48 protein-coding genes (1 of these 48 running past the window's edge) are annotated in these 53,066 nt (G+C 41.6%); 12 read left to right on the forward strand and 36 right to left on the reverse strand.

Annotated elements, in window-relative coordinates; genetic code table 11:
* From AB5026_RS00560 to AB5026_RS00595, 8 genes are all read right to left on the reverse strand, one after another.
* Positions 1–1,161 carry the 5' portion of a serine/threonine protein kinase gene (locus AB5026_RS00560; protein ID WP_368212597.1) on the reverse strand. Its footprint begins 105 nt before the window's first position, so the window shows 1,161 of its 1,266 coding nt (coding positions 1–1,161); the start codon lies at positions 1,159–1,161; the stop codon falls past the left edge of the window.
* A gap of 251 nt (positions 1,162–1,412) precedes the next feature.
* Positions 1,413–3,179, reverse strand: coding sequence for an arginine--tRNA ligase (gene argS / locus AB5026_RS00565; RefSeq protein ID WP_059085563.1), 1,767 nt, complete (start codon positions 3,177–3,179; stop codon positions 1,413–1,415).
* 39 nt (positions 3,180–3,218) lie between these two features.
* A complete protein-coding gene (locus tag AB5026_RS00570) occupies positions 3,219–4,088 on the reverse strand; it encodes a DegV family protein (protein WP_015524658.1) in 870 nt (289 codons plus the stop codon).
* Positions 4,089–4,386: 298 nt separating this feature from the next.
* Positions 4,387–6,003, reverse strand: coding sequence for a phosphoenolpyruvate--protein phosphotransferase (gene ptsP, locus AB5026_RS00575; RefSeq protein WP_114002607.1), 1,617 nt, complete (start codon positions 6,001–6,003; stop codon positions 4,387–4,389).
* A gap of 269 nt (positions 6,004–6,272) precedes the next feature.
* Positions 6,273–7,535 (reverse strand): ABC transporter permease, encoded by a 1,263-nt coding sequence (locus AB5026_RS00580; protein ID WP_021650388.1) that lies wholly within the window; start codon positions 7,533–7,535, stop codon positions 6,273–6,275.
* A gap of 21 nt (positions 7,536–7,556) precedes the next feature.
* Positions 7,557–9,638 (reverse strand): hypothetical protein, encoded by a 2,082-nt coding sequence (locus AB5026_RS00585; RefSeq protein WP_368212598.1) that lies wholly within the window; start codon positions 9,636–9,638, stop codon positions 7,557–7,559.
* Positions 9,639–9,642: 4 nt separating this feature from the next.
* Entirely contained in the window at positions 9,643–10,314 is a 672-nt protein-coding gene (locus AB5026_RS00590; protein ID WP_015524653.1) for an ABC transporter ATP-binding protein, read from the reverse strand.
* Positions 10,311–11,753 carry a biotin/lipoyl-binding protein gene (locus AB5026_RS00595; RefSeq protein WP_368212599.1) on the reverse strand — a complete coding sequence of 481 codons (1,443 nt, stop codon included), beginning with the start codon at positions 11,751–11,753 and terminating at the stop codon, positions 10,311–10,313. The genes AB5026_RS00590 and AB5026_RS00595 overlap by 4 nt, the downstream gene beginning before the upstream one ends.
* A gap of 218 nt (positions 11,754–11,971) precedes the next feature.
* On the opposite strand from AB5026_RS00595, the gene AB5026_RS00600 reads away from it, so the two are divergent.
* Positions 11,972–13,105: a hypothetical protein gene (locus AB5026_RS00600; protein WP_349045522.1), complete on the forward strand. Its 1,134-nt coding sequence runs from the start codon at positions 11,972–11,974 to the stop codon at positions 13,103–13,105.
* An 84-nt stretch (positions 13,106–13,189) separates the two neighbouring features.
* Here AB5026_RS00600 and AB5026_RS00605 read toward each other — a convergent pair whose 3' ends face one another.
* The 16 genes from AB5026_RS00605 to AB5026_RS00680 form a co-directional block, all read right to left on the reverse strand.
* Entirely contained in the window at positions 13,190–13,945 is a 756-nt protein-coding gene (locus AB5026_RS00605; protein ID WP_021650384.1) for a TSUP family transporter, read from the reverse strand.
* 6 nt (positions 13,946–13,951) lie between these two features.
* Positions 13,952–15,751: an aspartate--tRNA ligase gene (gene aspS / locus AB5026_RS00610; protein ID WP_015524642.1), complete on the reverse strand. Its 1,800-nt coding sequence runs from the start codon at positions 15,749–15,751 to the stop codon at positions 13,952–13,954.
* A 77-nt stretch (positions 15,752–15,828) separates the two neighbouring features.
* Positions 15,829–17,082, reverse strand: a complete 1,254-nt coding sequence (hisS, locus tag AB5026_RS00615) for a histidine--tRNA ligase (protein ID WP_173722384.1) — start codon at positions 17,080–17,082, stop codon at positions 15,829–15,831.
* A complete protein-coding gene (locus tag AB5026_RS00620) occupies positions 17,015–17,650 on the reverse strand; it encodes an HD-GYP domain-containing protein (protein WP_227588522.1) in 636 nt (211 codons plus the stop codon). Before AB5026_RS00620 ends, hisS begins: the two co-directional genes overlap by 68 nt.
* 21 nt (positions 17,651–17,671) lie before the next feature.
* A complete protein-coding gene (gene hemZ / locus AB5026_RS00625; RefSeq protein WP_368212600.1) occupies positions 17,672–19,201 on the reverse strand; it encodes a coproporphyrinogen dehydrogenase HemZ in 1,530 nt (509 codons plus the stop codon).
* The gene (locus AB5026_RS00630) at positions 19,173–19,802 is read right to left on the reverse strand and encodes an MBL fold metallo-hydrolase (RefSeq protein WP_021650380.1); all 630 of its coding nucleotides are present in this window, start codon (positions 19,800–19,802) and stop codon (positions 19,173–19,175) included. The genes hemZ and AB5026_RS00630 overlap by 29 nt, the downstream gene beginning before the upstream one ends.
* 22 nt (positions 19,803–19,824) lie before the next feature.
* On the reverse strand, positions 19,825–22,149 hold the full coding sequence (locus AB5026_RS00635; protein ID WP_015524639.1) for a bifunctional (p)ppGpp synthetase/guanosine-3',5'-bis(diphosphate) 3'-pyrophosphohydrolase: 2,325 nt from the start codon (positions 22,147–22,149) through the stop codon (positions 19,825–19,827).
* Positions 22,150–22,227: 78 nt separating this feature from the next.
* Positions 22,228–22,752: an adenine phosphoribosyltransferase gene (locus AB5026_RS00640; protein ID WP_161208536.1), complete on the reverse strand. Its 525-nt coding sequence runs from the start codon at positions 22,750–22,752 to the stop codon at positions 22,228–22,230.
* 202 nt (positions 22,753–22,954) lie between these two features.
* Positions 22,955–24,673, reverse strand: a complete 1,719-nt coding sequence (gene recJ / locus AB5026_RS00645) for a single-stranded-DNA-specific exonuclease RecJ (protein WP_129975270.1) — start codon at positions 24,671–24,673, stop codon at positions 22,955–22,957.
* A gap of 166 nt (positions 24,674–24,839) precedes the next feature.
* Entirely contained in the window at positions 24,840–27,263 is a 2,424-nt protein-coding gene (secD, locus tag AB5026_RS00650) for a protein translocase subunit SecD (protein ID WP_129975272.1), read from the reverse strand.
* Positions 27,264–27,278: 15 nt separating this feature from the next.
* On the reverse strand, positions 27,279–28,643 hold the full coding sequence (gene scfB, locus AB5026_RS00655; RefSeq protein WP_129975275.1) for a thioether cross-link-forming SCIFF peptide maturase: 1,365 nt from the start codon (positions 28,641–28,643) through the stop codon (positions 27,279–27,281).
* Between the two features lie 143 nt (positions 28,644–28,786).
* Entirely contained in the window at positions 28,787–28,927 is a 141-nt protein-coding gene (gene scfA / locus AB5026_RS00660) for a six-cysteine ranthipeptide SCIFF (protein WP_015524633.1), read from the reverse strand.
* Between the two features lie 82 nt (positions 28,928–29,009).
* Complete coding sequence (locus AB5026_RS00665; protein ID WP_021650373.1) at positions 29,010–29,360, reverse strand: TIGR04086 family membrane protein; 351 nt, start codon at positions 29,358–29,360, stop codon at positions 29,010–29,012.
* 50 nt (positions 29,361–29,410) lie between these two features.
* Positions 29,411–31,135 (reverse strand): hypothetical protein, encoded by a 1,725-nt coding sequence (locus tag AB5026_RS00670; protein ID WP_368212601.1) that lies wholly within the window; start codon positions 31,133–31,135, stop codon positions 29,411–29,413.
* Positions 31,136–31,343: 208 nt separating this feature from the next.
* Positions 31,344–31,937: a YdcF family protein gene (locus AB5026_RS00675; protein ID WP_021650371.1), complete on the reverse strand. Its 594-nt coding sequence runs from the start codon at positions 31,935–31,937 to the stop codon at positions 31,344–31,346.
* Positions 31,938–32,081: 144 nt separating this feature from the next.
* On the reverse strand, positions 32,082–32,846 hold the full coding sequence (locus AB5026_RS00680; RefSeq protein ID WP_044960663.1) for an N-acetylmuramoyl-L-alanine amidase: 765 nt from the start codon (positions 32,844–32,846) through the stop codon (positions 32,082–32,084).
* A gap of 226 nt (positions 32,847–33,072) precedes the next feature.
* Here AB5026_RS00680 and AB5026_RS00685 point away from each other — a divergent pair, with 226 nt between their 5' ends.
* From AB5026_RS00685 to AB5026_RS00695, 3 genes are all read left to right on the forward strand, one after another.
* Entirely contained in the window at positions 33,073–34,050 is a 978-nt protein-coding gene (locus AB5026_RS00685) for an ABC transporter substrate-binding protein (protein WP_022427132.1), read from the forward strand.
* Between the two features lie 89 nt (positions 34,051–34,139).
* Positions 34,140–35,054: an ABC transporter permease gene (locus AB5026_RS00690; RefSeq protein WP_022427133.1), complete on the forward strand. Its 915-nt coding sequence runs from the start codon at positions 34,140–34,142 to the stop codon at positions 35,052–35,054.
* Between the two features lie 2 nt (positions 35,055–35,056).
* Positions 35,057–35,851: an ABC transporter ATP-binding protein gene (locus tag AB5026_RS00695; protein WP_021977269.1), complete on the forward strand. Its 795-nt coding sequence runs from the start codon at positions 35,057–35,059 to the stop codon at positions 35,849–35,851.
* A gap of 163 nt (positions 35,852–36,014) precedes the next feature.
* On the opposite strand, the gene AB5026_RS00700 is transcribed toward AB5026_RS00695, so the two are convergent.
* From AB5026_RS00700 to AB5026_RS00725, 6 genes are all read right to left on the reverse strand, one after another.
* Positions 36,015–36,947 carry a DUF5688 family protein gene (locus tag AB5026_RS00700; protein WP_015524624.1) on the reverse strand — a complete coding sequence of 311 codons (933 nt, stop codon included), beginning with the start codon at positions 36,945–36,947 and terminating at the stop codon, positions 36,015–36,017.
* 306 nt (positions 36,948–37,253) lie between these two features.
* Entirely contained in the window at positions 37,254–37,724 is a 471-nt protein-coding gene (locus AB5026_RS00705; RefSeq protein ID WP_044960656.1) for a low molecular weight protein-tyrosine-phosphatase, read from the reverse strand.
* Between the two features lie 215 nt (positions 37,725–37,939).
* Complete coding sequence (locus tag AB5026_RS00710) at positions 37,940–39,154, reverse strand: site-specific integrase (protein WP_044960653.1); 1,215 nt, start codon at positions 39,152–39,154, stop codon at positions 37,940–37,942.
* Positions 39,155–39,258: 104 nt separating this feature from the next.
* Positions 39,259–39,480, reverse strand: coding sequence for an excisionase (locus AB5026_RS00715; protein ID WP_021650362.1), 222 nt, complete (start codon positions 39,478–39,480; stop codon positions 39,259–39,261).
* A gap of 424 nt (positions 39,481–39,904) precedes the next feature.
* The gene (locus AB5026_RS00720; RefSeq protein ID WP_015541278.1) at positions 39,905–40,177 is read right to left on the reverse strand and encodes a helix-turn-helix domain-containing protein; all 273 of its coding nucleotides are present in this window, start codon (positions 40,175–40,177) and stop codon (positions 39,905–39,907) included.
* Positions 40,164–40,601: an RNA polymerase sigma factor gene (locus tag AB5026_RS00725; RefSeq protein WP_005426505.1), complete on the reverse strand. Its 438-nt coding sequence runs from the start codon at positions 40,599–40,601 to the stop codon at positions 40,164–40,166. Before AB5026_RS00725 ends, AB5026_RS00720 begins: the two co-directional genes overlap by 14 nt.
* Before the next feature lie 504 nt (positions 40,602–41,105).
* Between AB5026_RS00725 and AB5026_RS00730 the strand changes: the two genes are divergently transcribed.
* Positions 41,106–41,465 carry a helix-turn-helix transcriptional regulator gene (locus AB5026_RS00730; RefSeq protein WP_347039652.1) on the forward strand — a complete coding sequence of 120 codons (360 nt, stop codon included), beginning with the start codon at positions 41,106–41,108 and terminating at the stop codon, positions 41,463–41,465.
* Between the two features lie 63 nt (positions 41,466–41,528).
* On the opposite strand, the gene AB5026_RS00735 is transcribed toward AB5026_RS00730, so the two are convergent.
* A complete protein-coding gene (locus AB5026_RS00735) occupies positions 41,529–41,864 on the reverse strand; it encodes a hypothetical protein (protein WP_005426510.1) in 336 nt (111 codons plus the stop codon).
* Positions 41,865–42,035: 171 nt separating this feature from the next.
* Here AB5026_RS00735 and AB5026_RS00740 point away from each other — a divergent pair, with 171 nt between their 5' ends.
* The 3 genes from AB5026_RS00740 (at position 42,036) to AB5026_RS00750 (ending at position 42,892) form a co-directional block, all read left to right on the forward strand.
* Entirely contained in the window at positions 42,036–42,299 is a 264-nt protein-coding gene (locus tag AB5026_RS00740; protein WP_015541275.1) for a helix-turn-helix domain-containing protein, read from the forward strand.
* Between the two features lie 94 nt (positions 42,300–42,393).
* Positions 42,394–42,567, forward strand: a complete 174-nt coding sequence (locus tag AB5026_RS00745; protein ID WP_005426514.1) for a hypothetical protein — start codon at positions 42,394–42,396, stop codon at positions 42,565–42,567.
* Positions 42,554–42,892 carry a type II toxin-antitoxin system RelE/ParE family toxin gene (locus AB5026_RS00750; RefSeq protein ID WP_019162149.1) on the forward strand — a complete coding sequence of 113 codons (339 nt, stop codon included), beginning with the start codon at positions 42,554–42,556 and terminating at the stop codon, positions 42,890–42,892. Before AB5026_RS00745 ends, AB5026_RS00750 begins: the two co-directional genes overlap by 14 nt.
* A gap of 47 nt (positions 42,893–42,939) precedes the next feature.
* Here AB5026_RS00750 and AB5026_RS00755 read toward each other — a convergent pair whose 3' ends face one another.
* Positions 42,940–43,299 carry an MmcQ/YjbR family DNA-binding protein gene (locus AB5026_RS00755; RefSeq protein WP_019162150.1) on the reverse strand — a complete coding sequence of 120 codons (360 nt, stop codon included), beginning with the start codon at positions 43,297–43,299 and terminating at the stop codon, positions 42,940–42,942.
* 400 nt (positions 43,300–43,699) lie between these two features.
* Here AB5026_RS00755 and mobC point away from each other — a divergent pair, with 400 nt between their 5' ends.
* Both mobC and AB5026_RS00765 read left to right on the forward strand, forming a co-directional pair.
* Entirely contained in the window at positions 43,700–44,041 is a 342-nt protein-coding gene (gene mobC / locus AB5026_RS00760) for a plasmid mobilization relaxosome protein MobC (protein WP_005426517.1), read from the forward strand.
* Complete coding sequence (locus tag AB5026_RS00765; protein ID WP_347039649.1) at positions 43,990–45,369, forward strand: relaxase/mobilization nuclease domain-containing protein; 1,380 nt, start codon at positions 43,990–43,992, stop codon at positions 45,367–45,369. The genes mobC and AB5026_RS00765 overlap by 52 nt, the downstream gene beginning before the upstream one ends.
* 23 nt (positions 45,370–45,392) lie before the next feature.
* Here the strand turns inward: AB5026_RS00765 and AB5026_RS00770 are convergent, their stop codons facing one another.
* Positions 45,393–45,806: a response regulator transcription factor gene (locus tag AB5026_RS00770; RefSeq protein ID WP_019162151.1), complete on the reverse strand. Its 414-nt coding sequence runs from the start codon at positions 45,804–45,806 to the stop codon at positions 45,393–45,395.
* 118 nt (positions 45,807–45,924) lie between these two features.
* On the opposite strand from AB5026_RS00770, the gene AB5026_RS00775 reads away from it, so the two are divergent.
* Both AB5026_RS00775 and AB5026_RS00780 read left to right on the forward strand, forming a co-directional pair.
* The gene (locus AB5026_RS00775) at positions 45,925–46,299 is read left to right on the forward strand and encodes a BlaI/MecI/CopY family transcriptional regulator (protein WP_026077000.1); all 375 of its coding nucleotides are present in this window, start codon (positions 45,925–45,927) and stop codon (positions 46,297–46,299) included.
* 10 nt (positions 46,300–46,309) lie between these two features.
* Positions 46,310–48,106 (forward strand): BlaR1 family beta-lactam sensor/signal transducer, encoded by a 1,797-nt coding sequence (locus AB5026_RS00780; RefSeq protein WP_118252646.1) that lies wholly within the window; start codon positions 46,310–46,312, stop codon positions 48,104–48,106.
* A 27-nt stretch (positions 48,107–48,133) separates the two neighbouring features.
* On the opposite strand, the gene AB5026_RS00785 is transcribed toward AB5026_RS00780, so the two are convergent.
* From AB5026_RS00785 to AB5026_RS00795, 3 genes are read right to left on the reverse strand one after another with little or no spacing between them, the layout of a single operon-like run.
* A complete protein-coding gene (locus AB5026_RS00785) occupies positions 48,134–49,372 on the reverse strand; it encodes a DUF6070 family protein (RefSeq protein ID WP_138277356.1) in 1,239 nt (412 codons plus the stop codon).
* Positions 49,359–50,516 (reverse strand): DUF6070 family protein, encoded by a 1,158-nt coding sequence (locus AB5026_RS00790; protein ID WP_148446542.1) that lies wholly within the window; start codon positions 50,514–50,516, stop codon positions 49,359–49,361. The genes AB5026_RS00785 and AB5026_RS00790 overlap by 14 nt, the downstream gene beginning before the upstream one ends.
* Positions 50,517–50,556: 40 nt before the next feature.
* Complete coding sequence (locus AB5026_RS00795; protein ID WP_347039646.1) at positions 50,557–52,659, reverse strand: penicillin-binding transpeptidase domain-containing protein; 2,103 nt, start codon at positions 52,657–52,659, stop codon at positions 50,557–50,559.
* Between the last annotated feature and the right edge of the window lie 407 nt (positions 52,660–53,066).

Here is a 53,066-nt window from a genome sequence, read left to right on the forward strand (position 1 = left end):
CAGCTTTCTGCTGGCCTCTTTCTGACCGGTCCGAATAAGAAACATCCCATATTCCCCGTAGGCCACAGGATATTCTGCATCATACAGAAGAAGATTTTCATAATATAAAGCCGCTTTTTCCGGTTCACACAAAAGCTCCGCATTCCATGCCAGCAATAGCTCAATACGACGCTGCTGTTCTTTTTCCCCATAATTTCTACTTAACCTCTGGAGTCTCTTTTCCGCTGCCATACAGCACTTTTCCCGATCTTTTGAGTCTTCCGGATACTGTCTGGCTTCGTAATACAAATCTGTTACTTCTGAGATCGCCACAGAAAATTCTTCCGTTTTCAGCAATCCTGCTATCAAGATCAGTGTTCCTATCAGAATCCCTGCAGCTGCCGCTTCCAGAAATCGTTTTCTCCAAGTGATCATCCGATATCTGTTTTCCAGCTTTTGGATTTTCTTCTGAACCACTGACATATCCGAATATCTGTATTTTTCCTGTTTTCTGGTACATCGGAACAGAAGCCAGAAAAAATCCGGATATAAAATCCACTGCCATTTCTTTTTTCCGCAAAGCTTTTCCAGGGTCTTCCCAAGAGCATAAATATCACTTCCCGGTCTTAAGTAGCCCTGATACTGCTCCGGCGCCGCATAGCCTTTCGTTCCTTCACAGATCTGTTTTCTTTTTCCATGATCGAACATGGCACTTCCAAGATCTATCAGATACAGATGCCCGGTTTCAGAAAACATAAGATTATCCGGTTTCAGGTCCCCGTAACAGACCGGTGGCTTCCGACTGTGAAGATATTCCAATACTCTGGCAATCTCCTTTCCCAGAGCAAGGATTTCCCGTAAAGAAAACCGTTTTCCTGAACGGAGAAGTTCTCCCAGCGACTGACCCTTGATATATTCCATGATCAGATAACAGTACTCCCCTGTTTCCACATAATCGATAATCTTCGGTATTGCAGGATATTCCAGATGCTGCATGAGTCTGGCTTCTTTTTTCTTTGCGATCGGTATCTCTTTCACTGCACGGCAGATACCAAGCTCCATATCTTTTGCCAGATAAAGGCTTCCACCTCCGCCATGTCCAATTTGTTCTACAATGCAATAACGTTCTTTCAGAACATTTCCGATCAGACAGATCACCTTCCTCTCATTTCTGTCAGACAATATTTATAATTACGTTTCTTATTGATTTGGGATAATCCGGTGAATTCCGGTTTGAAAAAAAACAGATAACTTATAGTCAGGCAGAAATTCGTGATCTGCCCTCGTTTAGGATAAGTCCTATTATAGCACGTCCTGTTCTTTTTGCAAAGAACTTTCTATATAAAAAAGTCCGCCGAATATAGCAGACAAAAATGTCTCTTTATCCGGCGGTCTGTCATTATTCATAGTGTTTGTATCTGCAAAACTATACCTTACATACGATCCGGTGCAGAGAATCCAAGAAGATCGATGCTTGTCTCAAGCACTCTTCTTGTAAGCTGGAGCAGCTGAAGGAAGGATTCCTTCTGTGCCTGATCCTCTTCGCTTAAGATCTTGGTCTCATGGTAAAAGCTGTTAAATGCATTGGATACCTCATAGATATATGCACAGATCTTATGTGGTGCTTTTTCTTCAAAAGCGTTCTCAACCATTGCCGCAAAGCCGGAAAGCTGAAGCATCAGGTTCTTCTCACTGGCATTGACTGCCGGAAGGATTTTACCTGTACTTAAATCTCCTCCCTCCTGTACATAACGGTTCAGGATCGACTTAATACGAACGATAGTATAAAGGATATACGGACCTGTATTTCCCTCAAAGGATGTAAAGCGGTCAACATCAAAGATGTAATCCTTGGTCGCCTGGTTAGAAAGATCTCCGTATTTGATCGCAGAAAGTCCTACGATCTTGGCAGTATCCTTTGCATCTTTATCTTTTACACTGCGATTCTCCACGATCTTACGATACATTTCCTCATCAATATCTGCGATCAGGTTCTCCAGACGCATAACACCGCCTTCTCTTGTCTTAAACGGTTTACCGTCTTTTCCATTCATGGTACCGAAACCAAGGAAGGAAAGCTTGGTCTCCGGATTTACAAGACCGGTTTTTCTTGCGCAGCGGAATACCTGGATAAAATGCAGCTCCTGACGCTTGTCAACAACATAAAGGATCTCATCCGGCTGAAAGAGTTTCATACGCTCTACGATAGTAGCAAGGTCTGTGGTCGTATAGAGAGAAGCTCCGTCTGATTTCAGAAGCATACATGGAGGGATCTCCTTGGTATCACTCTCTTCTTTTACATCTACAACAAGAGCACCCTGGTCCTCATAGGCAAATCCTCGCTTCTTCATGTCTTCTACCATATCCGGGATGTACGGCTGTGCATCGGATTCTTTTTTCCAGAGGTCAAAATCTACGTTCAGGTTCGCGTAGTTTCTCTTCAGATCAGTTACAGATACATTCATGATGTGGTTCCAGAGAGCCATGTATCCGGGTTTACCCTGCTGAAGAAGGTGGGTTGCCTCCAGTGCCTCATTACGGTAAGCCTCATCCTCTTTGGACTTCCCACTGGCACATGGATAGATCTCTTCCAGCTCGCTGATGGTAAACGGTGCTTCTGCCGGATATTCACCGGTAAAGCTGTCATCAAAATATACCAGCTCCGGTTTCCGGTGTTTCAGCTCGGTGATGATCAGTCCCATCTGAAGGCCCCAGTCTCCAAGATGTACATCACCGATCACCTTATGTCCTACAAAACGTCCGATACGCTTGATGCTCTCACCGATGATCGCAGAACGGAGATGTCCTACGTGAAGCGGCTTGGCAACGTTTGGTCCGCCATAGTCGATAATGATCGTCTTCGGATTCTTGGCAGTCTCAACAGAAAGCTTCTCGTCCTCTGCCATCTTATTCATGTATTCTGCAACAAATTCCGGTTTCACATCCAGGTTGATAAATCCAGGCTTTACAACTTCTGCTCTGGAAAAGATCCGGCTGTCTGACAGCTGTGCTACCACATCATCAGCGATCATAAACGGTGCCTTGTGATATGCTTTGGCTCCTGCCATAGCACCGTTACACTGATACTCACATAAGTCCGGTCTGTTGGAAACAGTAACTTTTCCGTAAGACGGATCATAACCTGCTTTTTCAAATGCTGCGGAAAGTTCTTCCGCCATCTGTTCCATAATCTTCTTCATGTTTCAAACTCCTCATATCTTTGTTTCTGTATTTTATGCTTATAATGTCACTTTTCTTGAACATGCGACTGCAAGGGCACCATAACCGATATGGCAGGCAACACTTAAGGAAAGGGGATCCATATGTATCTCCATTCCCGGAAATACCTCCTGGATCTCTTTTTTAAATTCTTCTGCTTCTTCCAGATTTCCTGTATAAGCAGCCTGAAGACACATCTCACCGTCAGATGCGTATTCCTTAAAACGTGTTTCCCAATCATTCTTCATTGCCTTCAGCATGGCACGTTTGGCCTGCTTCTTGCCACGGACCTTGGCGTAGGCATCCAGCTTCTCTCCCTGGATCTGAAGTACAGGCTTCAGGTTCAGAACCGTTCCGATAGCTGCTGCTGCCGGTGTGATCCTGCCACCTTTTTTCAGATATTTCAGGGTGTCAAGTGTGATATAAATACTGGAATCGAGTTTCTGATCTGTAAGGATCTTCTTGATCTCTGCAGCACTTTTTCCTGCCTCGGCAAGCATCTTAGCATCCATTACAGACTGTCTCTGTGTTACGGAAATCCGCTGATTGTCCACTACCTGAACACGACCATTATAATCAATAGCAAGTCCCATTGCAGTAGAACAGGATGCACTCAGTCCGCTTGACATCGGAATATGAACGATTTCCTCATAATCTCTCAGAAGCTTGTCCCACAGATCACAGAGATCAGCCGGACTTGGCTGAGATGTGGAGATCGGTTCATCCTTCTTAAGCTTCTCATAAAACTCTTCCTGTGTGAGAGTTACACCTTCAAGATACATTTTTTCATTAATATAAAACGGCATCGGTATCACATAAACGCCAAGCTCTTCGGCCTGTGCCTGTGTGATACCGCTGTTGCTGTCTGTTACAATGGCAATTTTGCCCATTCTTTTCTCTCCTCCTGGTCTGTTATCTCACAGTTCAAAGAATTAATGCATCAGCCCCTGATGAACTAATTCTTTGAACTGCTGTAGAAAGCCATGATGTTAGTGTATCATATTTTTTTCTATATCACAATTGGAAATTTTCTGTGACCTTCGCTCACAAAAAACACCTCGCGGAATATTACCAGTGAACAGTAACCGCAAACAGTAACTAAAAAAAACAGCTGCCATACAAATATTTATGCACAGCAGCTGTCACACTATTTATCAAAAATATCCTTATCTATTTATGATCTGTGTTTTATTTCATTTCTCTTACGATCTTTCGAACCGGAAGAACAAATGTCGGAGATACGGACAACTCATCCAGTCCCATCTCTACAAATCTCTCAGTAAGTGTAGTATCTGCACCAAGCTCACCACAGATTCCGGCCCAGATACCTTCTTTGTGTGCATTATCCACAACCATCTGGATCATACGGAGAACTGCCTCATGATGGGAATCATAAATGTTGTCAAGCTTTGCATTCTGACGGTCAATAGCCAGTGTATACTGGGTCAGATCATTGGTTCCGATACTGAAGAAATCAACCTCTTTTGCAAGAAGATCACTGATCATAACAGCTGCCGGAGTCTCGATCATGATACCCTGCTCCACGTCATCACGGAACGGGATCCCCTGTTCCTTAAGCTCTGCTTTTACTTCTGCTACAATGGCCTTGATCTGCTTCACCTCTGTTACAGAGATGATCATCGGATACATGATGGAAATATTTCCGAACATGCTTGCGCGGAAAAGTGCTCTCAGCTGTGTCTTAAATACTTCCGGACGGTCCAGACAGATACGGATCGCACGATATCCCATTGCAGGGTTCTCCTCATGCGCCATATTGAAATAATCGATCTGCTTGTCCGCTCCGATATCCAGAGTACGAATGATAACTTTTTTGCCGGCCATATTCTGAGCTACGGTCTTGTAAACCTGGAACTGCTCTTCCTCTGTAGGATAGTCTTCTTTTTCCAGGTATACGAACTCACTTCGGAAAAGTCCGATGCCTTCCGCATCATTGGCAAGTACATTCGCAACATCACCTGTACTTCCGATGTTGGCATAAAGGTGGAGCTTACGACCGCTCTTGGTAACAGTTTCTTTACCTTTCAGCTCTTTAAGCATTGCACGCTGTGCAAGTTCATCGGCACGCATATCCTCATATTTTTTAAGGGTCTCTGCATCCGGCCCAACGATCAGATTTCCGCTCTTTCCGTCTACGACTGCCATCTTACCATCCATGGACTCATCGTATTCAATATTGATCAGCGCCGGAATATTCATGGTTCTCGCAAGAATCGCAGTATGTGAGTTAGAAGAACCTTTTCTTGTGACAAAAGCAAGAACCTTACTCTTATCCATCTGTACAGTCTCACTTGGTGCAAGATCCTCTGCAACTACGATCACCGGCTCGGATGCTTCAAGCTCTCCATCTCCATGGCCGGAAAGCACACGTACCAGACGGTCTGAGATATCCTTTACATCAGCTGCTCTTGCTTTCATATAATCATCGTCCATCTGTGCGAACATTGATGAGAAGTTATCACCAGTTGTTGCAACCGCATATTCTGCATTTACAGACTCTGTACGGATAATGTTGTGGATGGAATCCAGATAGTCATCATCATCCAGCATCATCTGATGAACCTCAAAGATTGCCGCTCCGGACTCTCCAACTTCCTGAAGAGCCTTGTCATAAAGCTTCTGAAGCTGTGCCACAGCCTGCTCTCTGGCTGCCTCCACACGCTTTACCTCTTCTTCCGGATCCTCCACGTGAACACGTTTAACACTGGCGTCAACTTTCTGGAGGATTGAGATCTTACCGATCGCAATACCGGAAAATACAGATTTACCTTCCAAAACCTTCATGAAATTATCTCCTTCTGTTTTTATATTTGCCCACTTATGACGTATTATATCACACTATCCAAAGATTCTGCCACGATTTTTTTATGATCTCTAAAAAACCTGTAAAAACTCTATTTATACTTTCTTTTTTTGTCATATATACAGCAAAAGTGACAAAATAAAGACCGCAGAGCTTCATAAAACCTGAACAATACTTTCAGATATAAAAATAAGCATCTGCCGCCGGAATCCTTCCGGCAATTGCAGATGCTATATGTATGTATATCTTTTTATTCACTGCGAAGGGCATCGATCGGATTAAGATTAGCTGCCTTTACAGATGGGAGAAGTCCGAAGATCAGACCGATCAGCATGGAAAATACCACCGAACCGATAATTGCCGGAACGCTGATGGCTGTTGGTGCTCCTGACACCTGAGACACCATTTTTGACAGGATGATCCCAAGGACCACACCAATGATTCCTCCGATACTGGTCAGCACCGAAGCTTCCGTCAGAAACTGTCCCAGGATCACTTTTTTTCTTGCTCCGATAGCTTTTTTCAGTCCGATCTCGCTGGTACGTTCTGTGACAGATACAAGCATGATATTCATAACACCGATACCACCAACAAGCAGGGAGATACTTGCGATCCAGATCAGCTGCTGATTGGTACTTTCGCTGAGCTTCTGGAGATTCTTGACCTTCTCCATAATGTCTTCCGCTTTATATTTAAAGTTCGATTTGTTTTTTTCATTCTGGATTCCTGTATTCAGAATATCCTCTGCTGCTTTTCCTACAGAACTCATATTATCTGTGCTGTCTGCACGGACTGTCACATTTTGCGGCTGATCAAATTTAAATGCAACAGGCCAGGTAGTATCTGGGATCATCACGCTTCCCATGATCGTCTGCGAATATTCCTCGTACTCAGAAATCGTATTGATCTTCGGCATGCTGTCCTCACTCTGAGTGATCACACCTACAATAATATACGGTTCTGATCCCACCTCAATGGTTTTCCCTACAGGGCTCTCACTTCCGAAAATATTCTGTGCAGCATTGGAATCCACAAGAGCAACCTTTCGGTAGCTGTCATAATCTTTTTGTACAAATCCCCGCCCGGACTGGACCAGGTATCCCATCGTTTTCAGATAATTGCTGTCGATCCCGTACACGGTTCCGCCCTGAAAGCTTGTGTTTTTATAATAAACACTGGCAGACTGGCTGCTGTAATAAAATGTAGAACTGATCACATGATCCAAGTCTCCGATCGCCGTTTTCTGGGAATCAGAAATAACCGGCGGTGTGGCCGAGCTTCCGTAAGAACCATAATCCATATCGTATGTACTGTCTCCGTCATAGAGCATAACCTGTACGGTATTGTTTCCGGACCCGATCAGATCTTCCTTGATCTGCTCACTGGTACCTTTGATCGTAGATACAATTGCAATAATAGATGCAATACCAATAATAATACCCAGCATGGTCAGAAAGGATCTCATCTTATGTGACCATATTCCCTGAAAAGCCAGGCGTATATTTTCAAACATGAAATTTCTCCTTCCTGTTATTTATTCATTGTACATATCATCCAAAGTTACTTCTTTTGTCTTGGCTCCCTCCTTCACGGCATCACCATATGGGAAAGCAAGAAGATCATCGGATTTCAGACCTGAAGTTACAACTGCATAATATCCGCTGTTCACAATGCTTCCCACTGTGATCTGCTGCTTTTTCAGTGTTCCCTTCACGTCTTTGTATACATAGCTGGTTCCATTTTCCGTACGGATAAATGCCTTCATCACAACCATACTGCCTTCGGCAAGTTTATTTGACTTCAGAGATACCGTCACATAATCCTGGTCGGTAAACTGCAATGAACGATCTGTGATCTCTGCATTAAAGGTGTAATACGATACATTGGGATTAGAATCTCCACCATAATAAGCATTTGAAGAATCCACCGGGTAATCGGATACATTCAGTACCTTCGCCTCAAAGCTGCCGGAATTATAACTGGTACACTGAAGAAGTGTTCCCTCCTTCATCTGATCCAGCATCAGTTCGCTGACCGTTCCGGTAACATAAAAACCATCTTTGCTTTTTACTTTCAGAAAAGCATCTCCATTATAAGAACCTGTGACTTCATCTCCGATGTAAGCAACCGTTCCATCCAGTTTGCTTGTTATCAGCTTGTTTTTTATTTTGTTCTCCAGCTTGGTGATTTTCAGATTATTTTCCTCAATATCCAGTTTCAAACTTGCGATCTTGTTTTTCTGGATCTTGATCGCATCCTCTCTTGACATGGTTGTGCCATCAGTACCGTCATCTCCATCACCGCTGTCATCCGGTATCTCATCATCATTTTTGTCATATTTGGAAGCCTCGTCCAGTGTAAATTCTGTTTCCGCATACATATATACCGGATTTTCAAGAAGACTTCCATCGATCAGATAATATCCTGTACAGGAAAGTGTTCTGTCCTGAAAATCAGCAATGGTATCATTCTCATGAAACTCCAGCTGGAACCAGCTGCCGCCTTTCTGGACCACTTTGGTTCCATCCTCACTGTATCCCGCCATTCTGTTAAAGAAAGATCCCATCACCGTAACTTTGCCTTTGGCACTGCTTACAAGAAAAACATAGGGATCTTCTTCCGTACCGGTTCCTGTAAACGGCTGAGAAGTATAATCCAGCTTCTGATAAAATTCCGGTTCACCATCTGTGATCCCCGGAATTTCCGGTTCTGTTATATTGGGATCAGGAAGCTCATTGGGTCCCAGTGTGGGAGTCGGTGTCGGAGATACCGTTGGGGTGTCATCTTCTCCGGAACCCCAGTCCGTAGTCTCTCCGTCTGTAATATCATTGGCAGTAGGATCCTGGTAGGTCGGATCCATGATCAGATCCTCATCGGATGCAGTTGTATCCTCTTCCATATCCGCTGTGTCATCTCCGGTCATCTGCTCTGTTTCACTGTCCGTCGTTTCTCCGGACGGCATTTCTTCGGTAACTTTCTCTGCAGAATCTTCAAGATCTCCTTCTGTATCTGTAAAGGCACTGAGAAGTAATGGCTTGGAGGAAACCGCTGCAAGATAGCTGCCATCTGCAGTAGCCGCGGAACCAGTAGTTGACTGCATATCCTCGTCTCCGTCACTTCCGGAAGGTGTATCGGTATTTGTCATTTCTCCGTCACCTCCTGTATCACCACCTGTAAGATTCAGGTCCGTATCATCAGTACTGTCTGTACTGTCTTCGATGGGACCTCCATTCTGAAGACTTGTCAGACGGTTCTGTGCTTTGGTCAGATCCTGCTCCTGCTTCTGCTGTTTCAGCTTTGCAATATTCAGTTCCATCTCTACAAGTGTCATATCAAAGGAGATCAGATTATCGCCTTTTTTTACATCATCACCCTGGGATACATATATTTTCTCGATGATCATATCTTTATCCATATTTACATTCTGAGAAACATTCGTGGTGATGGTTCCATCCAGTGTTGTCTCCGAATACCAGTCCGTCTGAAGATTGCTGACGCTGGTTACCGGCACCTCTGTTACCTTGGATTCTTTCACATGCATAAGCCCTGTGTAGATTCCTCCGGCTGCCAATGCCGCAACCAGTACACCAACGATCACTCTCTTCACCACTTTCATTCTATCACCTCTTTTCCTGCAGCTCACCGTCACGGATCATAACAACCCGTTTGGCATGTGCCGCGATCTCCGGGTCATGTGTGATCATCAGCACAGAAACTCCCTCATCGTTCAGCTTCTGAAACAGTTCCATAACCTGTGCTCCCGATTTCGTATCCAGTGCCCCAGTAGGCTCATCTGCCAGCAAAAGCTTGGGATTGTTTACGATTGCTCTTGCAATAGCCACTCTCTGCATCTGTCCTCCGGAAAGCTGGTTGGGCTTAAAATCCACCCTGTCGGCAAGGCCTACACGCTCCAGAGCTTTTCGTGCACGTTCCCGGCGCTCCTTTTTGGGAACCCTTGCATAATTCAGCGGCAGTTCCACATTTGTCAGCGCACTCTGCCTTGGAAGGAGATGAAAGCTCTGAAATACAAATCCGATCGTTTTCAGACGGATATCTGACATCTCATTCTCTGTACATTTGGCAATATCTTCTCCATTCAGGAGAAAAGTTCCCTTGGTAGGTTTGTCCAGGCATCCGATAATATTCATCAGTGTAGTCTTTCCGGAACCGGAAGGTCCCATGATCGCCACATATTCTCCCTCCTCCATGGAAAAATCTACATCTTTCAATACAGGTACCGTCATTTTCCCCTGTTGATAATCCTTATATATTCCTTTTAAATCCAAAATCATTCTGTCGGCGCTCCTTCCATCGGAACAAGGTCATCTCCCGAAGAAATATCGTCTGTCGCATCCATCATGTCACTGTCGATCACTCCATCTTCGATCATTTCAGGCTCTGAGCCATCACTTTCCGTGTACGCAGAATCATCAATACTTTCATCATCCTCGGAATCATCCCACATCGCCGCTGTAGTCTGATCTGCAGTACCTTCTGTGACAGACATACCTTCTTTCAGCTCATCTGTCGGAAATGCGATCTTATCTTTTTCAGAAAGTCCGTCTGCGATCTCATATTCCCCAAGATCTTCATCATACTGTCCTAATATGACATCTCTCTTCTCCAGCTTGTTCTGACCGTTTGCGATCCAGACATATGGGCTGTCTGTATCCGCATCCACGATAAAATAATCGTTCAGCCAGATACCGGACTTCTTCTCATCCTGTCCTTCGTCCGGTTCAATATACACATGCTGCCCCAGCATCAGACCCTCAGATGAATCCAGATTCACATAAAACGGATAGGTACTGGATGATGTCTGATCATCACTGGCACTGGACATTCCGAACATTGCCATATCCGAACTGCTGTTGCTGGTAGAATTATCCAGGTCAACAGAGCCCATGGTGCCCTTCCAGGTTTTTGAAGAATCCACTCTGGAACGAATGATCACAGGAGTTCCCTCTATGATCGAATCACGGTTTATTTCATTTACCGTTCCCTTTACACGATAAGCACCTGTACTCAGGAGCGTGATAAATGCATTGCCGGAGCTGTCTCCGGAACTGGAATCTGTGGAATCCGTCGTGCCTTCTGTCAGCGTATCCTCCACGCCCTCAGAATCATCGCTGCCCATCTTGGAGGTATCGATCTTCTGGATCACTCCATCGATCTCACTGCGCACCTCGGTATTCTGCGTTGCCTGGGAAAGCTTATCGATCTCTGCCTGTTTGCTTTTCTGATCATATTCATTCTTCTTGAGATTCATTTTCTGTGTTTCGATCTCTATTGTATAGGAAAGCTGATTATCTGCTGTAGCTTTCTTTTTCTCAGCTTCCAGTGTAGTGATCTGATCAGATATACTTAACTGTTCGTTTTTCAGGCGGTCCAAGGCCAGCTGTGCTTCCTGAAGACTTTGCTGGATACTTCCAAGATCATACTGAAAAAGAAGCTGCCCTTTCTTGACTTCCTGACCGGTCTTTACCTGAACTTCTTTTACCTTTCGGCCGCTTTCGATCTTTACCTGAACCGTTTCCTGCGGTTCCACAACACCTGCATATCGGTTTTCCACTCCGGAATCCATTTCCGAAAGCTTGCTTATCTTTGTTACATATACAATATCGCTGCCTCCTGCGGACCCTGCATGATGTGTATAATAATACCATCCACCGGCTCCGATACCGGCTGCAAGTACAAGGACCCCAAGTGCGATCAAAATACGTTTTTTCATATCTGTCCCCTTTTCTCAGCATCGTACTGAAACTATCTGTTGCTTCAAACATCATAGCAGATTCACTCTAAAAAGAAAAGTCCCTGAAGAAAACGATGCAGATTTCACAGATTTTTCATAAAAAAGTCTCCTTTTTCTCCATTTTTGCGATATTTTGACTTTCGGTACTTTATCTGCTAAAATGTTATAATATAACTTTTTTGAAAGGAAAGAACAATATGAAGACAGTGAAACATCTGCTGGCTTTCTTGATGATCATTCTTCTCTCAGTTTTTTTATGTAGCTGCTCCCAGTCGGCCAAAGCTCATGCGGAGAAGGCGATCAAAAAAGATCTGGATCTTCTTAAAAATCTGGACTCTGAAACAACCATGCAGTACATATCCTATCAGGAACTGTTTCCGGATTCTGATGACAGCACAAAGCTTTCTGCTGACATAAAAGAAGTATTTTCTCTCTTCTTTCAGAATTTCGATTACAAAATCCTGGGTATATCCGTTGATAGCGACGAAAAAAATGCTTCTGCGCAGCTTAAGCTTACTACTCTGGATGCTAAGGCTCTTGCCAGTGATTTTGTTTCTGCAAGCCTTCAGGAAGAAATACTGGAAACCGCCTCCGGTAAAGAAAATGATAACGGAAATTCCCTGGAGCAGCGTTATCTGCTCCTGTACAAGCTTCTCAAGAATAACACGTACAGTTCTGCAGAACGCAATACTTCCATCCAACTAAACAATCTTGGATCTTCTTCAGAACCTGACTGGGAGATTACGCACAGTTCCTCTCTCGAAAATGATCTGGTCGGTGGCCTTATCACCTATCTGTCCGATCCTGATCTTGTGCCGCCTGCCGAAACGCTTACCGTCTATCTGAAAACGCTTCAGGAAATGGATGTAAAGCAGATGGCTAATTATTTAGGGCTGGATTCCATTCTGAACACTTCAGATTCGGCAAAAAACGCCATTGCCTCTGCCCTTATGGAACAGTTTCACTCCTGTTTTAACTACAAAATATCAAGCACCTCTGTTTCCGGATATCTTGCTGAGGTGGACGCAGAGCTTACCACATTTGACAGTAATTCCATTCTTACACAGTACGAAAAAGAATTGAATACTTATCTGGCTTCTGCTGATGCAGTGATCGACGGTTCCCAGAAGCGTTACAACAAATCACATGAACTGCTTCTGGACAGTATCAGGAATAATCAGGCAACCATAACTGCCACTGCTACCTTCCATCTCACAAACGATGGTGCATCCTGGAAGCTTGAGAATGCAGGTACCGAACTGGGCAATGCCATCTTCGGAACTCTTACCGCTTCACCGGTTCCTGAAGATTCTACCGAAGATAACGAATAAAGAATAAAAGCTAGAAAACCCGTGAATATCTGCTTTCTCTGACAGGAAAGCGTGATCTTCACGGGTTTTTTATATTCTTCTTTTTTATATTCCGGATATGATCTTTATAAAAAGCAATGCAAGGACTATAAGAATAATAGGCCGTATGATCCGGCTTCCGTTTTTCATAACCATACCTGCACCGGTATAATGTCCTGCGATCGAGAACACTGACGCTGCAATTCCAAGCATGATCACAATCTTTCCGCTGAGCAGAAATACAACAAGAGCCGCTACATTAGAAGAGAGGTTGGTAACCTTCATGGTACCGGATGCTTTTGCCACACTCATTTTTCCCAATCCTGTAAACAAAAGCAGGAGAAAAGTTCCTGTTCCTGGTCCATAAAATCCATCGTAGCATCCTACAGCAAGAGAGCATACGGCACAGAGCAGGATCTGTTTTTTTCTGGCGATCTCGCCACCCTTCTCATCCATATTTTTCTTGCGCAGCACATAAAAAGCAACCACCGGAAGAACAGGGATCAGCATATAACGCAGGAGCTTATCACTGGCTATAAGAGCAAGGTGAGCTCCTATGGAAGATCCCAGGAGTGCCATTGGAATACATGGAAGCACCAGGATCCAGTCCACAAATTTATTTTTGCACAGACGGACAGTTGAGATCAATGTTCCTGTTGCTGATGACAGCTTGTTGGTGGCAACAGCATTATGTACAGGAACTCCGGCCAAAAGATAAGCAGGCAGGGAGATCAGTCCTCCCCCGCCTGCTACAGCATCTACAAATCCGGCAAGAAATACAAGTGGGCAAACGATCAGAAATGTATAGATTGTCGGCTGCATGATTTTTTATTCTTCCTCTTCTTTCTGCGGCTCAAGGTCAAGTCCCAGCTCATGAAGCTGTGCCTCACTTACCTGACTAGGAGACTGAGTCATCAGACAGGAGGCATCCTTAACCTTCGGGAATGCAATAACATCACGGATCGTATCTGCCTTTGCCATAAGCATAACAAGTCTGTCAAGGCCATATGCAAGTCCTGCGTGTGGCGGAACTCCATATTTGAAGGCATCCAGAAGGAATCCGAACTGCTCATGTGCAGCTTCTTTTGTGAAGCCAAGTGCCTCAAACATTCTTTCCTGAATATCATCCTGATGGATACGCACGCTGCCACCGCCAATCTCATTTCCGTTAAGAACGATGTCGTATGCTTTTGCACGAACCTTTCCCGGATCTGTGTCAAGAAGCGGAAGATCCTCCTCCATAAGCATGGTGAACGGATGGTGCATTGCTGTAAAACGGTTCTCCTCCTCGCTCCACTCAAGAAGCGGGAACTCTGTTACCCATACGAAACGATACTCATTTTTATCTAAAAGATCCATCTGTTTTGCAAGCTCAAGACGGAGTGCTCCCAGTACATCGTATACCAATTTTGTCTTATCTGCTGCAAAAAGAAGAAGATCTCCCGGCTTGCCGTCCATAGCTTTTACAAGAGCATCCATCTCTTCATCTGTCATAAACTTGGCGAAAGAAGATTTTCTGGTTCCGTCCTCTGCAATGGCAATGTATGCAAGACCTTTTGCACCATAACCTTTTACGAACTCAACAAGCTTATCGATCTTCTTTCTCGGCATTGCGCCCTGACCTTCTGCATTGATACCACGAACACTTCCGCCGTTCTCAAGTGCACCTGTGAACACACCAAATCCGCAGTCTTTTACGATATCACTGACATCATGAAGTTCCATACCGAAACGCATATCCGGCTTGTCGGAACCAAAACGATCCATAGCTTCCTGCCAGGTAATTCTCTGGATCGGGAGTTTTACATCGATATCCAGAACTTCTTTGAACAGGAATGCAAGATATCTCTCGTTAACATCGATAACATCGTCTACATCAACAAAGGAAAGCTCCATATCGATCTGTGTGAACTCCGGCTGACGGTCAGCACGAAGATCCTCATCACGGAAGCATCTTGCGATCTGGATATAACGATCAAATCCGGAGCACATCAGAAGCTGCTTGTACAGCTGCGGAGACTGTGGAAGGCCATAGAAGCTTCCCGGATGAACACGTGATGGTACCAGATAGTCTCTGGCTCCCTCAGGAGTACTCTTTCCAAGCATCGGTGTCTCAATCTCAAGGAATCCCTCTTCTGTAAAGAACTGTCTTGTAAGCTGGGCAACCTTGCTCTTCATCATGATATTTCTCTGAAGATCTGGTCTTCTTAAATCAAGATAACGATATTTAAGTCGGATCTCATCTTTTGTCTTGCTATTCTCCTCGATCGGGAATGGAGGAACATCTGCCTCAGCAAGAACACGGAGGGATTTTACACGAAGCTCGATCTCGCCAGTTGCAAGATTCTCGTTTACTGCTCCTCCACGTTTCTCTACGGTACCGGTTACAGCAATAACAAACTCACTACGCAGTTTACCTGCTTTTGTAAAGCCTTCCTCGTCAATGCTGCCATTCTCAAAAATCAGCTGCATGATCCCGGAACGGTCACGAAGATCCACAAATACAAGACCTCCTTTATTTCTGGCTTTTGCCACCCATCCCATTAATGTTACTTCTTTTCCGACCATCTCTGTGGTCACTTCTGCACATCGGCAAGTTCTGTGCAGTCCCTGCATGCTTTCAGCCATCTCTTTATCCTCCTCTGACTATTTTTTTCATAGTCATTTTAATTTACTCTGCTATCTCCGTTTTCAGACGGGCAGTTTCAGTCTCTGTTGAAAAATTCTACATACTCTGTATAACCATCTGCTGCCAGCTGGTCTTTCTGGAATTTTTTGTTCTTTTTCATGATAGAGATATTGATCTGTGTACCTGCACTTCTTTCCTCAGTTGCCTGTTTCAGGATGTTCAGAAGCTTGTCTGCCGGCATGTTCTTCTCGATCAGATATGCTTTCTTGCCATTCTTGGTTGGAATCTCATAGCCTCTCTCAAGAAGCAGCATAACGATTCTCTCAAATCCAATGGAGAAACCGCAAGCACAGGTATTATTTCCTGTAAATTTACCGATCATCTCATCGTAACGTCCGCCTCCACCGACGCTTCCGCCGAACTCATCCATGGAAATCTCAAAGATCGGACCTGTGTAATAGGACATTCCACGTACCAGTGTAGGGTCAAAGGACATTTTGAAGTCTGCTGTTTTTACAGATTCTACAGTGTTGATGATCGTTTCAAGATCCTCTGCAATACCTGCTTCCAGAACATCAGAAAGTTTTTCTTTAATATAACGGACACCCTCAACATCGTTGGTGATCTCACGGAAAAGTCCAAGATAAGTGTCAATGCTCTCTTTCTCAAAGCCCTCTTTCTCAAGCTCCTCTGCAACTCCCTCGATGCCGATCTTATCCATCTTGTCAAGAATAATAAAGACAGTATCAAAGCTCTCTGCCGGGAATCCGCTGTACTGAGCCATTGCCTTCAGGATCCTTCTGTCATTGATACGGATCGTAAAGTTCTGGAAATCCAGTTTTCCAAGAAGTGTTGTAGTTGCAAGTACAAGCTCGATCTCAGCAAGATAGGTCGGCTCACCCAGGATATCGATATCACACTGCATAAACTGACGGAAACGACCTCTCTGCGGACGGTCAGCTCTCCATACATTTCCCATCTGAAGTGCCTTAAACGGAGCCGGAAGCTCGTTTGCATTATTGGAATAATATCTGGAAAGCGGTACGGTCAGGTCATAGCGAAGTCCGGAATCTGTCAGATCATTCTCTGTTTTTGCAGTATCCAGTTTCAGTTTCTCGCCTCTCTTCATGATCTTGAAGATCAGCTTTTCATTTTCACCGCCCTGCTTGCTACAGAGATTCTCAATATGTTCTACACAGGGAGTCTCGATCGCGGAAAAACCAAAGGTTCCGTACGTCTCTCTGATCATATTCATCACATAGTTACGGATTGCCATTTCCTTCGGTAAAATGTCCTTCATTCCTGTAACTGGTTTCTTTTTTAATGCCATAGTTTCCTCCTTTATGAATCACCCTCTGAAATGCAAGAAACACCTGCATGTCAAAGTTTTTAATCTCATCGATCATCAGTCTTAAAACTTCATCATTTTCCAGAGCTTTCCGATATGGTCTGTCCATACTCAAAGCCGCATATACATCACATACTCTCAGGATCCTTGCACCCATAGGGATATCCTTTCCGCTTCTGTTGCTGGGATAACCGCTGCCGTCAAAATTCTCATGATGATAAAGAATACTTTCCAGAACATAATCGGAATATCCCTGGTCTTTCAGGATCTCGTAACCTAATGTGGAGTGCATGCGAACATATTTCAGTTCTTCAATGACCATCGGATTCTGCTCTTGGCCATTAATGTATCCTTCCAGTTTCAGCTTGCCTATATCATGGAGCATTCCGGCAATAGCCAGCTGATAACATTCTTTCTCACCAAGACCAAGCTCCTTTGCCACATCATAGGCAAGGTTACTGACAACAACCCCATGTTTCAGCTCTGCGGAAAGATCCATTTCCAGGATCCGGTCCTGCGTAGTTTCACTTATCTTCTGTACGCTTTTCAAGGATCCGTCTCTCCTTTCCGTCTACAGCCATTTTGCAATGCCCTCGCGTTTTCTCTCGATCATTTCATCGATACGTGTGATATAATTGACAACATCCTTCACATTCTCCACACGCTCAATGCGCTGTCCGTGATCAAACACAAGCTTGGAGGAACCACCTGCACCCAGTGCGATGATCGGCTGCTTTTCCTCCATAATCAGTATATTGTAAATCCCTGCTTTGTCAACCTCAGAATACCCGACGTTCTCAAAATTCCCCTTCATATTCTTCTGTCTGTACAGATAATAAGGGCCCATTCCCATCTCGTAGGCAGTTTTCATAGTCAGATCCATGATCTCCTGATTGTTTTCAAAGGTCATCTCCTGGTATTTATCACGGAAAATATTCAGTCTTGCCGCACGCTTCACAGCAAGAGAATGCACGGTCAGGCTGTCCGGCCCGAGAGCTTTTACCTCGTCCAGTGTATGCTGCACTTTTGTGATATCTTCGCCGGGAAGACCCACGATCAGATCCATATTGATATTGTCGAATCCGGCTTTTCTTGCCAGATGAAACGCATTCTTTGTCTGTTCTACTGTATGACGTCTGCCAATGATATCCAGGGTTTCCTGATTCATGGTCTGTGGATTTACAGAAATCCTGGTAACCGGAAACTCCCGGATCGCCTGAAGCTTTTCCAAGGTTATACTGTCCGGTCTTCCTGCCTCAACCGTAAATTCTTCCAGCTCCTCACAGGGAAAATATTCCGTGATCGCGCCAAGAAGTCTCCGAAGCTGATCCGGCTCCAGTGTGGTAGGTGTTCCCCCACCGATATAGACCGTATCCAGCTTCCGGTTTTTCATCATCCCGGAAACAGCCCGAATTTCCTTTACCAGCGCATCCAGATACGCCTCCACATATTTACGCCATCTCTCCAGCGGATAGGAACTGAATGAACAGTACAGACAGATACTCGGACAGAAAGGAATGCCAACATAAAGGCTGTAGCCGTTTTCATAATCAATGTTTTTCAGGATATCCCGCTCACGATTTGCGATGGTAACTGCAAGAGCTGTTTTCTCCGGACTTACCAGATACTGATTTCTCATATATCTGGCGATCTCCGTATTTTTCATTCCGGACTCCAGCATTCCCATAGCCATTTTCACAGGACGGATGCCTGTAAGATTTCCCCAGGGAAGTGTCTTTCCTGTAGCTTTGGAAAGCATCTGATACAGGGCGTATTTGATCGCGTCTTTATTTTTTCTGCGGATATCATGGGCATCATTGCAAGAAATAAGGGCATCCGAAGCTTCTCCACTGGATTGCCCTTCTATCACAGCCCCATGAGCTGTTTTTTTCTCTATTCCGTTGTTGTAACTGATGGTATAACCTTCTTCATCACGTGAGACCCGGAAGCGGATATCATAATCCGCATCATCCTCTTCATAAAGAGAAACGATCTCATTTCCGGGATAAAACGCTTTGATCAGTTCATACACATCATGCTCAAAATCTCTGTTCTGAAACAAAATGCCAATCTTATACAAATGGATTATACCTCTTTTCATAACCAATGGTTGTGGATGCGTCATGCCCCGGAAATACTTCTGTATCCTCTGGCAAAGTATCCACAAGCTTGTGAAGGCTTCTTACGATCTCAGCAGAACTTCCGCCAGGAAAATCGGTTCTTCCCACAGAGCCGCAAAACAATGTATCTCCGCTGAAAAGCACACCTTCGTCTTTGATATAATAGCAGCAGCTTCCTTTGGTATGTCCCGGTGTGTGGAACATCTGGATGGAAAATCCGGCCGCTTCGAAAATCTGCCCGTCATCCAGAAGAACATCCGGCTTAATTGAACAGGCACTTCCATAAACAGCAGTCATATTTATCGTGGGCTCTGCCAGCATCACTTCTTCCTGCATGCATGCATAAACCGGGATCTGATATTTTTCCTTCACTTCCTTTACAGCCATGATGTGATCAAAATGACCATGTGTCAGAAGGATCCCCACCGGTTTTCCCTGCATAAGAGATACTTTCTGAAAAACTTTTTCTGCATAGTCTCCCGGGTCTACGATCAGCAGTTCTCCGGTCTCTTTATTTTTCAGAAAATAGCAGTTGGTAAACACCTGGCCCAGCACACACTGCTGCATTTCAAGTTTACTCATAAAAATTCCTCCGTTTATCGGGTCAGCCCGTTGTTCGCTCTACATCAAGAACACTTTCAACCTGACGGATCTTTTCGATCAGAGAATTCAGTTCCTGTTTGCTGCATACATTAAAGGACATGGAAATCGTGGCGCGTTCCTGCTTGTTGGTACGGCTGTTAATAGAACGAAGATCGATCTTCCTCTCTGTAAAGATCTTGGAAATATCCACCAGAAGTCCGGTACGGTTATTTGCATAAACCTGGATCTCCGCTTCGTATTTCTCGGAATCCGCTCTGTCTGGCATCTGCCACTCTGCTTCAATGAGACGTTTCCGGTCAATCTCAGGCATGTTGAGCACATTCACACAGTCTGTACGATGAATGGTGATCCCTCTTCCTCTTGTTACAAAGCCTACGATCTCATCTCCCGGGATCGGACTACAGCATTTGGAAAAACGAACTGCCACATCATGAATGCCTTTTACTACAATGCCACTCTTACTCTTGGCAATGTGAAGCTTCTCCTGTGATTCGGAAGCTGCCTCCAGGACCTGTTCATCTGTAAGATTCTTCTTATGCTCCCTCTCATAGGCTTCTACCAGCTTGTTAAACACCTGACCTTCTTTCAGGCCGCCATGTCCGATCGCTGCCAATACAGAATCCCAGTCTCGGAAACCATATTTATGCATTACCGATTCCATATACTGTGGCTTGGTATATATGCCTGGTTTAAAGCCCTTGGTCTTGGCATACTGATTCAGCATGTCCTTACCCTTCAGGATATTATCTTCCTTCAGTTCTTTCTTAAACCACTGGTTGATCTTATTCTTAGCCTGTGTGCTCTTTACGATCTTCAGCCAGTCACGGCTGGGACCCTGAGAATTCTGGGATGTTATGATCTCAATACGATCACCGTTTTTGATCTTATATTCAATAGGAACAAGTTTGCCATTGACCCTGGCACCTACCATCTTGTTTCCTACTGCACTGTGCACGCTGTATGCAAAATCAATAGGTGTAGAACCGTTTGGGAGTGTTTTTACATCTCCCTGGGGAGTGAAACAGTAAACACTGTCTGCAAAAAGATCCAGATCATTTTTCAGAAGACTCATGAACTCCCGGTTATCGGACATGTCACGCTGCCACTCCAGGATCTGGCGCAGCCAGTTCAGCTTCTCTTCCTCACTCTTTCCAGGTTTCTTACCATCGGAAGTTTCCTTATATTTCCAATGAGCCGCAATACCGTATTCTGCGGTTTTATGCATTTCAAATGTACGGATCTGGATTTCGAAAGGCTGTCCGTTAGGACCGATCAGTGTTGTATGCAGAGACTGATACATATTGGCTTTCGGCATTGCGATATAATCTTTGAATCTGCCGGGGATCGGCTTGTACATCTCATGGATAACACCAAGAGCTGCATAACAGTCCTTCACAGTATCTACAATGATACGTACAGCAAACAGGTCATAAATCTGATCAATGGTTTTATCCTGATTGACCATCTTCTTATAGATGCTGAAGAAATGCTTCACACGGCCATCCACCTGTGCCCTGATATTGGCATCCTCCATATGCTGCTTTACCTGTTTCACGATAGAATTAACAAATTCCTCACGGGCACTTTTGCGAAGAGCAACCTTTTCTACCAGATCATAGTAAACATCCGGCTTCAGATACTTAAGAGAAAGATCATCCAGTTCCACCTTGATCTTGGAAATACCAAGCCGCATCGCGATGGGAGCATAGATATCCATGGTTTCTCTTGCTTTCTCCTGCTGTTTCTCTGGTCTCATATATTGCAGGGTACGCATATTATGAAGACGGTCCGCAAGCTTGATCAGGATGACGCGGATATCCTTAGCCATTGCAAGGAACATCTTTCTTAAATTCTCAGCCTGAACCTCTACCTTGTCCTTGGAATAGGACAGCTGTCCCAGCTTGGTAACACCATCTACCAGAAGTGCTACCTCAGAACCAAATTCCTTTTCCACCTCTTCATACGTCATCCAGGTATCCTCTACCGCATCATGAAGAAGACCTGCCACTATGGTCTCCTTATCCAGCTCAAGATCCGCAAGGATGATTGCAACACAGAGAGGATGAATGATATAAGGTTCACCGGATTTACGTTTCTGATCCTTATGTGCCTCGCTGGCCACTTTATAGGCCTTTTCGATCATGGAAATATCTGTAGACGGATGATATTTCTTCACGCTTTTTATAAGCTCCTGATAAAGAACCTCAGGGCTTGTAAAATCATGCATGGATTTCACCGCCGCATCTGCCTTCCGGACAGACTCTCTTTTTTCTTCTTCCTTCTGTATCTCAATGTTTTGTTTTTCCGTATTTTTTGTCTCTGCCATTAAATCCCACCTGCCTGTGCACAATTTCATACTGCCGTATGACTACAACAGTTCACATCCCCTTCCACCGACAAAAAATCATTTTCCGTCGTAACAGATCACAGATGCCACATCATAACCTTTGAGACGCTCACGTCCCTTCAGACCTGCAAGCTCCATAAGGAAAACCACCTTGACAACCTCGCCGCCAAGCTCCTCCACAAGCTTGATGGCAGCTTCCACGCTTCCGCCCGTAGCGATCAGGTCATCCACAATAACAACCTTCTGTCCCGGCTTGATGGAATCCTTATGCATCTCGATAGTTGCACTTCCATACTCCAGCTCATAGGTTCTGGAAACGGTCTCACATGGAAGTTTTCCTGCTTTGCGGACCAGAACAAAGGGTTTGTGAAGATTATATGCGATCGGCATACCAAAGATAAAGCCTCTGGATTCAAGACCTGTGATCACATCGAACTCCTCACCCTCCAGACAATTCTGCATAGAATCAATGGCAAGCTGTAATCCATCCGCATCCTGAAGGACGCTGGTAACGTCACGGAAAATAATCCCTGGCTCTGGAAAGTCCGGGATACTTCTTACATATTCTTCTATTTTTTTCATAATAACCTCCAATGGTTTAATTTGTCAATCAGATGTTAGATAGTATAGCACTTTTTCTGTAGGGAATCAATGTGCAACCCGACAGAACTCGCGGAATTACGACAGGCCCTGGACTGCATATTGCCCAGTACAGAGCCTTCTTTCCTGTTTTACAGTCAATTACTCGCTGTCAGGATCTGCATTTTAGTGATACCTTCTCCTGTTATTCTGTAATATAATTTCGGATTACGATCTGTAAGGTCTCTCTTCCCTGATAACGGTTGATCTCAGGATAATATGTGACCGCAATACTTCCACATTTTTTTATTCTATCAACAAATTCATCTGCTTCTCCAAAATATACTGCTTCCACTACACAGCCGGTACTGTCTGATAGCTGAAGCTTTGCCACATTCCTATTTTTGCCAAGAATACGGCTGCTTAAAACCCGAAGTCCCTTCTGTGCAAAAATCGGTTTGGTATTTCCCTTTCCAAAAGGCTCCAGCAGGGATATCTCTTCCACAAGTTCCTTATTTATATAGGAAACCGGCATTGGCACATCGATCAGGATCTTTGGAGCCAGATCCTTTTCTGTCAGAGTACAGTTTTCGTTTAACCGTCTGCGGAACTCTTCCACATTTTCTTCTTTAATGGATAATCCTGCCGCCATAGGATGACCGCCATACTGTTCCATCAGATCTCCGCATTTTACCAGTTCCTCAAACATGGAATAGCTTTCTATAGAACGTCCGCTGCCTTTCACCATTGTTTCACCTTTTGTCAGGACAAAGACCGGTTTATTGTACTTTTCTCGGATACGTCCCGCAATAATTCCGGCCAGACTTTCGTGACAGTCCGGTAAATAGATCACAAGAACCCTGTCCTGTCCAATTTCTGTCTCTTCCACAATACGGATCGCTGCTTCCTTTCCCTCTTCTGTGAGAGCTTTTCTGCTTTGATTCAGTGCAGTCAGATCACCGGCAAGTTTTGCTGCTTCATCTTCCGTCTCCGCACAGAGCAGTTTCAGGGAACGTGCAGCGGTATCCAGTCTTCCACTGGCATTGATACATGGTCCCAGCACAAACCCTACATGATAGGCAGTGATCGTCCCATCCTCCAGGCCATTGGCACGGATCAGTTCACGGAGACCTTTGTTAGAAGTGTGGGAAAGTCGTTTCAGGCCTTCCTTTACAAGGATGCGGTTTTCACCCTGAAGATCCATCACGTCTCCCACCGTGGCAATGGCTCCTAATTCCAGAAAATCTTCCAGCTCTTTTTCCGGAATCCCGCATGCCTCATAGAGAGCTGTCACCAGCTTCAACGCAACAACTGCTCCGCACAATCTTTTCTCCGGATAATTACAGTCCGGCTGTTTTGGATTTACAATGGCATCAGCCGGCGGAAGGATCAGTTCTCTTCCATCTTCCGTTTCTTTATAGGGAATTTCATGATGATCGGTTATTATCGCCGTCATTCCCTTCTCTTTAGCCATAGTGATTTCATTGTACGCCGCAATTCCATTATCACAGGTAACAATTACGTCAATCCCATCATTCACTGCTCTTTCGATCAGGTGCTCATGGATTCCATATCCGTCCGCCACACGGTCCGGAATATATGTATCTGCCAGAGCTCCTGCACGCTTCAGTCCTTTGATCAGAATGAAGGTCGATACTACCCCATCAATGTCATAATCGCCTATAATACGGATGCGTTTTTTTTCCTTTATTTTATTCCGCAGGATCTCCACTGCCTTATCCACATCTTTCATCAAATGTGGAGAAGCCAGTTCGTCCACCTTTCCATAAAGATATCTGCGAATTTCATCCCTGTCCTGTACATCCCGGTTTCGGATCAGTCTGGCGATCACCGGATCAATTCCGAACTCTTTTCCAATTGCCGCAAAGTCCGCCCGTTTTGCAGCAACAACCCATCGTTCCATGTTGTTTCCTCCTTGATGCTTTGCCGCTTTCTTTCTTCAAAGCAACACAATAACCGTATTGTAACTCATACTCCTGCATAGCTGCAAGTTTTTTATGCCACACAAAAAAACGTTCCGCCAGGAAATATTCTTTCCCGGTACGGAACGTTTCTGTTATTCAGCAATTTTATTCAGATTTCTCCTCATCATTCTGCTGCTTTGCTGCCTCCTGCGCTGCAAGGCGCTCAGCAACTCTTTTACGGTTTTTCTTCTTCGGCTGCTGAGCTGTCTGCTGTCCGGATGGCTGTTTTACCTTTTTCTCAGATTTCTCGGAAGAAATCTTTGCGGAAGCTACTACAGCTGCCGGTGCTGCAACACGATTTTTTCTGAATGTTTTCATAGTGTACCACAGAGCACCAGTGATGCATACAGAAGAATATGCTCCACCGATGATACCTACCATCAGCGGTGCTGCAAATTCTTTAATTGAGGAAACACCCATTACATAAAGAATTGCAACCATTACAAATGTTGTCAGGGATGTGTAAATGCTTCGTGTCAGAGTTTCTGTAACACTGGTATTTACGATCTCTTTCAGTTTCTCATCCTCAACTTTCTTTCTGCCTCTCATATTCTCACGGATACGGTCGAAGATGACAATAGTAGCATTGATGGAATAACCTACGATCGTCAGCATACACGCAATAAATGTATTTCCCACAGATGTTCTGGAAATAACATAAAACGCAAGTACGACCAGGACATCATGAAGAAGTGCAAGTACTGCACTGCTTGCAAAGCGGATATCCTTAAAACGGAACCAGATGTAAAGAAGCATGAAGATCGCAGCTACGATAACCGCTACGATAGCGTCTCTTCTCATCTCATTGCTGACAGTAGCGGAAATATTCTCCGATGTGATCAGACTTGTATCTACATCAAAATTTTCCTCCAATGCCTTATTCAGTGCTTCTCGTTCCTTAAGATCCAGAGAACGTGTTTTGATCACTACCTGATTGGTTCCCTGCACCTTGGTCGGCTGTACATTCTTATCACCTGTCACTGCCTCAACAACCGGTGTTACCTCGGAATCGATTTCCTTGATATCCATCTCTTTATTGAAGGTTACATTGGTAGAAGTACCGCCGGAAAACTCCAGACTGTAATTCATGGCTTTGTCACCGATCACATTACTGTGGACCAGCATTCCTACAGGTCCGCAAAGGATCAGGATAATGGAAACAGCAAAGAAGATTTTTCTCTTTCCAACGAAATCCACAACCTTACGTTCCTTGGCAATGCCATAGAATTTCGGGTCACGAACACCAATTGCGTATACCGCATTAATAACAAGCCTGGATATAACCAGTGCTGTAAACATGGAGATCACGATACCCATTGCCAGCGTGTAGGCAAACCCCTTAACAGAACCGGAGCCAAGCCACATCAGCACACAAGCCGCGATCAGTGTTGTGATGTTTCCATCAAAAATAGCGGAAAACGCTTTGCCGAATCCACTTTTGATCGCTGCATGGACAGAAAGGCCTGCCGCGATCTCCTCACGGATTCTGGCGTAGATGATAACATTGGCATCCACTGCCATACCAATGCCCAGGATGATACCTGCAATACCCGGAAGCGTAAGGGTGATATCAAAGGCATTCAGTGTGATCAGCATTAAGGTTGTATAAAGAACCAGTGCAACAGATGCAACCAGACCTGGGATACGGTATGCGATGATCATGATCAGCATAACGATCACAAGACCGATCGCTCCGGCTTTTACACTTGTTGCGATGGCTTCTTCACCAAGCTGTGCAGCAACTACGCTGGAACGAAGCTCGGTAAGCTCAAGACTTAAGGAACCGATTCTTATGTAAGAAGCAAGATTCTGTGCCTCTTCTGTACTTGCCATTCCGGTGATCTGAGCTTTTCCGCCGGAAATCTCCTCATTTACATTCGGAGCGCTTAAAACCTGATTGTCATATACGATTGCGATCTGCTTTCCAACATTTGCCTTGGTAGCTTCCGCAAATTTGGTTTTTCCATTCTTTGTAAGAGTCAGACTGACTGCATATTTCTGGGAGCTTGTGGATGAATCCTGATAAGCACCTCCCTCAGCATCTGCAACGTCTGTACCTTCCAGTACAACAGATCCGGCTTTCTGGATATCCTCAATACTTCTTGCAAGAACATATCCACTCTCACTGTTTCCTGTTGTAAAATTCTGGTTTCCATCTGCATCTGTCTGATCGATAAAATACAGAGAACCTGGCTTTCCAAGTTCTTCCAGGATCGCATTTGCATCTGATACTCCTGGAATCTCAATGGTGATACGGTTGGAACCTTCCTGATATGCCTGTGCCTCAGTACTGTACTGAGAAACACGCTGCTGCATCTTGTAAACAGTATCGGACATGTCTTCCTTGCTCGGATTGCTGTCCTTAGCCTGGTATGTGATGCTGACACCGCCGGCAAGATCAAGTCCGGTGTTGATATTCTTAGCCGAACCTGTTCCTGTAGGACCAATGCCTACCGCAGCCACATAGCAGAAGAATACTGTGACAATTGCTGTCAGAAGCAGCACTGCAATTCCTCTACTTTTCTTCATTTTCTTTTTCCTCTCTTATTCCGCCAAAGCGGCTTTTATCATGATAGCGCACTCCACACGCTTCCTCTGGAGTTCGCATCCGATCTTATAATTCCCCCGGATATCTCCGCCGAAATGGTAACCATTTGCCGCACAGCCGCCGCTGCAGTAGAATCTGGCAAAACAGTCTTTACAGTCCGGTTTCGTATAGACGTTACATCTTCCAAAGTCTTTTACGATTTCAGGCTTTGTGATTCCCTCGTCTACATTACCCATAAGGTACTGTTCCTCACCCACAAACTGGTGACATGGATAAAAATCCCCCCACGGAGTAACAGCCAGGTACTCGGTTCCTGAGCCGCATCCGGAAAGTCGTTTGTATACACACGGACCACCGGTAAGGTCTATCATAAAGTGGAAGAAGTTGAATCCTTTTCCCTCTTTTTCTCTTTTGATCATTTCTTTTGCAAGAATATCATACTGTTCCAGGATCTGTGGGATATCCTCCTCACGGATCGCATACTCTTCTGTATCTGCTGCCACGACCGGCTCAACAGAAATCTGCTTGAAGCCAAGATCTGCCAGATGCAGAACATCCTGAGAGAAATCAAGATTATGATGAGTAAAGGTTCCTCTTACATAATACTTGTCCTGATTTCTGGATTCCGCAAATTTCTCAAATTTCGGCATGATCAGATCATAGCTTCCTGCACCCTTACGGAACGGGCGCATGTAGTCATGAACTTCTTTTCTACCGTCCACGCTTAAGACAACATTTCCCATTTCCTTATTGCAGAATTCCATCACCTCATCATTTAAAAGAACGCCGTTGGTTGTCAGCGTGAAGCGGAATTTTTTGTTATGAAGTTTCTCCTGTTCTCTTCCGTATTTCACAAGATCCTTTACAACCTGCCAATTCATAAGAGGCTCGCCGCCAAAGAAATCCACTTCCAGATTCTTTCTGGAGCCGGAATTAGCGATCAGGAAATCCAACGCTTTTTTTCCTACCTCAAAAGACATCAGCGCACGTCTTCCGTGATACTCTCCTTCTTCTGCAAAACAATATCTGCATGCCAGATTACAGTCATGAGCAATATGAAGGCAAAGAGCCTTTACAACGGTCTGGCGGTTTTTGGTAAATTCATCAATGATATTCTCATAAATATCTTTTGTAAAAAGCATTCCCTGTTCCTGAAGCTTCTTACATTCAGTTACAGAGGTTTCTACATCCTCTTTCTTAAAACGGTCGCCAAGCTTCTCAGCAATGGCAGCCGCTTCCATGCCTTCTTCAAGATACGGCAGCACCTCATAGGTTACTTCATCTACTAGGTGGATACAGCCGCTGTTGATATCCAGCACAATATTATATCCATTACTTTGATAACGGTGAATCAGACTCATCTTCCCGCAATCCTTTCTAAAATTCTTTTATAACCCGACAAAACGCGCCCTCCGGCGCGTTTTGCTGGATACCTGTTACTTTCAGATAAAACAAGTGAAGCAGCGGATCTCCCGCTGCTTTCCACTCATTCAACGGCTGCTTCTTATTTATGCTCGCAGCTCTGGTTTCCTACTGTACAGGAAGTCTTGCAAGCAGACTGACAGGATGTCTGACATTCGCCACATCCACCCTTCTTAACCGTGTTCTGAAGGTTCTTTGTATTTAATGTCTTGATATGTTCCATGATATATCCTCCTTTATGTATTCTATTCTTCGCCTAGTATAGCATAAAATCATCGATTTTCAAAGCATTTTTTTGTAAGCTTTTACGACAGCATCCCACCAATGGCTCCGCCACCAAGACACATGAAAAAAGTAGTCAACGCATGGGCAAAGGTCATATCCCATTTCCCCTGTGCCAGAAAAGATACCAGAAGCAGCAGAACATAATAGGAAAGCCCGGTAACGATCCCCCATATATATCGGTCTTTCCGTATGATCTTTCCCGCCATAAAACCTCCGACCAGGCAGGATACTACATAAATAATAATGATCCCCACCGCCGCCGTTCCTCCTCCAAATTCAAACTGAAAGAGCAGAAACGCCAGTATCAGAAGAAAAAGTCCTGTCACTCCATAGGCTAGCAGCAATGATCGTAATATTGCTTTTCCCTTCATAAAAAAGCCCTCCCACAGTCATTATATGGGAAAGCTTTTTCTCTTATTCATTACTTCTTTCTTTTCTTAAAAAACACTGCTACACCAGCTACAACTGCCGCTGCCACAAACAAGATCACAAACGGAAGGATCTGAGTGTTATCTCCGGTATTTACCTGTTTCTTGGATGTTGTTGCAGAAGACTGTTCTTCAGCCTCATTCTCCGCCGTATCACTGTTCTGAGAAGAAGACTGTTCCTGATCTGTGCTATCTGAAATCAGATTCTGAGATGTCTCCGCCGTATTGGTGTCTGTACTGTCTGTTTCTGCAGAATCTGCAGTACCTGAAGATGCAGTATCCGAAGATGAAGCATCAGCTGCAGGTGTAACCGTTGCACCGGTATTGCTTTCAGCATCTGGCCCTACCAGAGATTTACTTCCAGCGATGCCAAATGGGCTGAATGAATGTGTACTGAAAGTCATTGTGGCACCATCCATGCTTGGAATGATGGTCTCCATTGCGCCATTATCAAGAAGGTGTTCAATCGAATATGTATAGCCTGCCTTTACAGGTACAGTCACACTGATATACTCCCCATCCGGAATTTTATACTCTGTATTATTCTGTGTATCCCAGAGTTCAAACTCATAGGATTTAAAGATTGTTGCATCTTCTTCATTGGTAAACTGATAGTCCTCACCACCAGAAACACGAAACTGTACATACCACGGAAGATCGATTCCTGATACAGTTATTCCATCACAGGTATGATTTTGAGACGCAATTTCCTCTTTTTCTGTTTCTGTCAGATCGGTAGCTGCATTCTGAGGGCGTTTATCCTCTGTATCATCTTTCCTGTCAAAAATATTATCCTTGTTTTCTTCAGTATCAGGAGTCTCCGTAATTTCCGGGATCGCGGTAATTTCAGCATCGTTATTTTTTTCATGATTCTCATCGTCTCTATTCTCAGATGCTGCATCAGGATCCATACCATCTTCTGCCGCCGGAGTTATCGTTACAGCAGGAGTTTCCACAGCTTCTGCTTCTTCCCCATCCTGAGTTTTATTATCCTCAGATGGTGCAGCTGTTACCTCCGGAGCTTCTGTTATCTCCGGATCCCTTTTTTCCTCTCCACTGGCATCTGCTGCATCTGTTGTATCTGAAGAATCTGAAGAAGACTGCTCCGTTTTTCCTGTTGTCTCCGGATCTTCTTTATTTTCCTGAGCACTGTCATCCTGCAGACCTTCGTTCTTCTCCTCATTCTCTGCAGTGCTGTCCTCTGTTTCTTTTACAGAAGTATCTGCATCACTCTCATTGACGTCGGTTCCATTTTCCTCTTTATCATCGGTTCCATAGGATTCTCCTGAATCTGAATCAGAAGAATCGGAACTTTCCTCACTTCCGGAATTTTCCTCTGTACTGTCAATGCTGCTGACCACAACTGTCACGGAACCTGTAAGTGTTCCTGAATTACTGTCCCACCCCGGAAGGCCTGAAAGGTCAGCACCTGCAGCAGGTTTGAACACTACCCCACAGGATTGCACACGTTTGTCCGGAACATAAGAACTATCTGCCCAGGAAAGAGTTCCATACGCATTAGATGGGAGCGCAATGTTAGCAAGAGCTGTAGGGCTGTCAATAGTTATATTATCCGGGATCACAGCACCGGATTCTATACCTGAAGAGTTCTCCGCATATGCCGGAAAGGTCTGTCCTCCGATCAGTGTCATGGACAATGCCGCTGCTGCCAGTATTGAAAAGCTTCTGCTAAATGTAATCTTTGTGTTCTTTTTCATAATAATCTGCACCTCTATATTCAAAATCTAAGATTCATATTTGCCTTTTGTCAAAAAATTCAGTTATATAAAATATCGAACGCATGTAACATGCGCTCGAACCAATATTTCTCCAAAAATTAATATCTTGTTAATCTTTCGTAACAGATATTTCTTTTTTTCGTCAAATGCATTATAACACAATTCTTTTTTTTACGACACCCCTAAATTAATTTTTTTTGAGCATCAATGAAAATTGTTTAATTATTCTAGTTATTTCCCCCATTACCTCATCAATTCCATCATTTGTCATAATCCACGTATTTTTATCTATAGAATCCACACAACACGAACTCACAAAGAATTCCGTATCCGGATAAAGCAACTTGTAATACATCAACGCACGTCTTGCATGACAGGTTTTACAGCAGAGAATCGCCTTTTTGATATCCAGGTATTCTCTGTCTGTTACCTGTCTGGAATAAATTGCGTTCTCATAAGTGTAGGTTGCCTGATCTTCTTTCAGAATCGCTTCTTCCGGTACACCATTCTGCATCAGAACATCTTTCAAAAAATCCCATTCCGTTTTGTATGTCCCACAATAACATTCTTTCTTGTCAAGAACTCCTGTAAATCTCCCTGCTGTGATACTGTATCTTCCACTGGGCAGGATCTTTGGTGCAAACCCATTCCTGTAAAGCTCCGCTGCTTTTTCCGCCATTTGAGGATATCCGTTTCCCGGAACAAAGATCACATCCGCTTTTTCCGGCTTATCTTCTATAAACATGAAATCTTCTATCTGTTTCAGAAACTCTTCGTACATTATTTTCTATGTCCTTTCTTTACCATCTGCAGCTAAATCCCGGATCAAAAGATATTTATCTGACAGGTATCCCTTATCCAGCTTTCTGTATTGCCTAATCATATCACTCTTTCGTGGCAGATGCACTAACAGATCATCTGTTTTCTATTTTGTAACGATCACTGTGCTATATCCACTGTCCCTCAGCCTTTGTTCCATATTGACCGCATTTCCAAGCTGCATATATGCTCCTACCTGAACTTTGTAAAGATCATTCTCTCTCAGGATAAACGCCGGAAATCCCTGATCTGTCAGCTGATACAACATCCTGTCTGCATTTTCCCGATTTCGAAATGCTCCTGTCTGTACCCGATAATACAATGGCTCTTCCACCGTTTCCTCATTCAATGTTCCCAGAATGGCATCTGCGATGCTTCTGGCAATCTCTTCGAATTTTTTTTCAAAAAGCTGATTATCCTTTTCCGAGTTTATAAATCCGGTCTCGATCAAAAGTGCCGGCATTTTTGTGCGCCGGAGCACTACCAGCCCCGGACGTTCTTTTACGCCCAGTTCCCGAAACCCCAGTTCTCCCAATGCTCCCAGGATATTCTGTGCCATCTGATATTTAATGCCTTTCTTATCATAGATCAGTACTTCAACTCCATTGTATTGTTCCGGCTTGGAACTGCTGTTGCGATGAAAAGAAATAAAAAAATCTGCTCCAGCTTCATTTGCAGCTTTCGCTTTTTCAAAAGGAGTCTGATAAATATCTGTAGTCCTGGTATAAACCACATCCACGCCATTCTCTTCCAGGATCTTTCCTACTGCAAGGGTCAGTTTCAGATTGTCATCCTTTTCCTTGCGATCTTTATAAACAGCACCCGGATCTTCTCCACCATGTCCGGCATCCAGAACGATTTTATATGCCATGTTCTTTCTCCTTGAGAATTTCATTCACAATATGATATGACTGTATGTTTTTTCCTGTGCCTGCATTTCATTTCATGCTTTATTTTGTTTTCCGGATCTGTTTACTCAACATATTTTCACGTTAATTCTTCTTGACTTTTAAGCGTTAAAGTGTTATATTAACACAATCAGTGTTGTATTTTTAAATAATCCAAAAATGCAGCAACATCGTGAGGAGGAAAACAATATGAAAAAGCGTATTTTAACAGCTGTACTCGCAGCAGCTCTTGTAACAGGAACCTGTGCTGCCACAGTAAGCGCCAAAGAAGAAAAGACTTACACAATAGGTATCTGCCAGCTGGTCCAGCATGACGCACTGGATGCCGCAACTAAGGGTTTTGAGGATGCCATCACTGAAAAGATGGGTGATTCCGTAAAATTTGACGAGCAAAATGCACAGGGTGATTCTAATACCTGTTCTACCATTATCAACAGCTTTGTTTCAGAAGGGGCAGACCTGATCCTTGCAAACGCAACCGCATCTCTTCAGGCTGCAGCTGCCGGAACTTCCGATATCCCGATCCTTGGAACAGCCGTTACCGAATATGGTGTCGCTCTCGGAATCGATGACTTTGACGGAACAGTAGGCGGGAACATTTCCGGTACTTCTGATCTTGCTCCTCTTGATGAGCAGGCCGATATGCTCCATGAGCTTTTCCCGGATGCAAAAAATGTCGGACTTCTCTACTGCTCAGCAGAGCCAAACTCCCAGTATCAGGTAGATACAGTAAAAGATGCTCTTGAGAAGCTTGGTTATACCTGTGAAGATTATGCATTCTCTGATTCCAACGATCTTTCATCCGTTGTTACCACAGCTGCCAATGACAGTGATGTGATCTATGCACCTACAGATAATACTGTAGCATCCAATACTGAGATCATCAACAACATCTGTCTTCCGGCAAAGGTTCCGGTAATCGCTGGTGAAGAAGGTATCTGCCAGGCATGTGGTGTTGCAACACTTTCCATCAGCTACTATGATCTTGGATACAAAACCGGCGAAATGGCAGTCAGCATCCTTCAGGATGGCGAAGATATCTCCAAAATGCCGATTGAATATGCACCAAAATTCACAAAAGAATACAACAAAGACATCTGTGACGAGCTTGGTATTAAAATTCCGGATGGATATGAAGCAATCGAAACAGATAAAACAGCTGAATAATCGGTAAAAAACCTATTATACACTGATACAGCGAGAAGGGAGTTCCCCTTCTCGCTGTTCGTGCATAAAAAAGAGGAGGATAATTTAACATGCAGATTATGAGTTTAATAACCGCACTTCCAGGAGCTGCCGCACAGGGGCTTATCTGGGGAATCATGGCGATCGGTGTGTACATTACATTCCGCATTCTTGATATTGCGGATCTTACCGTTGACGGAACTTTATGTACAGGCGGCGCTGTTTGTATCATGATGATGCTCAGCGGACACAATGTATGGGTGTCCATGCTGGTTGCAACAGGAGCCGGACTTCTGGCCGGTCTTGCCACTGGTATTTTTCATACCTTTATGGGCATCCCGGCTATCCTTGCCGGAATCCTGACACAGCTTTCCCTTTATTCTATCAACCTGAAGATCATGGGAAAAGCAAACCAGGCGATCAATGTTGATAAATTTAATCTTCTGGTATCCCTTCGACGTGTCAAGGGTGTTGCTCTGACACAGAATACGCTTTTTATCGTAGCAATTATGATCATCATTCTGATTGCAGTCCTTTACTGGTTCTTCGGAACTGAACTCGGATGTTCCCTGCGTGCGACCGGATGTAATCCAAGCATGTCCCGTGCACAGGGTATCAACACAGACCGCAATAAGGTTCTGGGACTGATGCTTTCCAACGGACTTGTTGCTCTTTCCGGCGCTCTTCTCACACAGTACCAGGGATTTGCAGATATCAACATGGGACGTGGTTCTATCGTTATCGGTCTTGCTGCAGTAATTATCGGTGAAGCGATCTTCAGCCGTATTTTCCGCAACTTTGCACTGAAGCTGTTAAGCGTTGTATTTGGTTCTATTCTTTATTATCTGGTACTTCAGATTGTTATCTGGATGGGAATTGATACAGACCTTCTGAAAATGCTTTCCGCACTCGTCGTTGCATTGTTCCTTGCTTTCCCATACTGGAAGGGCAAATACTTTACAAAAGCCAAACAGGGAGGTAAATGATCATGCTGAAACTGATCGATATACATAAAACATTTAATCCGGGCACTATCAATGAAAAGGTTGCTTTAAACGGCGTGGATCTTCATCTGAACGAAGGTGATTTTGTTACAGTCATCGGAGGAAACGGCGCCGGAAAATCCACTATGCTGAATGCAGTTGCAGGTGCCTGGCCTGTAGATTCCGGAAAGATCATTATCGGTGGAACCGATGTCACAAAACTTTCCGAATATAAAAGAGCCGCGTATCTTGGCCGTGTATTCCAGGATCCTATGACCGGAACTGCTGCAACTATGGGAATTGAAGAAAATCTCGCTCTTGCCAAACGCCGCGGAAAATCCCGCCTTCTCCGTCCGGGCATTACCCGCCAGGAACGGGAAGAATACCACGAACTCCTGAAGATTCTCGGTCTTGGTCTTGAGGACCGGCTCACTTCCAAAGTCGGACTCCTCTCCGGTGGCCAGCGTCAGGCATTGACACTTCTGATGGCAACTTTAAAGAAGCCTCAGCTTCTTCTTCTGGATGAGCACACTGCTGCTCTTGATCCGAAGACTGCAGCCAAGGTTCTCGAGATCACAGACATGATCGTAAACCGCGATCATCTGACAACCATGATGATCACCCATAACATGCGTGATGCAATCACTCACGGCAATCGTCTGATCATGATGTGGGAGGGAAAGATCATTCTGGATATCCAGGGCGAAGAAAAGAAAAAGCTTACAGTCAAAGATCTCCTGGACAAATTCGAAGAAGCCAGCGGTGAAGAATTTTCCAACGATTCCGCACTTCTCAGCTAAACCACAAAAAAAGAACTCTTATAATAGTTAGACAAACAGCATAACACATGGAAAGAACCTGGCCGGAATTTCATTCTTTATGATGGATTCCGGCCTTAATTTCTGTTCTAATGCCCAAATAACGATAAACTCAAAGCACTTCCATATGTCACCTCTCTTTAGCTCATTTCAATTCCACAGAGAATTCACCACTCCTTCTGCTGTATCGATAAATGGAAGATGTCAGATAATCCTCTTCCGGAGTTGCTTTCTCGAGCGTATCACTTAGAACTTCTTTCAAATCTTCCGGATAAACCACATCCGCATTATGGACCATTACTTCATGAACACTGGTAAAAACCAGATACAGGTCTGACCCCAGAAGTTCAGAAAGACGTCTGGCTACCCCGGGCAAAAAGATTGCTGCCGCTCCATTAGTACGCTTTTCTGTACTCAGGCAATTCCCGGCAATCCCTTTATTTGGATGGTATGTTCCAAGGATATCCATGAAATTATCTCCTTCATATGTCTTATCAAACAGCATTTTTTCCCAATGATAGATTCTTGGTGGACTGATAAAATATGTATTTATTAGAGCAGCTTCGAAAACAGTATCCGCATCTTTTCCCCATTTCTCCACAAAGCTTTTCTTGATCTTTGCACTCAGAACATATCCCTCTTTTTCTCCTGCAAGATAATAAACCACTAAAGCAATATCTCCGATTTTGTGATGAACCAACTCCTTCAGTATAGTCCTGTTTTTATCTGCATTCAGAAGGCGAATAAAAAGTCTGCTTTTTACCTTCTCATAATCTTTCAGATCGTCCAAATCACATAGCACACAATTTTCACTGACTTTTTTTATCTCCCTAATACAATCATGAACGATATTTTCAAAAGAATGTTCCTGACAGTACCTTTTATAAAGCTCTTCTGTATGCAACCCGCAGACTGTTTTTGCCTTTTCCATATGACCACTCTCTACAAATAGCCTATCTCCCAAACAACCATATTTTTCTCCATCGTTTGAAAAATAAATTTCTTCTTCCTTCAGGTCCATAGCCGCAAGAAGAAGCTTTCTCAGGTCCGTGACAAAAGTTTCATAACTTTTTTCCATATTTAATTTCCTTTCTGTGAAACAAAGCGGACGAATGTCCTGACAAAATCCTGTGCGCTCTCACAACGACGCACAAAATGATTCTGATCTGATAACATGATTAGATATTTCTGTGGAAAGAACTTCCACTGTAGAATTGCAGAGAGCAGATTTCTCTGCTGAATCTGAGTTGCTTGCTGTATGGACAAGTATAATAGAAGTTTTCAGATTTGTAAAGAAGTTTTCATCGACAGAAAAAGCAACTTCCGCTGCCTTTTGCTGTCATACCTTTTGTATTGTTTCAGATTTGTGTCTCATTCCGAAATATCAGTAATGGATTTCTCCATGTTTCTCCAGATAATCCAGAAATCCCTCACAACCTTCCTGTATATCTTCATAAGTTTCGTCAAAATTTCCTGTATACCAAGGATCCGCAATATCCCGTCCTGATCCGGCAAAAGTCAGAAACTTATAAAGCTTCTCTTCCGGGTCATTCTTCAGCATCCTGTTAAGATTACGCATATTAGCAGAATCCATACCAATAATATAATCGGATTTTTCATAATCCGCCCACGTAATCTGCTTCGCTCTGTGCGGAACCAGTGGTATTCCCACTTCTCTCAGCTTGTTCACTGTTCCTCTGTGAGGCGGATTCCCAATCTCCTCTGTACTTGTTGCAAAACTGTCGATCAAAAACTGATCTGAAAGGCCGAGCGTTTTTACTTTGTGCGTAAAAACACTCTCGGCCATGGTTGATCTGCAGATATTGCCGTGGCAGACAAATAACACTCTTATCATTGCTTAAAACTCCTTGAAATGCTGTATTTACGCTGTTTACAGGCATTTTCCGATAATCTTCAATCCTGTCATTTTCCTGTATATCACAGCATAAATTCGTATATTTTCTTATCCAAATTTAGTAACTTCTTAGTAATAACCAGCCTGGAAAACAGGCTCTCTAAGAACCTTATAATCAGATTATTTTTAATTCTTTTTTCTATTATTTTATCATACTATGCCAGTTTTGCAATCCTATTCATCTCTTCTTTTGCATCAATTAATCCCAGATGCGTATATACATTTAACGTAACCCCTATATCAGAATGTCCCATTAAATATTGGAGTGCTTTCGGATTCATTCCAGCTTTCGCCATATTGGAACAATATGTATGCCTACATACATGAGGCGTGATCTTTGGCATTTGTTCCTCATGAGTACGATTATACTTTCCTAACGCCCACTGAAAATGTTTTTCCCAATGGAGTGCTACCTCAGGCATATCTTTTTTATCCAGGAATAAAAATCGACTATATCCATCTATAATCGGCTCAACCCTTACTTTTTTACGGTTTTTCACAATCTGTTCAAAACATTCATAAACTTCATCTGTCATCGGCAACATTCGTGTTCCACTTGAAGTTTTGGTATCTTCAATGACGTACTGCATTCCTCTGGTTCTCTGAAGCTGATGATTCACATTGATTTTTCTCTCCTGAAGATCAATATCTTTCACTGTCAATCCACAAAACTCAGAAATACGAAGTCCAGTCTTAAACAAAATAAACATTCCATTATAGTATTTTGAGTAATGGTCATCATTTCGGATAAACTCCAGAAATAACTCTTCCTGTTCTTTTGTAATTGCCTGTCTTGTAACACTGTCATTTACGACAACTGTACATAATTGAAATTCAAAAGGATTCTTGCGCAGTAAATCATCTTCAACTGCCATCTGAAATGCAGGTCTTACAATTCCACGCACACTGTGAATGGAACTGTATCCTCTTCCATCTGCTTGCAGCTTAATAAACCATGCTTTTGCATCCGACAATTTTATTTTATCTATTCTTCTGGTTCCGAATTCTTCTTTTTTTATTATATTGATCACAAAATCATAGTTCGCCTGAGTATTATGACGAACCCCCTTTTTTTGTCCAATATATTTTTGAACCAAATCCAAAACTGTTAAATTTCCTCCGTAAGGTACTATACCATCATGTAAATCTCTTTGGATATTTTTTTCTTTTTCCCTTAGAGCTAAGCATGGTCTGCATCCAGTTGGCAGAGAATCTGTTGGCTCTAATTTCCAACTATACAAAAACTTCTGCTTTCCATAACAATCTGTATATACAAACGCATATCTTCCATCTTTTCTCTGACTTTCTCCGTTTCGTAAAATTCGACCTTTTTTATCTCGTCGTTTTTGGTCACGTTTTGTTTTACCCAAACGTCTTCGCCCCTTTCTACGAAGAAGCCCTAGCACGATATAGGTATTATATCATACCAGGGCTAACATTTCCACTTTAAAGTGCTAAATTGTTCGTATATTTTTTACAAAGACGTAGTCTGATCCAGAAAGGCCTCAAATTTCTTACGGTTAATCAATGACTTACACCCCACCTGGACTGTAAAGCAACATTCTGAATTTAGATGTTCCGAAATAAGCATCCTTATTTTCTTTTCACCTATTCCGAAATATTGCACTGCTTCATCCACCGTAAGCATATATTTTTCCCAAATTGGAATCTTACCTTTTTCAATTTTAATCGCCACTCTTCTCTCCTCCTTTTCTCTTTGGACAAAACATTTTTATCTGCCCATGACAATTTACAATTTTATACACTGTCATCGGCAGATAAAATTACAATACAGGTGGCAGTTCAGTACTCTGCCCACATCGGTTTTGCACCGTCATTAAATATGACCAGATTTTTTCTGGAAGTATCATTATCACAGATATGCTTCGTCGCCCTGTGCAGCTGCTACACATTTTGTCAAATTCTTCTCGCTCCATACCTTTACTTCAATGTTATATTTCAGCATTTCCTCGTATTTACTCCATTAACAGAGCAGATATATCATGGCGGATTTACCTAGTGGCTCTACATATCTTCACGTCCTGTATGTAAAACAATATACAATTTTCAAGGTACAAAAATTCCTGAAGGGGAAAAGGAATCTATATTAAATACTCCCTTTACTGATTACTTTTCCTTACATATGATTTCGTATCAAATCCCAAGGTCTTAGTAATCAGTTTTGCTTCCAGGCGTTGACGCAGAGTTTCATCTACACAGTAATGCACCTGTCCAAATTCGTCAAACATTTTTCTGGTAGCCAAAACTGTTATGTACCCTTCATAATGCTTCAACACTGCCTGGATTGCCTCAGTATCACCAGTTGATGCTGCCTCAATAACATGGAATGGCAGCAAATCAAATGCGCATTTCTGTTTTTTACTTTTTTTCATTTGCAGATTCCTCCATATTTTTTCTCATCAGTTCCAGTGATCGTCTACGATGCTCATTAATTGTGCTGCGTACAAGATTCATTTCTCTGGCAATGTCTGCATCACTCATATCCATAAAATATGATAATAACACAACATTCCTTTTCTTTTCAGTAAGTGTCTGCAGTGCTTCAGCAATCAATGCATCTTTGACTTCTATGTCGTAACCCAGGACCTGAAAACGATGTGTTTCCATTTCATGCTCATCCATTATAAAAAGTCTGCTCAACTCCTTTTCTGATAATTCTGACAACATCACTTCATACTTCTGGCGATATGCCATATGCTTTTCATAATTAATAACTTCACTTTTCAATGCCAGCTTGCACAGAGAATCAAACTGATGTCTGACTGTCTGCTCATCTTGAAAAGAGGATTGCTCCATAAGAGTTCACCTCCTTCCCCGCCGGTAGGCAATAAGCAAAGTTCTTGCTTCCCCTTCACACATATCCCAAACGGATGAGTGCATTTGTCGGGGTGTGGGAAGAAATTTTTAAAAAATTTCTTAATAAATACGAGAAAATTGTTTTTCCTGTATTTTGAGGTATATAAAAAACGTCCTAATGGGTAGTTTTTAGCCCATCGGACGCTATTTATATCAAAAGATAATATTTTGCCATCATTTTTTGTGGCATATAATTCACTTTTTGAGGTAAAGAAATTTATTTGCTTTTTTGAACTATTTATCTATTTCATCCGTCACGTAATGACGGATATGATACCAGACAATAAAATTCTTAATCTTTCCTATACCTCCGGATCTGTTTTACGGAAATTCAGAATTTTATATGTCTTTTAAAAAGTGAAATATCACCCCCTTTTTTAGTGAAATATTAGTTCATTTTCTTTCAAGAAAGGGAACTATACACTAAACATGGAGGTGTATCATATGCCAAAACAAACAGATAAAGAACTGGGATTGTTTTTTAAGAACGCCCGACACAAGCAAAAATTGACTTATGAAGAATTAGCTGAAAAAGCAGAAATGTCCAGCCGATATTTAAAGGAAATTGAAAATGGGGGCCGAGTTCCGAGTTTTCATAAAATCAGAAAACTGGTACGCGCTTTAAATGTTCCTCCTGAACCATTGTTTTATCCAAACAATCATACAGATAATCTTGATTATCAACGCCTGCTCATGTACCTGTCAAAATGCAACGATGAGCAAATTACCGCTATCCTTGCCATCGTAGAAGCATACCTGCGCACATACAAAATTCCTACAGACCACGATAAACAAGATCCCTGAAATTCATTTGAATTCTATCTGAATTATTCTGAAGAAGCGGTATGGTTTCCCATACCGCCACTCTTAACGTGCATATTTTTCTATCATTCTCTTAACATTCGTGGATTTCTTTATTGCCCCTATATTAATAAGAAACTCAACTACATCCATCATTCCCTGGTAATAAGCCCGCTGCTCCTCTTCATAATGGAAATGTTCTAACTGATCCAGATATTTATTCCAGAAATTCTGCTCACGCTCTGGGATTTTTTCCAGATGTAGTGGCAGCTTCTTTTGTATTTGTTTCAAATTCTTCTCTGCTTCTTTCCATTCTTCCGGCTGTACTGTATATTCTCTTTCTCCGGAGTCACAGCGCAATTCCTCAAATAAATTCGATACTGCTTCATAAAATTCATTCATCTTCTTTCCACCTCTCATTAGAATTATTTCTCATTACAGGCAGCATTATCATTTTCTTATTTCAAAAATCAAATAAACTTTCCAAAAACTTCATCTTTAGAAGTATAGTAACAATATTTTTCCTTAAAATCAATAATAATACTTCATCTTTAGAAACTTTTGAGGATCAGAATGATTATTTATTGGGATAAAAAAACGAACAGTAAAAACAGAATAGGACAACGGGTAAAAGAATTACGAAAGGCTCATAATCTTACTCAGAAAACACTCGCTGCCAAATTACAACTTGCAGGATATGATTTTAATGATCTGGCAATCCTACGAATTGAACAAGGCACACGTTTCGTTCCCGACTACGAAGTTGTCGCACTGGCCGAAGTATTTAATGTTTCCTGCGAATATCTTCTTGGTCTGACGGACGCTCCTGCAAAATAATTCAATTGTATTGCTGCCCATTCTATGCTAAACTATGGATAGATACTTCTGAACAACATACACTATTTATAAACCGTATGATTGGAGTGATTTCATGGAATTAACAAAAAAAGTCCCTACAACCGATAAAAACCAGGAAAACAATCATCTTCTCCGCATGTTAGACCGGGGAATTGATGATATGGAAGCTGGTCGTGAATTGCCACTGGAAGATGCTTTTCGCAAAATCACAGAATTAAGGGATGCACGAAGAAATGCAAGAATATAAAATTATTTTAACCTGGGAAGCAATTTACGATGTCACAGACATTGCAGATTATATTGAAGAAGAATTCGGCCAGCAACGTGCTGACCGTTTTCAATCTGATCTGAAAGAACAAATGCAGAATTTAGGCCAGTTCAGTACTGCCTTTCCCCGAACTCAAATTCTGTACAGAGGATATTCCATACATAAAAGATCTTTTCCGCCATCTATTATTTTTTATATTATAATGGAAGAAACAAAAGAGATTCATATTCTCCGAGTGTTGCGCCATGAACGAGATTGGGAAAATATCCTGTTGCAAAGATCAACTTATACATATCCAGAATGAATACCTGGGAGCCGATCAGAGATTTTTCTGAAAGGCTTCCTTTTTTATTACTTCCCACTGTCAATTAAATCATAACTCATATCCAGAAAATCCAGCGTCTTAGCTTCACTGACAGAATCATCCAAAAGAATCGTAATCCAGTGTTGCTTATTCATATGATACCCCGGTAAAAATCCATACGTTTGAATAATCATCCCAACCAGATCAGGATCACATTTTACATCCAGGATGTCAATGTTTCCATCTTCTTCTAATCCCAGTATTTTCTTTTCCACTACCATAATTATAGCATACCATTTTCCATTTTTATGTCGAAGCACCGCAGAATCAGGATCTTTTTTCCATAAATATTCCGGTTCAGTTCCATATTGCTCTTTTACATATTGAAAAATTTCTTCACGTTTCAAATTTATCCCTCACTTACGATTTCTTTCTCTGATTATACGCTATCAGGATTGTATTCTCAACCACTTCTCACAGTTCTATTTATGTTTTATAGCTTTTGCATAGCCTGCTTTGCAGGCTACACCCCAAAAGAAGCAAGCACTGCCAGTGTCATGACACCTGGCTCATTTTGTCAAATTCCCTTTCCGGTTCATTCTACCAAAATGTATCAGGGAGTATCCCTGGCCCTCTCATATTTTATAATTTCTTAATTTGACGCTTTCACCCAGTCCTGTTAAAATAACTTACAGATACATCTGTCCAAACCAACAAAAAACCAAGTACCATAACTGTCATAGCCGAACTGGTTAGACAGTTTTTTTGTACTCTTTTTTATAGAAAAAAACGAATTGGAGGATTTCAATGAGCAAACGTACCAGAATTCATCCCGTACAATTTTATTTGAATGATGACGAACAATACATTTTAGAAGAAAAATATCGTCTTTCCAGGATGAAAAGCAAATCTGCCTTTCTACGGAAAATGATCTTATATGGATTTGTATATGAAGTAGACTACTCTCATATCCGAAAAATGAATACCCTGCTGGGCAATATCAGCAGCAATTTGAATCAGATCACCCATCGTATAAACAGTACCAATACAGTTTACCCAAAGGACCTGGACGATATAAAGGAGTTAATGGAAAAAATATGGCAGTTACAAAAATCCATGGTATCAAAACAACCGTTGATAAAGCAATAGAATACATCTGCAATCCAGATAAAACTGACCAGAATCTATATATTTCTTCCTTTGCCTGCTCTCCCGAAACAGCCGTTCTTGACTTTAAATACACTTTGGATCATACACATGACTGCAGAGATCCGCACAATACAAATAAGGCATTTCATCTGATTCAGGCATTTTCCCCTGGTGAAGTTTCCTATGAAGAAGCCCATCAAATTGGCAAAGAATTTGCGGATCGCTTACTGGAGGGAAAATACTCCTATGTTCTGACAACACACACTGATAAAGGTCATGTACATAACCATTTAATTTTCTGTTCTGCAGATAACATCACTTTTTCTCATTACCATGACTGTAAAAAGAATTACTGGAAAATACGAAATCTCAGCGACACTTTATGCCAGGAACATAACCTGTCCACAATTATGCCAGATGGTAAAAAAGGAATGAAATACAATGAATGGGCTGCAAATAAATCTGAATCCAGTAAAAAAGCGCAGCTGCGAAAAGATATCAACCAGACAATCCGAATCGTTTCCACTTATTCAGAATTTCTTGCATTTATGGAAGCTAAAGGATATGAAATAAAAAACGCAGAATTTGGCGAAAACAGCAGGAAATACATTACCTTTCGTTCTCCCGATATGTCCCGTCCAGTGCGTGGAAGTGCTAAATCTTTAGGAAAAAATTTTACTAAGGAACGTATCAAAGAACGCATTAATAATAAGCTTCACAGAACTACTGTTCCTTCTGTTCGTAATAAGTTAATAGACACCAACACTCCCAATATAGCAGGAAACATTGGACTTCAGAAATGGGCAAATAAGGAAAATTTAAAAATTGTCTCTGCTGAATATAACAAGATGCTCACACATAATCTACATAATTTTTCAGAACTTGAAGACCGCATAGCCTTGTTACATATGCAGCAAAAAGAGGTAAATACCTCTGTTGTTTCTCTCGAGTCTCAGATACGCCATCTTCGAGAAATGCTAAAATATGCCGAACAATATCAGAAAAATAAAATTTACGACGACCATTATAAAAGCTCCAAAGATCCAGATCGTTATTTCCGTAAATATGAATCTCAAATTATTCTTTTCGCGGGTGCTGAACATATTTTACAGGAAAATGGTATAAACCTGAAACATCTTAATTCCAATAAGTTGCAAGAGCAAATTGCAGATCTTATTTCCAGAAAGGAATCACTAAATACTCAATACGTTTCCTTTAAGCAAGAAATAAAAGAGTTGGAATTGATACATCAAAACCTGTCCAAATATCTCAAACAGGATGCTCCTGAAATACAAAGATCTTCTCATAACCAACTCCCTTCTTTGTAAAACCATAATAATAGGCAGCGATTTCACTCGCTGCCTAAATTCCCATTAAACCGATATCCTACACCTCGTACTGTTTGTATATATAATGGTTGTCCAGGATCATCTTCTATTTTTTCTCTGATATTGCAGATATGTCGCATAACCACATTATAATCACCGGAATAAGGTTCATTCCATACCAGATCATAAACCATTTCTTTTCCAAATATTCTACCTGGACTTTTCGCTAAAAAAAGTAAAATATCATATTCATATTTTGAAAGATGAACATCACTATCATTCTTTTTAACAATTCGTTCCTGTAGATATATTTTTAATTCTCCAAACCTTATAATTTCCGGTATGAATTGGTTTTTATGTTCCCAGCTAGTCAATATGTTTTCACTTATGCTTCCATTAGCATCTGTGATTCTCTCAATAATTTCTATCTTTTTCACCTTTATTGCCTCTACATTATTAATTTTATATTCTATATATCATCTGCCATTTGACTTTTTTCTTCTACAAGTAATATAATATATTTATTACATATGTAGGATTTAGCAGGAGGATTTTATTATGTCACTACCCCAGATTTCAGAAGCCGAATTTGAAGTTATGAAAATTGTATGGAAATATGCTCCCATCAATACAAATGAAATTACAGAAAAACTTACTCTAACTACCAGCTGGAGTCCAAAAACAATTCAAACTCTTATCAAGAGACTTGTTTCCAAAAAAGCTCTTTCCTGCGAAAAACAAAGCCGGGTATTTGTCTATACTCCATTAGTCCAAGAAGATGAATATATACGCCAGGAAAGCAATTCTTTTTTAAAGCGATATTATAATGGAAATCTTTCTTCTATGCTGGCTTCTTACCTTGAAGACGATAAGCTCTCTTCAACAGAAATTGATAACTTACGCCATTTATTATCAAAACATCAGAAATAGGAGGTTTTGAATGAGCAACTGGATCATCCACTTTTTAATCAGTAATATCTTCATATGTATTTTTACACTTGTAATAATCGGAACAAAAAAACTTCTGAAAAAATATTTATCTGCGACTACACAGTACCATCTCTGTTTTCTTTTATTTTTATTACTTGCCGTGCCATTTTTTCCTGTACAGATTCATGGCTCACAACTTTTTTCATGGTTACATTTTTTTCAAACTGACTCAGGACTTAACTCTGGTACCGACACGCTATCCGAACTTACCAGTAATACACAAAATATTTTGTTAAACCAGGTGAATGATTTTTCAGTTTCCATCAGTAGTCAATTTTCTGGAGGCTTGAATACCATACTCTTTCTAATATGGATAACGGGTGTTATGATTATGTCAGTCCTCACCCTTCATTCATTAAACTATGTACGTTCCATAAAAAGATCTGCTCTCCCGCTTCAAAATCAGCAGGTAAAAACTATTTATTACAATTGTTTAAAGGAACTTAAAATCTCTCACCCAGTATCAGTCTACAGTACTGCATTTTTAAAATCACCAGTTTTAATCGGAATAATACATCCCAGAATTTACATTCCCATCCATTTAATTTCCGAACTGAATCCTGATGATATGCGTTTTATGCTGCTACACGAATTACAGCATTACCGTCACAAAGATACATTTATTGGCTTCCTCATGGTCATAAGTAATATACTCTACTGGTTTAACCCTTTTGTTTGGTACACTTTAAAAGAAATTCTCTGTGACCGTGAAATAGCCTGTGATTCTGCTGTATTGCAGATGATTTCTGCTGATGAATACCAAGCTTATGGAACTACACTGATTAATTTTGCAGAAAAAATATCCTCTTTTTCCTCTCCACTGGCAGTTGGAATGTCCGGAAATTTCAGGCAGATGAAACGACGTATTCTCAACATCGCCGTTTTTAGGAAAGAAACTCTTTATCAAAAAATGAGAGCATTGATAATTTATCTGGTCATTAGTGCTGTTTTTATTGGATGTACACCCATTTTATCCATTGATGCCTCTACTCAAAACGTATATCATTTTAGTGATACAGACAAAAATATCTCCCTGTTAGATATATCCGAAACATTTGGAACATATGATGGATCATTTGTTTTGTATGACAATAATTTGGATTCCTGGAAAATATACGATCTTGAAGAAGCCACCAAACGTATTCCGCCAGAGTCTACCTACAAAATATACGATGCATTATTAGGGTTGGAATCCGGAATCATCACACCAGAACACTCTTCCATGACATGGAATGGTGATGCCTTTCCTTTTCCATCCTGGGAAGCTGATCAGGATTTAAACTCTGCTATGCAAAATTCCGTTAACTGGTATTTCCAGGCAATTGATTCGCAGCTCGGAATTAACAGAGTCCAGGAATTTTTGAATAAAATAGAATATGGAAACCAGACAACCAGTTCAAATCTGGATTTATACTGGTCCGATTTTTCATTAAAAATCTCGCCTTTAGAGCAAGTAACATTATTGAAAAAATTTAACACAAATGAATTCCATCTAAATTCCCAAAATGTATTTTCTGTTAAAAATGCTATAAAAATTGCCAGTACACCTAATGGTAATTTCTACGGAAAAACTGGAACCGGTCGTGTCAACGGACAGGATATCAACGGCTGGTTTATCGGATATGTAGAAACTTCCGATAACAGCTATTATTTTGCAACCAATATCCAAAGTGATTCTAATGCAACTGGCAAAAAGGCATTTGAAATCACTTCTGATATCTTAAAAAAATTACATATATGGAATTAACAAATATGAAAGGGCTGATAGTTGTTATCAGTTCTTTCTTTTTATTCTATATTGATATTTGGGAATTTCTTTCGTACCATTATTCAGAATTTTATTCCCCATATATTTAAAACTCTTATCATCGTTGAACTTAACAGTCAGCTCACTTGTAATAACGGCATCATTACATATAAATGTATCACATACAGCATCAACAACCAGCACATTGTTTCCCTCTCCGCTATCTCTTATTTCAACGACCTCCGGTAAAGATGTTCCAAAGCTATAATTAAAACAACCAAATTGTTCCCAGTCATAAGTTTGATGTTCCGAATCAAATACTGCCCATTTTTTAATTTGCTCCGCTGTTATCGGCAAAAACTCCATTATCAGATTTTCAAACTCTTCTGCCGGAATTCCACTTGAGTTACCTGAAAACTCATATCTCTCCCCGTATTTCATTCGATATAAATATTCATATAAACCATTATAATCTAACCCTTCCATATCAGATCTATCCCAATCAGAACATAAAAGATTATTCCCCTGATATCCAAGCCAATACACACACCTCTTTGAAACTTCCCTGCATTCATCACTTAAAGGTTTAATTCTTATCATAGAACTGCCATCAACCGCTTCTGATACTTCCGGATATTTTGGAACACATAGCGTATAACCAAACCAGCCTTTTTCTGTATATTTCCATTCTTCTATCCTTGTATACGAAACATATACAATAGATGGATTGTCGTTCATACCCCAAACAACTTTCGCAGCCAGCAAATACATATCTGTCCCATCATAATTGAATTTGAGTCTTTCTATCCCACCATCCCTGTTAATCCTATATAAGACGATATCTCCTGGCAGATCCTGTTCTGCCCTGAAAAGAAATTCTTCCATTTTAGAATAATTAGCCATATTTGAATACGGCGCTGATGTAATAACAGGGACATTTTTTTCCTTTAATACTTCCTGCATTTCTTCCATTACTGTCTCAGAAACTACTACATTCGATGAAGTTCCTTTATCCGCCTTTTGATAAATGGCTTTCATCTGATTCATAACATTCTTACAATCTTCAATAGCTTCTTCTTTCACGACTTCATCTACTGGCAAATCATATCCTCTTTCTTGTACAGCATAATTCGCAGTTTCCTGTGAAATATATTCTAAATCAGCCCCTTTACATTTTGTATTTCCTATGAAAAAGCATCCCAAAATAAATAAAACACTCACCATCTTTTTCAGTTTTCTTTTTGTACTCATATCAATTATCTCCATAACATTCCTCCCACTTTTCGTCTGATAATCTTTCCGTATACCAGGTAACCTCTATTTCTGACCTTGATACATAATTGGATACATATTGAAATCTATCTTTATCTAACAGCCGAATGGTTACGCTATGACAAAACGCCTGATCTAATTCTTTTTGTGGCCATACCGCATTTACTTCCAGTGTTATTGTTCCATCTTGATTTTCTATGTAGGAAACAACTTCCGGATATGGAATATATGGTGTGGGAGCAAAATCATATACGATTCCTCTGGTTCGATACCGATATGTCTGTGTTTCCGTGTGAAATACCGTTCCTGTCTGCAGTATCTCTGCGCTTATATTAAAATATTTTTGAAATATCGCTTCAAATGATTCTTTTGGGATTTCATAAGTCTTTCCTTCCTTAAATTCATCAGCTTTTTCTTCCATTGAAAGTAAACGGTCAAAAACATCATAAAAATTTATTCCATCATAATTTTTTTCACTCCAATTAGAAGTAAACAATTTATTAAGTGTATATCCAAAAGGAAGTATATATTTTCGATTCAGCTCCCTGCATTTTTTATTTAACGGCACTACCCGAAAGGCCCGATATCCAGACGGTCCATCATATCCAGCCGGATGATATTCTTCCATAAAGAAATACCCGTTTTCTGTATATTTCCATGAATTAGCTCTAAACTCATGATAATATGTTTCCTGCCAAGTGTCCTCTTTCCATTTAAAAGAGCTTACTTCAACGTCTATTTTCCCCTGTTTGGTTTTCAGATCATACCGGATAAAATGATCCCCTGCTATAACTTGAAATATAGTAGTTTTTCCATTCTTCTCTTTTTCTGCTTTTTTCAAAAAATCATCTACTTTAATACTTTGAACCATATCCAGCTGATTGTAGGAATCAATTACTGCATATCCATATTTTCCAAAATAATCCATACTTTTTTGTATTGTACTCAGCTCATATAGTGCATTTTCTTTCACAGCATTCTCATATATGTTCCGATAGCCTTCTGCCAGCATTTCACACTCTCTGTAAATTTTTTCTTTCGTATCTTCAATTGTCTTTTTCTGCTCTTTCTTTATGCCACATCCACTACAGACAGCAAGAAAAATAACTCCCACAAATATTTTCCAAATTTTTTTCATATCATTTTCCTCTTACATTTGTAATATTTAAAGGTAAAAATTATTCATTACCAAGATATTCATCCAGTATCGCCTTATCCTTTTCCAACACATACCCGCTTCCTCCAATATCTTTCACATTCTCTACCATACTGATGAGCAAAATAGGATTCTTTGTATCTCTATCTGTAGTAAAAACTGTAAACCAGCCAATTTCTGTTCCAGATGTATCTTCTTTTGTAGCTTTCAGTTCCGCTGTTCCGGTTTTTCCTGCTAATCTAATGTCTTCCCGGCATGCTCCATAACCAGTTCCTTCCGGGTTATTCACTACACCCTCTAACCCCTCCATAACCTCCGAAACAATTTGTGGTGAAAAAGCATCTTTTATCCAGATTTCACTGGAAGTGCTTCCACCATCCGCGTGAAGATATGGCTTTATCATATTTCCATCATTTAGAAAAGCCGTATAAATGCTTGCAAGATGCAAAGGATTTACCAGAATCTGTCCCTGTCCATACCCACTGTCAGCAAGCTGGATTTCTGTTTCTATCTTGTCCATATTAGAATATTGGGACTCTGACATTTTAATATCAAATGGAAGTTCCTGATTAAATCCTATTTGATTTAGAGACTGCATCAGTTGATCCGCACCAATTTTTAATGCTGCTTTTGCAAAATAAATATTATCTGAATAAATAAGCGCATTTTTCAAGATCACAGGTGCACAATCATGAAGTGTAGTCACTGTATAATCTCCCCACGAGGAATCTTTCTGCCACGCCAGACCCTCATTTCCAAAATCGTCATTTGCAGTAAATGCCCCCACTTTTAATCCAATTGCAGCAATTACAGGTTTAAAAGTTGAGCCAGGACACCATGTCTGGCGAAAGCGGTTGTATAAAGGCCTGTCTTCATTTTCATTTAATGCACTCCACTGGCTGTTGTCCATTCCACGTACAAAATCATTATTATCATAAGATGGCGTACTTACCAACGCCAATACTTCCCCTGTATAAGGATTCAAAGCTACAGAACATCCTCTGTCTTCTTTAAATTGTTCATAAAGAGTACTTTGAAGATCACCATCAATCGTAGTATGGATATCTTCTCCATCTTTTCTAGGCTCATATGCAATAACACTTTTTTTATTTCCATTTGCATCTACAATACAGATTTCACACCCATCTGTTCCTTTTAGTTCTTTTTCATAAAGCGTTTCCAATCCAGTCTTTCCAATCACACTGTTTGTACGATACCCTTCCCCTTTATGTTCCTGCAAATCTTCGGCTGTAACCGCCTGTACATACCCTACCAGATGAGAGGCAGCTTCTTTTAGATAATAAGTTCGTACTTTTACATCAGATAACATAATACCTGGAATCTTCAATAATGTGTCCTGCTTTTCTTTTTCTTCCAGAACAGTTTTATCCGGATTCACTGTCAGAAGATCGACCTCTTGTATTTTAGGAATTGTTGCTACTGGTACAAAAGAATCTGCTTTTACCCAACCGGCTTTTAACTTATCCTCAATTTCGTCTGCTCCAATTCCAAGATACTCTGCCAGTTTTTTTATTGTATCTTCTCTGTTCTCCATCCTGCCCGGAACAATTCCTACCGAAGATGCAGTTCCCTCTCCAGCCAACTGACGACCATTTCTGTCTAAAATATCTCCTCTCTTTGCCTCTTCTGACGTTACCTGAACTTTATCCGTTGCAGATAACTCTGGAAAAATCAACTGATCCTGCCAGATTAAATGATATCCTGTCCAATCATGTGAAAATACCGCATCGTTGGTAAATTCTACATTTCCTGCAGCAGTCTGCATATTTGTTGTATAGGAAACTGCCGCATTTCCGTTTTCTTGTCTTTTTACTGTAATATCGGTTATGGACAGATCAGACATCTCAATGCCTTCATATATTTTAGAATTTCGTTCTATAAATTCTTCCTTACTGTTCATGCTGCTTTTTTTCTGATCCAGCATGGCATACATTTGCTCATATTCCCCTTTTTCAATATATTTCATATATTCCATTAGTCTTTTTTCAGGAACATTACGATTCATTATTGTTACAATACCGATTCCACCACCAATCAATATACCGCTAAATAAAACTATTTTTGTGATAATCTTCGTGAGTTTTTTTCTTTTCTTTTTTCTCATATAGTTTTATTTCTCCTTTTTTCATATTTTCTTAAATATTACACTTGTAATATTTAAACGTCAAGCTTTTTCTTAGGTTTATATATGTAAACAAGAGGAAAGATTTGGATAAAAAAAGAAAGGGCATCTCAAAGCCTTCTTTGATAAAGAACTTTACGACACCCTGAGGTAATGGTTTCTCCGGATGTTTCCCAAGCATCTTAATACTAATAAGTTATAGGAGCAACTTTCAAATCTTATTTCCAAAAAGAAGTCAATAAATACTCAATACGTTTCCTTTAAGCAAGAAACAAAAGAGTTGGAATTGATACATCAAAACCTGTCCAAATAGAGACTATGAAGAAAAGTCTGTAAATAATAATCTTCTATGATAATGATTGAGCTGGAAGCGCTAAATTGGAGCTTCC

The organism is Blautia sp. RTP21359st1_E11_RTP21359_211015, assembly GCF_040910705.1.
GTDB lineage: Bacteria > Bacillota > Clostridia > Lachnospirales > Lachnospiraceae > Blautia_A > Blautia_A fusiformis.

What these genes read in the sequence shown, in the direction of transcription:
- argS (WP_059085563.1), bottom strand. Translation starts at nt 3,179, where the DNA reads ATGAAGAAGATTATGGAACAGATGGCGGAAGAACTTTCCGCAGCATTT.
- AB5026_RS00570 (WP_015524658.1), bottom strand. Translation starts at nt 4,088, where the DNA reads ATGGGCAAAATTGCCATTGTAACAGACAGCAACAGCGGTATCACACAG.
- ptsP (WP_114002607.1), bottom strand. Translation starts at nt 6,003, where the DNA reads ATGAAGGTTTTGGAAGGTAAATCTGTATTTTCCGGTATTGCGATCGGT.
- AB5026_RS00580 (WP_021650388.1), bottom strand. Translation starts at nt 7,535, where the DNA reads ATGTTTGAAAATATACGCCTGGCTTTTCAGGGAATATGGTCACATAAG.
- AB5026_RS00585 (WP_368212598.1), bottom strand. Translation starts at nt 9,638, where the DNA reads ATGAAAGTGGTGAAGAGAGTGATCGTTGGTGTACTGGTTGCGGCATTG.
- AB5026_RS00590 (WP_015524653.1), bottom strand. Translation starts at nt 10,314, where the DNA reads ATGATTTTGGATTTAAAAGGAATATATAAGGATTATCAACAGGGGAAA.
- AB5026_RS00595 (WP_368212599.1), bottom strand. Translation starts at nt 11,753, where the DNA reads ATGAAAAAACGTATTTTGATCGCACTTGGGGTCCTTGTACTTGCAGCC.
- AB5026_RS00600 (WP_349045522.1), top strand. Translation starts at nt 11,972, where the DNA reads ATGAAGACAGTGAAACATCTGCTGGCTTTCTTGATGATCATTCTTCTC.
- AB5026_RS00605 (WP_021650384.1), bottom strand. Translation starts at nt 13,945, where the DNA reads ATGCAGCCGACAATCTATACATTTCTGATCGTTTGCCCACTTGTATTT.
- aspS (WP_015524642.1), bottom strand. Translation starts at nt 15,751, where the DNA reads ATGGCTGAAAGCATGCAGGGACTGCACAGAACTTGCCGATGTGCAGAA.
- hisS (WP_173722384.1), bottom strand. Translation starts at nt 17,082, where the DNA reads ATGGCATTAAAAAAGAAACCAGTTACAGGAATGAAGGACATTTTACCG.
- hemZ (WP_368212600.1), bottom strand. Translation starts at nt 19,201, where the DNA reads ATGAAAAGAGGTATAATCCATTTGTATAAGATTGGCATTTTGTTTCAG.
- AB5026_RS00630 (WP_021650380.1), bottom strand. Translation starts at nt 19,802, where the DNA reads ATGAGTAAACTTGAAATGCAGCAGTGTGTGCTGGGCCAGGTGTTTACC.
- AB5026_RS00635 (WP_015524639.1), bottom strand. Translation starts at nt 22,149, where the DNA reads ATGGCAGAGACAAAAAATACGGAAAAACAAAACATTGAGATACAGAAG.
- AB5026_RS00640 (WP_161208536.1), bottom strand. Translation starts at nt 22,752, where the DNA reads ATGAAAAAAATAGAAGAATATGTAAGAAGTATCCCGGACTTTCCAGAG.
- recJ (WP_129975270.1), bottom strand. Translation starts at nt 24,673, where the DNA reads ATGGAACGATGGGTTGTTGCTGCAAAACGGGCGGACTTTGCGGCAATT.
- secD (WP_129975272.1), bottom strand. Translation starts at nt 27,263, where the DNA reads ATGAAGAAAAGTAGAGGAATTGCAGTGCTGCTTCTGACAGCAATTGTC.
- scfB (WP_129975275.1), bottom strand. Translation starts at nt 28,643, where the DNA reads ATGAGTCTGATTCACCGTTATCAAAGTAATGGATATAATATTGTGCTG.
- scfA (WP_015524633.1), bottom strand. Translation starts at nt 28,927, where the DNA reads ATGGAACATATCAAGACATTAAATACAAAGAACCTTCAGAACACGGTT.
- AB5026_RS00665 (WP_021650373.1), bottom strand. Translation starts at nt 29,360, where the DNA reads ATGAAGGGAAAAGCAATATTACGATCATTGCTGCTAGCCTATGGAGTG.
- AB5026_RS00670 (WP_368212601.1), bottom strand. Translation starts at nt 31,135, where the DNA reads ATGAAAAAGAACACAAAGATTACATTTAGCAGAAGCTTTTCAATACTG.
- AB5026_RS00675 (WP_021650371.1), bottom strand. Translation starts at nt 31,937, where the DNA reads ATGTACGAAGAGTTTCTGAAACAGATAGAAGATTTCATGTTTATAGAA.
- AB5026_RS00680 (WP_044960663.1), bottom strand. Translation starts at nt 32,846, where the DNA reads ATGGCATATAAAATCGTTCTGGATGCCGGACATGGTGGAGAAGATCCG.
- AB5026_RS00685 (WP_022427132.1), top strand. Translation starts at nt 33,073, where the DNA reads ATGAAAAAGCGTATTTTAACAGCTGTACTCGCAGCAGCTCTTGTAACA.
- AB5026_RS00690 (WP_022427133.1), top strand. Translation starts at nt 34,140, where the DNA reads ATGCAGATTATGAGTTTAATAACCGCACTTCCAGGAGCTGCCGCACAG.
- AB5026_RS00695 (WP_021977269.1), top strand. Translation starts at nt 35,057, where the DNA reads ATGCTGAAACTGATCGATATACATAAAACATTTAATCCGGGCACTATC.
- AB5026_RS00700 (WP_015524624.1), bottom strand. Translation starts at nt 36,947, where the DNA reads ATGGAAAAAAGTTATGAAACTTTTGTCACGGACCTGAGAAAGCTTCTT.
- AB5026_RS00705 (WP_044960656.1), bottom strand. Translation starts at nt 37,724, where the DNA reads ATGATAAGAGTGTTATTTGTCTGCCACGGCAATATCTGCAGATCAACC.
- AB5026_RS00720 (WP_015541278.1), bottom strand. Translation starts at nt 40,177, where the DNA reads ATGAAAAAAAGTAAAAAACAGAAATGCGCATTTGATTTGCTGCCATTC.
- AB5026_RS00725 (WP_005426505.1), bottom strand. Translation starts at nt 40,601, where the DNA reads ATGGAGCAATCCTCTTTTCAAGATGAGCAGACAGTCAGACATCAGTTT.
- AB5026_RS00730 (WP_347039652.1), top strand. Translation starts at nt 41,106, where the DNA reads ATGCCAAAACAAACAGATAAAGAACTGGGATTGTTTTTTAAGAACGCC.
- AB5026_RS00735 (WP_005426510.1), bottom strand. Translation starts at nt 41,864, where the DNA reads ATGAATGAATTTTATGAAGCAGTATCGAATTTATTTGAGGAATTGCGC.
- AB5026_RS00740 (WP_015541275.1), top strand. Translation starts at nt 42,036, where the DNA reads ATGATTATTTATTGGGATAAAAAAACGAACAGTAAAAACAGAATAGGA.
- AB5026_RS00745 (WP_005426514.1), top strand. Translation starts at nt 42,394, where the DNA reads ATGGAATTAACAAAAAAAGTCCCTACAACCGATAAAAACCAGGAAAAC.
- AB5026_RS00750 (WP_019162149.1), top strand. Translation starts at nt 42,554, where the DNA reads ATGCAAGAATATAAAATTATTTTAACCTGGGAAGCAATTTACGATGTC.
- mobC (WP_005426517.1), top strand. Translation starts at nt 43,700, where the DNA reads ATGAGCAAACGTACCAGAATTCATCCCGTACAATTTTATTTGAATGAT.
- AB5026_RS00765 (WP_347039649.1), top strand. Translation starts at nt 43,990, where the DNA reads ATGGCAGTTACAAAAATCCATGGTATCAAAACAACCGTTGATAAAGCA.
- AB5026_RS00780 (WP_118252646.1), top strand. Translation starts at nt 46,310, where the DNA reads ATGAGCAACTGGATCATCCACTTTTTAATCAGTAATATCTTCATATGT.
- AB5026_RS00785 (WP_138277356.1), bottom strand. Translation starts at nt 49,372, where the DNA reads ATGGAGATAATTGATATGAGTACAAAAAGAAAACTGAAAAAGATGGTG.
- AB5026_RS00790 (WP_148446542.1), bottom strand. Translation starts at nt 50,516, where the DNA reads ATGAAAAAAATTTGGAAAATATTTGTGGGAGTTATTTTTCTTGCTGTC.
- AB5026_RS00795 (WP_347039646.1), bottom strand. Translation starts at nt 52,659, where the DNA reads ATGAGAAAAAAGAAAAGAAAAAAACTCACGAAGATTATCACAAAAATA.